At 69.3% G+C, this 55467-nt stretch carries 59 protein-coding genes (2 of these 59 only partly in view); 14 read left to right on the top strand and 45 right to left on the bottom strand.

Translation table 11 applies throughout. The features are described from left to right. The 4 genes from nbrcactino_RS17820 to nbrcactino_RS17805 all read left to right on the top strand — a co-directional run. Nucleotides 1-379 carry the 3' portion of a DUF1345 domain-containing protein gene (locus tag nbrcactino_RS17820; RefSeq protein ID WP_228461006.1) on the top strand. 260 nt of this gene lie to the left of the window's left edge, so only the last 379 of its 639 coding nucleotides appear in the window; its start codon lies beyond the left edge, outside the window; the stop codon is at nucleotides 377-379. A gap of 9 nt (nucleotides 380-388) precedes the next feature. Further along, nucleotides 389-811: a CoA-binding protein gene (locus nbrcactino_RS17815; protein WP_161928784.1), complete on the top strand. Its 423-nt coding sequence runs from the start codon at nucleotides 389-391 to the stop codon at nucleotides 809-811. Between the two features lie 7 nt (nucleotides 812-818). Next, complete coding sequence (locus nbrcactino_RS17810) at nucleotides 819-1544, top strand: hypothetical protein (protein WP_161928783.1); 726 nt, start codon at nucleotides 819-821, stop codon at nucleotides 1542-1544. A 106-nt stretch (nucleotides 1545-1650) separates the two neighbouring features. Then, nucleotides 1651-2079 carry a hemerythrin domain-containing protein gene (locus tag nbrcactino_RS17805; RefSeq protein ID WP_228461005.1) on the top strand — a complete coding sequence of 143 codons (429 nt, stop codon included), beginning with the start codon at nucleotides 1651-1653 and terminating at the stop codon, nucleotides 2077-2079. A gap of 125 nt (nucleotides 2080-2204) precedes the next feature. On the opposite strand, the gene nbrcactino_RS17800 is transcribed toward nbrcactino_RS17805, so the two are convergent. Next, nucleotides 2205-3716, bottom strand: coding sequence for a flavin-containing monooxygenase (locus tag nbrcactino_RS17800; protein ID WP_161928817.1), 1512 nt, complete (start codon nucleotides 3714-3716; stop codon nucleotides 2205-2207). Nucleotides 3717-3826: 110 nt separating this feature from the next. Between nbrcactino_RS17800 and nbrcactino_RS17795 the strand changes: the two genes are divergently transcribed. Then, nucleotides 3827-4309, top strand: a complete 483-nt coding sequence (locus tag nbrcactino_RS17795; protein WP_371864614.1) for a hypothetical protein — start codon at nucleotides 3827-3829, stop codon at nucleotides 4307-4309. A 143-nt stretch (nucleotides 4310-4452) separates the two neighbouring features. On the opposite strand, the gene nbrcactino_RS17790 is transcribed toward nbrcactino_RS17795, so the two are convergent. The 4 genes from nbrcactino_RS17790 to nbrcactino_RS17775 form a co-directional block, all read right to left on the bottom strand. After that, the gene (locus tag nbrcactino_RS17790) at nucleotides 4453-5826 is read right to left on the bottom strand and encodes an FAD-binding oxidoreductase (protein WP_228461003.1); all 1374 of its coding nucleotides are present in this window, start codon (nucleotides 5824-5826) and stop codon (nucleotides 4453-4455) included. Then, complete coding sequence (locus nbrcactino_RS17785; protein WP_161928782.1) at nucleotides 5823-6470, bottom strand: SDR family oxidoreductase; 648 nt, start codon at nucleotides 6468-6470, stop codon at nucleotides 5823-5825. The genes nbrcactino_RS17790 and nbrcactino_RS17785 overlap by 4 nt, the downstream gene beginning before the upstream one ends. A 1-nt stretch (nucleotide 6471) precedes the next feature. Further along, a complete protein-coding gene (locus nbrcactino_RS17780; protein ID WP_161928814.1) occupies nucleotides 6472-6735 on the bottom strand; it encodes a GlsB/YeaQ/YmgE family stress response membrane protein in 264 nt (87 codons plus the stop codon). Nucleotides 6736-6830: 95 nt separating this feature from the next. Beyond that, nucleotides 6831-7322 (bottom strand): hypothetical protein, encoded by a 492-nt coding sequence (locus nbrcactino_RS17775; RefSeq protein WP_161928781.1) that lies wholly within the window; start codon nucleotides 7320-7322, stop codon nucleotides 6831-6833. A 92-nt stretch (nucleotides 7323-7414) separates the two neighbouring features. Between nbrcactino_RS17775 and nbrcactino_RS17770 the strand changes: the two genes are divergently transcribed. Further along, the gene (locus nbrcactino_RS17770; RefSeq protein ID WP_161928780.1) at nucleotides 7415-7615 is read left to right on the top strand and encodes a hypothetical protein; all 201 of its coding nucleotides are present in this window, start codon (nucleotides 7415-7417) and stop codon (nucleotides 7613-7615) included. Between the two features lie 28 nt (nucleotides 7616-7643). Here nbrcactino_RS17770 and nbrcactino_RS17765 read toward each other — a convergent pair whose 3' ends face one another. The 3 genes from nbrcactino_RS17765 to nbrcactino_RS17755 all read right to left on the bottom strand — a co-directional run bounded on the left by nbrcactino_RS17765 (nucleotide 7644) and on the right by nbrcactino_RS17755 (nucleotide 9977). Further along, nucleotides 7644-7985, bottom strand: a complete 342-nt coding sequence (locus nbrcactino_RS17765) for a DUF488 domain-containing protein (protein ID WP_161928779.1) — start codon at nucleotides 7983-7985, stop codon at nucleotides 7644-7646. Between the two features lie 38 nt (nucleotides 7986-8023). Beyond that, nucleotides 8024-9364, bottom strand: coding sequence for an NADP-specific glutamate dehydrogenase (gene gdhA / locus nbrcactino_RS17760; protein WP_161928778.1), 1341 nt, complete (start codon nucleotides 9362-9364; stop codon nucleotides 8024-8026). 145 nt (nucleotides 9365-9509) lie between these two features. After that, complete coding sequence (locus nbrcactino_RS17755) at nucleotides 9510-9977, bottom strand: NUDIX hydrolase (protein ID WP_161928777.1); 468 nt, start codon at nucleotides 9975-9977, stop codon at nucleotides 9510-9512. A 43-nt stretch (nucleotides 9978-10020) separates the two neighbouring features. On the opposite strand from nbrcactino_RS17755, the gene aroA reads away from it, so the two are divergent. Both aroA and rsgA read left to right on the top strand, forming a co-directional pair. Continuing rightward, nucleotides 10021-11301, top strand: a complete 1281-nt coding sequence (aroA, locus tag nbrcactino_RS17750) for a 3-phosphoshikimate 1-carboxyvinyltransferase (protein WP_161928776.1) — start codon at nucleotides 10021-10023, stop codon at nucleotides 11299-11301. Further along, the gene (rsgA, locus tag nbrcactino_RS17745) at nucleotides 11298-12329 is read left to right on the top strand and encodes a ribosome small subunit-dependent GTPase A (protein ID WP_161928775.1); all 1032 of its coding nucleotides are present in this window, start codon (nucleotides 11298-11300) and stop codon (nucleotides 12327-12329) included. Before aroA ends, rsgA begins: the two co-directional genes overlap by 4 nt. Nucleotides 12330-12335: 6 nt before the next feature. On the opposite strand, the gene nbrcactino_RS17740 is transcribed toward rsgA, so the two are convergent. After that, a complete protein-coding gene (locus tag nbrcactino_RS17740; protein WP_161928774.1) occupies nucleotides 12336-13550 on the bottom strand; it encodes a fatty acid desaturase family protein in 1215 nt (404 codons plus the stop codon). 56 nt (nucleotides 13551-13606) lie between these two features. Next, nucleotides 13607-14926, bottom strand: coding sequence for a fatty acid desaturase family protein (locus nbrcactino_RS17735; RefSeq protein WP_161928773.1), 1320 nt, complete (start codon nucleotides 14924-14926; stop codon nucleotides 13607-13609). Nucleotides 14927-15031: 105 nt separating this feature from the next. Between nbrcactino_RS17735 and nbrcactino_RS17730 the strand changes: the two genes are divergently transcribed. Then, on the top strand, nucleotides 15032-16144 hold the full coding sequence (locus nbrcactino_RS17730) for a ferredoxin reductase (RefSeq protein WP_161928772.1): 1113 nt from the start codon (nucleotides 15032-15034) through the stop codon (nucleotides 16142-16144). 3 nt (nucleotides 16145-16147) lie between these two features. Here nbrcactino_RS17730 and nbrcactino_RS17725 read toward each other — a convergent pair whose 3' ends face one another. Continuing rightward, nucleotides 16148-17143: an AraC family transcriptional regulator gene (locus nbrcactino_RS17725; RefSeq protein ID WP_161928771.1), complete on the bottom strand. Its 996-nt coding sequence runs from the start codon at nucleotides 17141-17143 to the stop codon at nucleotides 16148-16150. 91 nt (nucleotides 17144-17234) lie between these two features. Between nbrcactino_RS17725 and nbrcactino_RS17720 the strand changes: the two genes are divergently transcribed. Next, complete coding sequence (locus tag nbrcactino_RS17720) at nucleotides 17235-18650, top strand: DUF1254 domain-containing protein (protein WP_161928770.1); 1416 nt, start codon at nucleotides 17235-17237, stop codon at nucleotides 18648-18650. Then, nucleotides 18647-19432, top strand: coding sequence for a hypothetical protein (locus nbrcactino_RS17715; RefSeq protein WP_161928769.1), 786 nt, complete (start codon nucleotides 18647-18649; stop codon nucleotides 19430-19432). The genes nbrcactino_RS17720 and nbrcactino_RS17715 overlap by 4 nt, the downstream gene beginning before the upstream one ends. Before the next feature lie 85 nt (nucleotides 19433-19517). Here nbrcactino_RS17715 and nbrcactino_RS17710 read toward each other — a convergent pair whose 3' ends face one another. The 5 genes from nbrcactino_RS17710 to hpf all read right to left on the bottom strand — a co-directional run bounded on the left by nbrcactino_RS17710 (nucleotide 19518) and on the right by hpf (nucleotide 25825). Next, nucleotides 19518-20039 (bottom strand): DUF6912 family protein, encoded by a 522-nt coding sequence (locus nbrcactino_RS17710; RefSeq protein WP_161928813.1) that lies wholly within the window; start codon nucleotides 20037-20039, stop codon nucleotides 19518-19520. Between the two features lies 1 nt (nucleotide 20040). Beyond that, on the bottom strand, nucleotides 20041-21474 hold the full coding sequence (locus nbrcactino_RS17705) for a wax ester/triacylglycerol synthase domain-containing protein (RefSeq protein WP_161928768.1): 1434 nt from the start codon (nucleotides 21472-21474) through the stop codon (nucleotides 20041-20043). A 47-nt stretch (nucleotides 21475-21521) separates the two neighbouring features. After that, nucleotides 21522-22085, bottom strand: coding sequence for an Rv3235 family protein (locus nbrcactino_RS17700; protein WP_161928767.1), 564 nt, complete (start codon nucleotides 22083-22085; stop codon nucleotides 21522-21524). Between the two features lie 57 nt (nucleotides 22086-22142). Further along, nucleotides 22143-24923 (bottom strand): preprotein translocase subunit SecA, encoded by a 2781-nt coding sequence (gene secA / locus nbrcactino_RS17695; protein ID WP_161928766.1) that lies wholly within the window; start codon nucleotides 24921-24923, stop codon nucleotides 22143-22145. Nucleotides 24924-25078: 155 nt separating this feature from the next. Further along, the gene (gene hpf / locus nbrcactino_RS17690; RefSeq protein WP_161928765.1) at nucleotides 25079-25825 is read right to left on the bottom strand and encodes a ribosome hibernation-promoting factor, HPF/YfiA family; all 747 of its coding nucleotides are present in this window, start codon (nucleotides 25823-25825) and stop codon (nucleotides 25079-25081) included. Between the two features lie 225 nt (nucleotides 25826-26050). Here hpf and nbrcactino_RS17685 point away from each other — a divergent pair, with 225 nt between their 5' ends. Beyond that, nucleotides 26051-26755 (top strand): ComF family protein, encoded by a 705-nt coding sequence (locus nbrcactino_RS17685; RefSeq protein WP_228461002.1) that lies wholly within the window; start codon nucleotides 26051-26053, stop codon nucleotides 26753-26755. Between the two features lie 35 nt (nucleotides 26756-26790). Here the strand turns inward: nbrcactino_RS17685 and nbrcactino_RS17680 are convergent, their stop codons facing one another. Genes nbrcactino_RS17680 through mtrA form a run of 3 tightly spaced genes read right to left on the bottom strand, consistent with a single transcriptional unit; the run spans nucleotide 26791 to nucleotide 30937 of the window. Next, nucleotides 26791-28599: an LpqB family beta-propeller domain-containing protein gene (locus tag nbrcactino_RS17680; RefSeq protein ID WP_228461001.1), complete on the bottom strand. Its 1809-nt coding sequence runs from the start codon at nucleotides 28597-28599 to the stop codon at nucleotides 26791-26793. After that, nucleotides 28596-30263: an MtrAB system histidine kinase MtrB gene (gene mtrB, locus nbrcactino_RS17675; RefSeq protein ID WP_161928764.1), complete on the bottom strand. Its 1668-nt coding sequence runs from the start codon at nucleotides 30261-30263 to the stop codon at nucleotides 28596-28598. The genes nbrcactino_RS17680 and mtrB overlap by 4 nt, the downstream gene beginning before the upstream one ends. Further along, complete coding sequence (gene mtrA / locus nbrcactino_RS17670; RefSeq protein ID WP_161928763.1) at nucleotides 30260-30937, bottom strand: MtrAB system response regulator MtrA; 678 nt, start codon at nucleotides 30935-30937, stop codon at nucleotides 30260-30262. The genes mtrB and mtrA overlap by 4 nt, the downstream gene beginning before the upstream one ends. Before the next feature lie 134 nt (nucleotides 30938-31071). Here mtrA and nbrcactino_RS17665 point away from each other — a divergent pair, with 134 nt between their 5' ends. Continuing rightward, nucleotides 31072-31713, top strand: coding sequence for a dTMP kinase (locus tag nbrcactino_RS17665; RefSeq protein ID WP_161928762.1), 642 nt, complete (start codon nucleotides 31072-31074; stop codon nucleotides 31711-31713). A 126-nt stretch (nucleotides 31714-31839) separates the two neighbouring features. Here the strand turns inward: nbrcactino_RS17665 and ahcY are convergent, their stop codons facing one another. The 11 genes from ahcY to nbrcactino_RS17610 form a co-directional block, all read right to left on the bottom strand. Further along, nucleotides 31840-33369, bottom strand: coding sequence for an adenosylhomocysteinase (gene ahcY, locus nbrcactino_RS17660; protein ID WP_161928761.1), 1530 nt, complete (start codon nucleotides 33367-33369; stop codon nucleotides 31840-31842). An 80-nt stretch (nucleotides 33370-33449) separates the two neighbouring features. Next, nucleotides 33450-34949, bottom strand: a complete 1500-nt coding sequence (locus tag nbrcactino_RS17655; RefSeq protein WP_161928760.1) for an amino acid permease — start codon at nucleotides 34947-34949, stop codon at nucleotides 33450-33452. A 91-nt stretch (nucleotides 34950-35040) separates the two neighbouring features. Next, nucleotides 35041-36024 (bottom strand): DUF808 domain-containing protein, encoded by a 984-nt coding sequence (locus tag nbrcactino_RS17650; RefSeq protein ID WP_161928759.1) that lies wholly within the window; start codon nucleotides 36022-36024, stop codon nucleotides 35041-35043. 141 nt (nucleotides 36025-36165) lie between these two features. Next, a complete protein-coding gene (locus nbrcactino_RS17645) occupies nucleotides 36166-36459 on the bottom strand; it encodes a WXG100 family type VII secretion target (protein ID WP_161928758.1) in 294 nt (97 codons plus the stop codon). 30 nt (nucleotides 36460-36489) lie between these two features. Further along, nucleotides 36490-36798, bottom strand: coding sequence for a WXG100 family type VII secretion target (locus nbrcactino_RS17640; RefSeq protein WP_161928757.1), 309 nt, complete (start codon nucleotides 36796-36798; stop codon nucleotides 36490-36492). A gap of 28 nt (nucleotides 36799-36826) precedes the next feature. After that, entirely contained in the window at nucleotides 36827-37798 is a 972-nt protein-coding gene (locus nbrcactino_RS17635) for a PPE domain-containing protein (RefSeq protein ID WP_161928756.1), read from the bottom strand. 9 nt (nucleotides 37799-37807) lie between these two features. Next, nucleotides 37808-38098 carry a PE domain-containing protein gene (locus nbrcactino_RS17630; RefSeq protein ID WP_161928755.1) on the bottom strand — a complete coding sequence of 97 codons (291 nt, stop codon included), beginning with the start codon at nucleotides 38096-38098 and terminating at the stop codon, nucleotides 37808-37810. After that, the gene (locus nbrcactino_RS17625; protein ID WP_161928754.1) at nucleotides 38095-39432 is read right to left on the bottom strand and encodes a hypothetical protein; all 1338 of its coding nucleotides are present in this window, start codon (nucleotides 39430-39432) and stop codon (nucleotides 38095-38097) included. The genes nbrcactino_RS17630 and nbrcactino_RS17625 overlap by 4 nt, the downstream gene beginning before the upstream one ends. Next, on the bottom strand, nucleotides 39429-39731 hold the full coding sequence (locus nbrcactino_RS17620; protein WP_161928753.1) for a hypothetical protein: 303 nt from the start codon (nucleotides 39729-39731) through the stop codon (nucleotides 39429-39431). The genes nbrcactino_RS17625 and nbrcactino_RS17620 overlap by 4 nt, the downstream gene beginning before the upstream one ends. After that, nucleotides 39728-40057 carry a YbaB/EbfC family nucleoid-associated protein gene (locus nbrcactino_RS17615; RefSeq protein ID WP_161928752.1) on the bottom strand — a complete coding sequence of 110 codons (330 nt, stop codon included), beginning with the start codon at nucleotides 40055-40057 and terminating at the stop codon, nucleotides 39728-39730. Before nbrcactino_RS17615 ends, nbrcactino_RS17620 begins: the two co-directional genes overlap by 4 nt. Then, nucleotides 40045-40383, bottom strand: coding sequence for a hypothetical protein (locus tag nbrcactino_RS17610; protein WP_161928751.1), 339 nt, complete (start codon nucleotides 40381-40383; stop codon nucleotides 40045-40047). The genes nbrcactino_RS17615 and nbrcactino_RS17610 overlap by 13 nt, the downstream gene beginning before the upstream one ends. 226 nt (nucleotides 40384-40609) lie before the next feature. On the opposite strand from nbrcactino_RS17610, the gene nbrcactino_RS17605 reads away from it, so the two are divergent. Then, nucleotides 40610-41683, top strand: coding sequence for an alpha/beta fold hydrolase (locus tag nbrcactino_RS17605; protein WP_161928750.1), 1074 nt, complete (start codon nucleotides 40610-40612; stop codon nucleotides 41681-41683). A gap of 68 nt (nucleotides 41684-41751) precedes the next feature. Here the strand turns inward: nbrcactino_RS17605 and truA are convergent, their stop codons facing one another. From truA to nbrcactino_RS17530, 15 genes are all read right to left on the bottom strand, one after another. Beyond that, complete coding sequence (gene truA / locus nbrcactino_RS17600; RefSeq protein ID WP_161928749.1) at nucleotides 41752-42639, bottom strand: tRNA pseudouridine(38-40) synthase TruA; 888 nt, start codon at nucleotides 42637-42639, stop codon at nucleotides 41752-41754. Nucleotides 42640-42675: 36 nt separating this feature from the next. Further along, the gene (gene rplQ / locus nbrcactino_RS17595) at nucleotides 42676-43413 is read right to left on the bottom strand and encodes a 50S ribosomal protein L17, sunset domain variant (protein ID WP_161928748.1); all 738 of its coding nucleotides are present in this window, start codon (nucleotides 43411-43413) and stop codon (nucleotides 42676-42678) included. 59 nt (nucleotides 43414-43472) lie between these two features. Next, nucleotides 43473-44522, bottom strand: a complete 1050-nt coding sequence (locus nbrcactino_RS17590; RefSeq protein ID WP_161928747.1) for a DNA-directed RNA polymerase subunit alpha — start codon at nucleotides 44520-44522, stop codon at nucleotides 43473-43475. A 130-nt stretch (nucleotides 44523-44652) separates the two neighbouring features. Continuing rightward, on the bottom strand, nucleotides 44653-45258 hold the full coding sequence (rpsD, locus tag nbrcactino_RS17585) for a 30S ribosomal protein S4 (protein ID WP_161928746.1): 606 nt from the start codon (nucleotides 45256-45258) through the stop codon (nucleotides 44653-44655). A 21-nt stretch (nucleotides 45259-45279) separates the two neighbouring features. Continuing rightward, on the bottom strand, nucleotides 45280-45687 hold the full coding sequence (gene rpsK, locus nbrcactino_RS17580) for a 30S ribosomal protein S11 (protein ID WP_161928745.1): 408 nt from the start codon (nucleotides 45685-45687) through the stop codon (nucleotides 45280-45282). After that, nucleotides 45687-46055 (bottom strand): 30S ribosomal protein S13, encoded by a 369-nt coding sequence (gene rpsM, locus nbrcactino_RS17575; RefSeq protein WP_161928744.1) that lies wholly within the window; start codon nucleotides 46053-46055, stop codon nucleotides 45687-45689. The genes rpsK and rpsM overlap by 1 nt, the downstream gene beginning before the upstream one ends. Before the next feature lie 191 nt (nucleotides 46056-46246). Beyond that, nucleotides 46247-46360, bottom strand: a complete 114-nt coding sequence (gene rpmJ / locus nbrcactino_RS17570) for a 50S ribosomal protein L36 (RefSeq protein ID WP_005207978.1) — start codon at nucleotides 46358-46360, stop codon at nucleotides 46247-46249. Nucleotides 46361-46443: 83 nt separating this feature from the next. Beyond that, complete coding sequence (infA, locus tag nbrcactino_RS17565) at nucleotides 46444-46665, bottom strand: translation initiation factor IF-1 (protein ID WP_005187701.1); 222 nt, start codon at nucleotides 46663-46665, stop codon at nucleotides 46444-46446. Nucleotides 46666-46773: 108 nt separating this feature from the next. After that, the gene (locus nbrcactino_RS17560; RefSeq protein ID WP_161928743.1) at nucleotides 46774-47286 is read right to left on the bottom strand and encodes a TerD family protein; all 513 of its coding nucleotides are present in this window, start codon (nucleotides 47284-47286) and stop codon (nucleotides 46774-46776) included. Beyond that, nucleotides 47286-47942, bottom strand: a complete 657-nt coding sequence (locus nbrcactino_RS17555; RefSeq protein ID WP_161928742.1) for an EscU/YscU/HrcU family type III secretion system export apparatus switch protein — start codon at nucleotides 47940-47942, stop codon at nucleotides 47286-47288. Before nbrcactino_RS17555 ends, nbrcactino_RS17560 begins: the two co-directional genes overlap by 1 nt. Continuing rightward, nucleotides 47942-49090 (bottom strand): TRAFAC clade GTPase domain-containing protein, encoded by a 1149-nt coding sequence (locus tag nbrcactino_RS17550; protein ID WP_161928741.1) that lies wholly within the window; start codon nucleotides 49088-49090, stop codon nucleotides 47942-47944. Before nbrcactino_RS17550 ends, nbrcactino_RS17555 begins: the two co-directional genes overlap by 1 nt. Further along, nucleotides 49087-50064, bottom strand: coding sequence for a VWA domain-containing protein (locus nbrcactino_RS17545; RefSeq protein ID WP_161928740.1), 978 nt, complete (start codon nucleotides 50062-50064; stop codon nucleotides 49087-49089). Before nbrcactino_RS17545 ends, nbrcactino_RS17550 begins: the two co-directional genes overlap by 4 nt. A 3-nt stretch (nucleotides 50065-50067) precedes the next feature. Continuing rightward, nucleotides 50068-52920, bottom strand: a complete 2853-nt coding sequence (locus tag nbrcactino_RS17540) for a GAP1-N2 domain-containing protein (RefSeq protein WP_161928739.1) — start codon at nucleotides 52918-52920, stop codon at nucleotides 50068-50070. A 4-nt stretch (nucleotides 52921-52924) separates the two neighbouring features. Continuing rightward, entirely contained in the window at nucleotides 52925-55336 is a 2412-nt protein-coding gene (locus tag nbrcactino_RS17535; protein WP_161928738.1) for a SaeA-related protein, read from the bottom strand. A 22-nt stretch (nucleotides 55337-55358) separates the two neighbouring features. Beyond that, nucleotides 55359-55467, bottom strand: partial view of a hypothetical protein gene (locus nbrcactino_RS17530; protein WP_161928737.1) — the 3' end only. Its footprint extends 2573 nt past the window's final position; only the last 109 of its 2682 coding nucleotides appear in the window; the start codon falls outside the window, past its right edge; its stop codon occupies nucleotides 55359-55361.

Below are 55467 nucleotides of genomic sequence, written 5' to 3'. Positions count from 1 at the left end.
GGCTGCCGCGACACTGTTCAGCCTGACCAGCGTCGTCGTCGCGCTCTTCCGTCACGGCAATCCGTGGCTGGTCCTCGCCACGATCATGGCGGTGGTGACCTCGTGGACCGCGATCCACACCCTGTTCGCGACGCACTACGCCCGCCTGTACTACACCGACCCGGTCGGCGGAATCGACTTCAACCAGCAGGAGCTACCCCGTTTCGTCGACTTCGCATACGTCTCGTTCACCATCGGGATGAGCTTCACCGTGTCCGACACCAACCTCTCCGGCTCCCTCATGCGACGGCCCGCCCTGTTCCAGGCGCTGCTGTCCTACCTGTTCGGAACGGTGATCCTCGCGCTGGTGATCAACCTGATCTCGGGCCTTTCCCCGTAGGCTCGACCCATGGGCAACCGAGCAGACACCGACGCCGTCGTCGAGGAGATCTTGCGGTCCTACGACACGATCACCGTCGTCGGGGCCAGCGCCGACCCGGCCAAGGCCGCCAACGAAGTCCCCGCGTACATGCAAAAGCACGGATGGCGGATCATCCCGGTCAACCCGCACGCCGATGAGATCGTCGGCGAGAAGGTCTACCGGTCGTTGGCGCAGGTGCCCGAACAGGTGGGGCTCGTCGACGTGTTCCGCCCGTCCGCCGACTGCGCCGACGTCGCACGGGCCGCCGTCGAGGCCGGGGCGACGGCACTGTGGCTGCAGTTGGGCATCACGTCACCGGAGGCACGCCGGATCGCCACCGACGCCGGCCTGGCGTATGTCGAGGACCGGTGCCTGATCATCGAGCAGCGGCGCACCGGGATAGCCCGCTGACCCGGACATGGGCACCCTCGACGACCTGACCGCACCGGGTCGGCTGCCGCTGACCCTGCTCTTCGTGGCCTTCCTGGCCACCTTCGTCCTCACCCGGGCGATCACCCGGTTGATCCGCGCCGGCCGCGGCCCCTTCCGCAACAACGTGCGCGGCGGAGTGCACATCCACCACTCCATCCCCGGCATCATCCTCACCATCACCGGTGCGATCGCCTCCGTCGCCGCACACGGGGCGGCACCGATGGCCGCGATCAGCGCCGTGATGATCGGCGTCGGGTCGTCGCTGGTACTCGACGAGTTTGCCTTGCTCCTCCACCTGCAAGACGTGTATTGGTCGCGCGAAGGGCAACTGTCGGTGCAGGTCGTGATGCTCACCAGTGCGGTGCTGGGCCTGTTGGCCGTCGGCATCGACCCACTCGCGGATACCTCCTCGGCCGATCTCGGCCACCTCGGCTTCCTCGCCGGGCTCCCGGTCCACCTGCTGGCGTTGCTCGTTTGCGTCGCGAAGGGCAAGTACTCCACGGCCGTCTTCGGCGCCTTCCTGCCGCCGATCGCCTGGATCGGGGCGTTCCGCCTGGCCCGACCGGATTCGCGGTGGGCGCACAAGCGCTACTCGCCGGAGCAGCGGCGACGGGCCCGGGACCGCGCCGACGGTCTCGACGCCCGATGGGGTCGGCTCGGGCTGGAACTGGGCGACCTCGTGGCCGGGCGGCCGACCGAGTCCCCGTCGTAGCCCCGCGGGTGGGCACGCGGCCGGGACCAACGTCTCCGACCGTCCGCTGCGGCCGCGCCGCGCAATATAATTGAGTGGATTCCGTTAAATTGCTGGGAGGTTCGCGGTGACCACTCTTGCTCAGGCTCTACAACAAGAGCATGTCGACATCGATGCGGGGATCGACGGCGAGGGCACCATGCTGGATGCCATTGCCGCCCTGCGACGCCACATCTACCTGGAAGAGGAACTGCTGTTCCCGCCGCTGCGCGAAGCGGGAATGCTCGGCCCCGTCATGGTGATGCTGCTCGAGCACGGCCAGATGTGGCACCTGATGGACGAGCTCGAGCCGATCCTGCGCGAGGACCCCGCCGACCCGCGGATCGGCTCGTTGCGCCGCGATCTCGTCGCGCAGATCGAGGCGCACAACCCCAAAGAGGAGATGATCCTCTACCCTCAGGCCGACACCGCGCTCGACGAGGAGTCGTCGAGCGAGCTGCGCGACTTCCTCGAAGCCGGCTCGATGCCCGACGGGTGGGTCTGCGACCGGGCCTGACCCCCGCCGACTGGGCCCTCATCCCAGTCGACTGGGCCCTCGATCCCGCCGACTGGGCCCTCATCCCCGTCGACTGGGCCCTCATTCCCGTCGACTGGGCCCTCAATCTCGTCGACTGGGCCCCGTCAGCGGGTGAACTCGTAGTCCGAGAGCGGGAAGGTTGCCATCTCGCGCAGCGTCCCCGGGGTCGAGCGCGGTCGGAGCAGGGTCGCCTCGCCCGCGTGGTTGAAGTAATAGCTGCGCGACGTCGAGCAGTCGCCGCGATAGAACACCGACGACTCCAGGCGGCGCGTCACGTCGTCGAGGAAGCGCGTATTCGCGTCGTCGGTCACTTCGAACGTGACGGCACCTCGACGTTTGAACTCGCCGAGCAAGCGGGCGATGTGGCGCATCTGCCCTTCGATCGTCGTGAAGTACGACAGTCCGCTGTACGAGTAGGGACTGTTGAGCGTGAGGAAGTTCGGAAACTTCGGCACCGTGATCCCTTCGTAAGCCTGGAAACGTTCGGCACGCCACCACTTGCCGAGGTCTTTGCCGTCCCGGCCGCGGATCTCGAAAGCGGGAAAGTTGGTGTCCCACAGGTCGAATCCGGTGGCCAGCACCAAGGTGTCGATCTCCGTCTTCTCCCCGTCGGCAGTCAGGAGACCGTCGGGATCGACCTTGACGATCGACGACGTCTCCAAGTGCACATTCGGCTTGGTGAAGGTCGCAAAGTACTCGTTGGAGAAAGTCGGCCGCTTGCACCCGAAGTCGTAGTTGGGGGTGAGCTTCGCACGCAGCTCCTCGTCGGCAATCTGGTTTCGCAGATGTGCCTTGGCGAGGCGCTCGGCGCCCTTGTTTCCCAATTTGAACTGCTTGTAGTGGAGCACGCCGGTCACCATGAGGAGCTCAAGCATCGCCGTGTTCACCAGACGTGCCGCCTTCTGCGTGGCCGGCACACGGGCAAACAACTTCTGCACCGCCCGCGGAATGGCGAAGTCGACTTTGGGCACGACCCAGATCGCGGTGCGCTGATAGACCGTCAGCGCTGCTGCCCGTTTGGCGATCTCGGGGATCAACTGCACCGCCGTCGCGCCGGTTCCGATGACGGCCACGCGTTCACCGGTGAAGTCGTGGCCGTCCTCCCACGCCGTCGTGTGGATGACCTTGCCGGCAAACGTCTTGATCCCCGGGATGTCGGGGGTACGCGGTTGGGACAGGAATCCCGTCGCCGTGAGCAGAAAGCGTGCGGTTCGCTCGGTGCCATCCTCGCTGAAAACGCGCCACATGGAATTCGTCTCGTCCCATTCGGCGCGCGCAACCTGCTCACCGAAAGTCATATGGCGGCGCAGGTCGTATTTGTCAGCCACGTGCTCGGCATACCGCTTGAGCTCTGCGCCGGGCGCGAAGAGCCGCGACCAGTACGGGTTGGGTTCAAACGAATAGCTGTAGGTGACCGAGGCGATGTCCACCGCCAGCCCTGGGTAGTGGTTGACGTGCCAGGTACCGCCGAGATCGTCTTCGCGCTCGACGATGGCGATGTTGGTGACACCCTGACGCTTCAACTCGATCGCCGCGCCCATCCCACCGAATCCGGCACCGACGATCACCGCGTCGAACTCCGGTGCCCTCGCACTCTCGGCGCCCCCGCGCGCGATAACGTTGTCCTCAGCCACGATTCCTCGATTCCTCGGCGTACCCCAACCTTACATCGTTCGATGACACAGTCGCCGTGGTCGGGTTCAGCCCAGCAGAACGGTCCCAGCCCATGCCTATCGATTCCCGCGCAATCTGCCACGTCGCCGGCGAGCGCGGTGCACTGATCGACCAGCTCGACGCCGTCACCATCGCCACGGTCGTCGCCGCGGGCCTCATCCTCGCGTGGGCGATGCTGTTGGGGGTGTGGAAGTACCGGCAAATCCTGACGTCGCCGAACGGACAGGCGCATGTCTACGTCGACATCGCCCACCGCGCGGCCCTCATGTATTCGTTCGCGACGCTCGTTCTGGCAGCGCTCACCGCGCTTTCTGCGTGGCCGGCGTGGGTCAATGCCGTATGTGTCGCCGTCGCGGTGTTCTTCTTCGTCGCTGCGATCGCCAGCTATGTGTTGCACGGTGCGTTGCGCGACACCGACAACCAATTCCATCCGAGGCCCGGTGGTCTGGTCCGCGGTTTCATGATCGCGCTGATCGTCGGCGAGGTGGGAACCGTCGTGGTCCTCGTCGTCGGGGTCGTCGTCGCCTGGGCGTAGCGGGGCCCAGTCGACGGGATCGAGGGCCCAGTCGACGAGATCGGGGGCCCAGTCGACGAGATCGAGGGCCCACTCGACGAGATCGAGGGCCCACTCGACGGGATCGAGGGCCCACTCGACGGGAAAGAGGGCCCAGTCGACGGTTAGTCGGGGGCGTCGGGAAAGAGGACGCCGGGATTGAGCCGGCCGTCGGGGTCCCAGGCCTGCTTCACCGCACGCATGGTCGCCACGTCGACCTCGTCACGGACGACCGAGAGCCACTCCCGTTTGTCTCGGCCGATGCCGTGCTCGGCGCTCACACTGCCCTCGCGCGCCACAACCCGCTCCAAAACCCGGTGGGCCACCTCGGCCTGCTGTTCGACGGGGACGTCGAGCAGGTTCACGTGGAGGTTTCCGTCGGCGGCGTGGCCAAAGACGACCAACCGGCAGGGGTAGGGCAACGACGCGATCAACTCGTCCAGATCGGCGAGGAAGGCGTCCAGATCACGTCGGCGGATGGTGACGTCGAGCTTGACCGGCACCGTCGTGCTGGCCGCGGCAATCGTCTCGGTGTGGCGTTCGCGCAGTTCCCACAGCGGCCGCGCGGGCCCCTCGTCGACGACCGCGTCGGCGACGCCGCTGTCGGCCAGCACGGCGGCCAGGCGCTGCACCGGGTCCGCACCGGATACCTCCAGCAACACCTGATACCCACTCGACCCGGCCAACGCCGGCCGCGCCCCTGCCTCGACGACCAGCGCGACACCGGCCCGCGTCATCAATTCCACGGCCTCGATCACGAGCCCGGCCCGCCGAATCTGCCGGATCAGGGTGAACACCTCGTCGGCAGTGTCGATGCCGACGACCGCCGCCGCCGTGTGCCCCGGCTGATCGACCACCGCGAACAACACCCCGGTGATCACCGCCAGCGTGCCCTCGCTCCCGGCCAGCAGCCCGGGCAGGTCATAGCCGACGTTGTCCTTGCGCAACGGGCTCCACCGGCGAAGGACCCGGCCGTCGGCGCGAACCGCCTCGATCCCCAGCACCTGTGCCCGCGTGCCGCCGTGTCGGACCACGTGGATGCCACCCGCGCTGGTCGCCACGATCCCGCCCGCGGTGGCCGAGTCGCGCGAGGCCAGATCGATCGCGAACCGGGTACCCGCGGCTGCCGCCGCCGCCGCGATCGAGGCGACCGTGGCACCGGCCTGGACTCCGACGCACATCTCCACCGGATCGACGGCCTCGACATCGGTCATCCGCGCCGTCGACAAGACGACGACGGGCCCACCCGCAACCTCCGGAACAGATCCGCCGACCAGACCGGTGTTGCCCCCTTGGACGACGACCGCGACGCCGGTGCGCGCGCATTCGGCAACCACGGCGGACACCTCCGCGGTGGTTCGGGGCCGCACGACCGCATCGGCGGCACCGGTGCGCCGCCCCGTCCAGTCCGCGAGGTAGCCCCGCATCAGATCGGGGTCGGTCAGAACCTGGTTCGCTCCGACGATTCGCCCAAATGCATCCGTGGTGAACCCGGTCACCAGGTTCCCACGGCGTTCGGACCGTCGTTGAACTCCAATTGGCGGTGGATGGTGGCGGGATCGTGCAGGGCCGCGACGACGACCGCCGCAACCGTGTCCCGGCTGACGGCGCCCTTGACCTGCCCGGTGGCCGAACCGGCCTCGGCGACCTCGACTCCCCCACCGGGACCGTCGGTGAGCGTGCTGGGTCCCAGGATCGTCCAGTCCAGGTCTGTTCCGCGGAGGAATTCATCGGCCGCGGCCTTCGCCTCCGCGTAGGTGAAGAACGAGTTGTCTTCGGGCACACCGTGATGGGTGCTGGCCCCGTAATAGGAGACCATCACATACCGGCGCACGCCGGCCGTCGCGGCCGCGCGCATCGAACGGATCGCCGCGTCACGGTCGACCGCGTAGGTGCGGGCGGGGTTGCCCCCGCCCGCACCCGCGGACCACACAATCGCGTCATGACCGCCGATGACCTCGGCAAAAGCCGACTCGGTCGTCGCCTCGACGTCGAAGAGCACCGGCTCGGCGCCGGTCTCCGCGACCTCGTCGGCCTGATCGGCCCGCCGGATCAAGGCGGTGACCTCGTCTCCCCGATGGGTCAACAATCGGGCTGCCCGCAGGGCGACCTTCCCGTGGCCGCCGACGATGACGACGCGCATGTCAGCTCGACGATCGCGAGGTGATCGCCTCGTACCCGACGGTCAACACCACCGCCGCGGCGATGCTGATGATCCAGCGCCACCAGTCGATCCCCGCGGTGTCGGCGACACCCAGTTTCGCCGCCACCCAGTAGCCGACCACGGCACCGAGGATGCCGAGGATGACCGTCACGAGCACCGACACCGACTGCTTGCCGGGCATCACCACCCTTGCCAGGATTCCGATGACCGCGCCGAAGATGATCAGCCCGATAATCCCGCCCACGCTCAGTTCCATGTGCCCTCCATCGTTGTGTATCGCTTCATTCTGCATCCCCGACCTGCCCCCACCCTATGCCGCCGGGATGGGGGGGCGCACCGCTATCGATCCAGGGCCGCGCGCGGTAGGCGCAATCGCGCACCGCCCCCGGTGCGGGGCAACGATTTCGCCTTCATATAGGCGAATCCAATCCGGTCGGGACTGGCGAAACCACACCGCTCCCGGAACCATGCGACGACGAGATCGGCGACCAACACGGCCGACTGGCTGACCAGGTAGCCGTGGGTGCAGTCCTCGAACAACCCGTCGTGGTGCCACCGGTCCGGCTCGACCATCTCCCCGTCGTAGGCGTCGAGGAGGGGGATGATCATCAGCGTCGTCGACAGCCGCAACAGGAACCGGTCCCCGTGCAAGCGCTGCATCTGGGCGCACTCCACGTCGTACCCGTCGGTCGCAGGTGTGGCGTCGGCACGGCCGGCGTCGATCACCGACGCCACCGGCAACTCCATCAGCCGAGCGGCAAGCCAGCCCGCGAAGCCCTCCCACACCTCGTCTACCGTCCCGTACTCGCCGTTGTCGCCTCGTCCCACCATTGCCGCCTCCGGATTCGGACCGCCACCGACCATCGGTGAACTGGTGTTCGAATTAGACCATCGGCGTCCGACATCGGGCCTAGGATCGGGGTATGGGCAGTGGCACCGATCCGACGGCCGTCCTGCGCCGGTGGGCCGATTCCGGCGCGGTGTGGCGGGTGCTGTCCCGCCGCGGCCCCGCGGTGGTGGTGGGGATGTACCGGTGCGACGGCGGCGAGGAGATCGACCGTCTCGTGTCCTCGGATCCGGCGCTGCTCGCCTATCTCGGCGACCGCCGCTCCAGCGAGGACTGAACAACGACGTATCGCCCCGATCTCCGGGTCAGAGTTCGCCGACGATGATCGGCACCTCGCTGTGGTCGGGATCCTTCGTCGCCGTCACCAATTCGACGTCGCCCGCGGCGGCCAGCTCGCGGATCTCGGCGAGGGCTTGGGCCTGCTCCCCGCCACCCAACTCGGCGCGGTAGCGGCGGGCGAACTCGTCGAACTTGGCCGGGTCGTGGCCGTACCACTGGCGCAGTTGCGTACTCGGCGCCACCGCCTTGCACCACTGCCCGATCCGCGGGTCGCCCTTACGGATGCCGCGCGGCCACAACCGGTCGACCAGCACCCGGGTGACCCCGGGCGGAACGTCGTCGTAAACCCTGCCGATGGTGACGCTCATGGCGTCCACGCTACTCCGGCAGGCAGTCGCGATCGGGGCTAGATGACGCCCAGCGCCAGCATCGCGTCGGCGACCTTGATGAAGCCGGCGATGTTGGCACCGGCGATGTAGTTGTCCGGCATGCCGTAGACCTCGGCGGTCTCGACGCAGCTGTCGTGGATGCCGCGCATGATCTCGGCGAGTCGTTCCTGGGTGTAGTCGAAGCTCCACGAGTCCCGAGAGGCGTTCTGCTGCATCTCCAGGGCACTGGTCGCGACACCGCCGGCGTTGGCCGCCTTGCCCGGGGCGAACAGCACGCCGGCCTCGGTGAACGCCTTGGTGGCATCGGGGGTACACGGCATGTTCGCGCCCTCGGCCACAGCCAGCACACCACCGCTGATCAGCTTGGCCGCATCGTCGGCGTGCAGTTCGTTCTGGGTGGCACACGGCAGCGCGACGTCGACGGCGACATCCCAGATGTTGCCCTTCTCGACGACCGAGCAGCCGTTGCCGCGCTTGGTGGCGTAGTCGCCCACCCGGCCGCGGTCGACCTCCTTGACCTGCTTGAGGACCTCGAGGTCGATGCCCTTCTCGTCGACAATGTAGCCCGACGAGTCCGAGCAGGCGATGACCGTGCCGCCGAGCTCGTGGATCTTCTCGATCGCGTAGATGGCGACGTTGCCCGACCCGGACACCGAGACCTTCTTGCCCTCGAACGACTGTCCGCGGGTCTTGAGCATCTCGTCGGTGAAGAAGACGGCACCGTACCCGGTCGCCTCCGTGCGGACCTGGGAGCCGCCCCAGGCCAGGCCCTTGCCGGTGAGCACGCCCGACTCGTAGCGGTTGGTGATCCGCTTGTACTGGCCGAACAGGTAGCCGATCTCGCGGCCACCGACGCCGATGTCACCGGCGGGGACGTCGGTGTACTCGCCGATGTGGCGGTACAGCTCGGTCATCAGCGACTGGCAGAAGCGCATGATCTCGCCGTCGGAACGACCCTTGGGGTCGAAGTCGGAGCCGCCCTTGCCGCCACCGATCGGCAGGCCGGTCAGCGAGTTCTTGAAGATCTGCTCGAAGCCGAGGAACTTGATGATGCCCAGGTAGACGCTGGGGTGGAACCGCATGCCGCCCTTGAAGGGGCCGAGCGCGGAGTTGAACTCGACGCGGAAGCCGCGGTTGATCTGGACCTTGCCGGCGTCGTCGACCCACGGCACGCGGAAGATGATCTGTCGCTCGGGCTCGCACAGTCGCTTGATGACCGCGGCGTCGGCGTATTCCGGGTGCTTGGTCAGCACCGGTCCGAGGCTGTCGAACACCTCGCGCACGGCCTGGTGGAATTCACGTTCCCCGGGATTGCGGCCCACGACCTCATCAAAGAGCTCGGTCAGCTTCGCTTCCATTAATCGACAACCTCCACCAGGCCTCCACGTTGAGACCCAACAATGAAACCCTCACAATCGCGAGGGTTCTGCTGAGCGCAAAAATGCCACATTGACGCCGGTCGTGCCAAATCGCACAAATCGGACACCGCCGTGGCCTGGGGGTTCATCCCAACGTCTCGGCCAGCCGGTCCAGGAACACCGCTTGGGCGGGGTTGAGCTTGTCGGCCGCATCGGCGGCGGTGAACCACTCGGCGCGATCGACCTCCGGGAACTCGCGCACCTGCCCCGACTTCGGCGGCCACACCATCTCGAAGGTGTTCGACACGACGGCCGCGGCGTCGAGGTCGCCGCGCAGCGCGAACGCGCGCACCACCTTGCCGCCGCGCTGCACCGCCTCACCGAGGTCGATCTCCGTGCCCTCCGGCGCAGGCGAACCGGTCTCCTCGCCGAACTCGCGCCGAGCGGCCGCGAGCGGGTCCTCGGCCGCCTCGTACTCCCCCTTCGGGATCGACCAGGCGCCGGCGTCCTTGCGGGCCCAGAACGGCCCACCGGGATGGACCAGCAACACCTCGAACCCGCCGGGATCGGCCGCCGCCCGGTAGAGCAGCAGTCCCGCACTGTGCGACGCCATCCGTCGATTATCCCCCGCCGGCGCCCATGAGAGACTGGACGCCATGACGACCTGGTCCGCCCCCACCGCGCCCGCCCCGGTGTCGGCGACCGTCGCACTCCCCGGCTCGAAGTCCATCACCAACCGCGCCCTGGTCCTCGCCGCGCTGGCCGACGGCCCGTCGACGGTCGACGGGACGCTGCGCAGCCGCGACACCGACCTGATGCTCCACGGCCTGGCCGCGATGGGCACCGGCATCGACATCGCCGACGACGACCCGACCCGGGTCACCGTGACGCCGCGGCCGCTGCACGCCGCGACTGTCGACTGCGGGCTCGCGGGCACCGTCATGCGCTTCCTCCCCCCGGTCGCCGCGCTGGCGACCGGCACCGTGGCCTTCGACGGCGACGAGCAGGCCCGCTCCCGACCGCTGGGCACCATCCTCGACGCGCTGCGCGACCTCGGCGCCGAGATCACCGGCGCCGCACTGCCGTTCACCGTCGCCGGCCGTGGCGCCGTGGCCGGCGGGGACGTCGTGATCGACGCGTCGGCGTCGTCGCAGTTCGTCTCCGGGTTGCTGCTGTCGGGCGCGCGCTTCGACTGCGGGGTGCGGGTCATCCACCGGGGCGATCCGGTGCCGTCGATGCCGCATGTCGAGATGACGCTGTCGATGCTGGCGGTGCACGGCGTCGACGTCGCCACCGATGTCCCCGACGAGTGGCGGGTCGCGCCGGGGCCGATCGCCGCGCACGACTGGGTGATCGAGCCCGACCTGTCCAACGCCTCCCCGTTCCTGGCCGCCGCCGCCGCGACGACGGGCACGGTGCGCGTCCCGCGCTGGCCGGCGGTCACCACCCAACCCGGTGCGCAGTTCGTCGACATCCTCGGCGACTTCGGCGCGCACGCCACCCTGGGCGCCGACGGCGTGCTGACCGTCGTCGGGACCGGCGAACTGCGCGGCATCGACGCCGACCTGCGCGCCGTGGGCGAGCTGACCCCGACGATCGCGGCGCTGTGCGCCCTGGCGACCGGCGAATCCCGACTGAGGGGCATCGGCCATCTGCGCGGGCACGAGACCGACCGCCTGGCGGCACTGGTCACCGAGATCAACCGGCTCGGCGGCGACGCGGTGGAACTCGACGACGGATTGCTGATCCGCCCGCGCCCGCTGCACGGCGGGGTGTGGGAGTCCTACGCCGACCACCGGATGGCGACCGCGGGCGCGGTGATCGGCCTGTGCGTGCCCGGCGTCGAGGTCGTCGACATCGCCACCACGGCCAAGACGATGCCCGATTTCCCCGGGATGTGGTCGGCCATGCTCGGCGCGGGGGTCACCGCCGAGTGAGCCGGGGGCGGACCACCGGGGGCTACGACGAATCCGACGTCCGGATTCGCCCGGGGAAGAGTTCGCGCCCGCGCACCAAGACCCGACCGGCCCACGCCGACGCGTCGGGCGCCATGGTCGTCTCGGTCGACCGGGGGCGCTGGGGCTGCGCGATCGAGGCCGACCCGGAGCGGGTCGTCGTGGCCATGCGGGCCCGGGAATTGGGCCGCACCCCCATCGTCGTCGGCGACCGGGTCGGCGTGGTCGGCGATGTGTCCGGCGACAAGGACACCCTCGCCCGGATCGTCCGCGTCGACGACCGCTCGTCGGTGTTGCGCCGCACCGCCGACGACACCGACCCGTATGAGCGCATCGTCGTCGCCAACGCCGACCAACTGCTCATCGTGACCGCGCTGGCCGACCCGCCGCCGCGGACCGGCTTCGTGGAGCGGGCCTTGGCCGCGGCCTACGTCGGCGGGCTAAGCCCGGTCTTGGCGCTCACCAAGTCCGACCTCGCCGACGGGTCGGCGTTCCGCGCGGCCTTCGACGGGTTGGACCTGCCGATTGTGTCCGCCGGGCGCGACGACGACCTCGACGGGTTGGGCGAACTCCTCGCCGGAAAGCTGACCGCGCTCATCGGACACTCCGGTGTCGGCAAGTCGACGATGGTGAATCGTCTTGTCCCCCAAGCAGATCGGGCCACCGGCGAGGTGTCCGGCGTCGGCAAGGGACGCCACACCTCGACCCAGTCGGTGGCGCTGCCGGTCCCGGGCATCCCCGGCACCTGGGTGGTCGACACCCCGGGGATCCGCTCCTTCGGGTTGGCCCACGTCTCCCCCGACGACGTGGTCAACGCCTTCGCCGATCTTCGCGAGGCCATCGAGGACTGCCCGCGCGGCTGCACCCACCTGGGCCCGCCGGCCGATCCGGAGTGCGCGCTGGACCTCCTCGAGGGCGCGGCGTCACGACGGGCCCAAGCCGTGCGCAACATCCTCGTCGCACTGCATTCCGGCGACCCGCATTCCAGTGACGCCGACGCGGAGAGCTGACCGCGGCTATCGCCAGGAGCGCCGGATCCGGCGGCGGCGCGAGCGGGCCAGGTCCCGCAGCGCGGTCTTGAGCCCCCGTTCGGCGGGCCGGCCGTCGAACCGGCGCTCGGACGCGGTTTCGGGCGCGTCGTCGACGGTGTCGCGCAGCAGTTGATCGGGCAGCGCGAGCTTGTTGATGGTCCGCAACGTCTGCATGTACTGGGTGAACAGCGAGCCGGTCGTATAGGGCAGGTCGTATTTCTCACACAGTTCCCGCACCCGGACCGAGATCTCGGCCAACCGGTTGCTCGGCAGGTCGGGATAGAGGTGGTGCTCGATCTGGTAGGACAGATTGCCGGACAGGAAGGCCATGACCGGACCGGTCTCGAAGTTGGCCGTCCCCAGCATCTGGCGCAGGTACCACGCGCCGGCCGTCTCCTCCTCCAGCGAGTCGACGGTGAACTTCTCCGCCCCGTCGGGGAAGTGTCCGCAGAAGATGACGACGTACGCCCACAGGTTGCGCACCACGTTGGCGGTCAAGTTGGCGGTGAGGGTGTGCTTGAAGTTCGGCCCGGTCAGCGCCGGGAAGAGCACGTAGTCCTTGGCGATCTGGCGCCCCGCCTTGCGCACGAACTCCCGGATCTGCGGGGCCGCCTCGGCTTTGGACTTCTCGCCCCGGGCGACCGCGCCCAATTCCAGGTCGTGGAGGGCGATCCCCCACTCGAAGGTCGCCGCGAGCAGCAGGTTGGCGAAGGGTTGGGCCAGCCAGCGCGGCTCCCAGGGCTGGTCACGGGTCACCCGCAGGGTCTTGTACCCGACGTCGTGGTCCATCCCGACGACGTTGGTGTACTTGTGGTGGATGAAGTTGTGCGAGTGCTTCCAATGGGGAGCGGCACACACCATGTCCCACTCCCACGTCGTGGAGTGGATCTCGGGATCGTTCATCCAATCCCACTGGCCGTGCATGACGTTGTGGCCGAGTTCCATGTTCTCGATGATCTTGGCCAACGCCAACGACCCGGTCCCCAGCCACCACAGGCCGCGCTTGTGGCTGCCCAGCAGCGCCACGCGCCCGACGATCTCCAGCGCCCGCTGGGCACGGATCGTGCGCCGCAGGTAGGCGACGTCGCGCGCGCCGAGGTCAGACTCGACCTCGCGGCGCAACGAGTCAAGCTCGGCGCCGAGCGCCTCGACGTCGGCGTCGCTCAGGTGCGCGTACTCGCGGATATCGGTGATTGCCATCGCGGTCTATTATGCGCGTCGTCGGGACGACATGCCCACCCGCGGGCCGATGGTCCTCACGCGGCCCGCGACGACCGTCCGGGGTCGGTCCCCGGGCCGGTCCGCAGCGCGGTGACGACCCGACGCGAGCGGCGGCGCTGCCGCATCCCGGCGATCGCCGAGCGGAGACCGCGACGGCGCCCGGTCACCGGATCCACCGTCGAGACCAGCGGCTTCGACGGGTCCTCGGACTTGAAGCGGCGCTCCGACGCGGTTTCGGGCGCGTCGTCGGCGGTGGCGATCAGGAACCGGTCGGGCAGCGACAGCTTGGCGATGGTCCGCCACGACTTCAGGTACTGCACCGGCAACGACCCCGTGGTGTAGGGCAGGTCGTACTTCTCGGCCAGCGCCTGGACCCGCTGCGCGATCTCGGGCAACCGGTTGCTCGGCAGGTCCGGGAACAGGTGGTGCTCGATCTGGTAGGACAGGTTCCCGGACATGAAGCCCAGGACCGGACCGGAGTGGAAGTTGGCGCTGCCGAGCATCTGGCGCAGGTACCACTGCCCCTGCGACTCGGTGTCCATGTCCTTCTTGGTGAACTTCTCGGCACCGTCGGGGAAGTGGCCGCAGAAGATGACCGCGTTGGTCCACAGGTTGCGGATGATGTTGGCGACGAGGTTGGCGCCGGCCGTGCGCCGCGCGGCCCGCGGCGAGCGGGTGACCGCACCGACGACGGCCGGGTACAGGATGTAGTCCTTGCCGACCTGTCGGCCGATCTTGGCGCCGACGTCGCGCAGGTCGGCGGAGAACTGCGCCTTGTCCTCGGGCGTGCGGCGCTTGCGGCCGAGCTCCAGGTGCTGGGCGGCCACGCCGTACTCGAAGAACAGCGCGAGGATCGTGTTGTAGACCAGGTTGCCCAGGTAGAACGGGCGCCACCGCTGGTCGCGGGTCACCCGGAGCAGGCCGTACCCCACGTCGTCGTCCATCCCCAAGACGTTGGTGTACTTGTGGTGGATGTAGTTGTGGGTGTGCTTCCAGTGCGCCGACGGGCCGGTGTTGTCCCACTCCCAGGTGGTGGAGTGGACCTCGGGATCGTTCATCCAATCCCACTGGCCGTGCATGACGTTGTGGCCCAGTTCCATGTTCTCGATGATCTTGGCGACGCCCAGCGTCGATGCCCCGGCCCACCACAGGCCCCGGCGGCTCCCGCCGGCGATCATCGCGCGCCCAGCGAGGTCGAGTCCGCGCTGCAGGCGGATGGTGTTGCGGATGTACCGGGCGTCGCGCTCGCCGCGGTCGGCCTCGATGTCGGCGCGGATCTGGTCCAGTTCCGCGGCCAACGCCTCGACGTCTGCATCGGTGAGATGGGCATACTCGGGGATGTCGGAGATTGCCATGTCCGTCCTAACCTACGGGTTCGTAACTTACGCAAGCGTAGGTTACGATTACGGAGGTTGTCCAGCCCCCAGTCACCCGGGCCGCCGCAGAAGGAGTACCCACGCATGAATTGGCGTGAACGATTCGAAGAGCCGGTGCGCGGCGTCAACGCGCGCCACCGCGCGTCGCAGTGGGTGCGCGCCGCCGCCGCCCGGATCACCACCCCCCTGCTGCCCGACGATTACCTGCACCTGGCCAACCCGCTGTGGTCGGCGCGCGAACTGCGCGGCCGAGTCGTCTCGGTGCGCCGCGAGACCGCGGACTCGGCGACCATCGAGATCAAACCCGGATGGGGCTTCTCCTTCGACTACCAGCCCGGGCAGTACCTCGGCATCGGCGTCGCCGTGGGCGGGCGCTGGATCTGGCGCTCCTACTCGCTCACCTCCGCACCGGACCTCGCCGAACAGCAGCAAACGGTCTCCATCACGGTCAAGGCGATGCCCGAGGGGTTCCTCTCCTCCCACCTGGTGACCGGGCTCAAGCCGGGCACCATCGTCCGCCTCGCCGCCCCCGCCGGCGAATTCGTCCTGCCCGAGCCGCTACCTGCCACCCTCCTCTTCCTCACCGCCGGCAGCGGCATCACCCCGATCATCTCGATGCTGCGAACGGTCGAGCACCGCGGCCAGCGCACCGACATCGTGCTGGTCCACTCCGCCCCCACCGCCGACGACGTCCTCTTCGCCGACGAGCTGGCCGGCTATGCCGACCGCGGGATCACCGTCCACCTCCACCAGACCCGCCGCGACGGCCGCCTCACCCCCGACGGGATCGGCGCCCTGTGCCCGGATTGGGCCCAGCGCGAGACCTGGGCGTGCGGTCCCGGCGGCTTCCTCGACCTGGTGTCCGGGATGTTCGACGACGCCGGCGTGCGCGACCACCTGCACCTCGAGCGCTTCGCCCTCGAACGCGGCGCCGCCGGTGAGCAGGGCGGGACGGTCTCGTTCACCCGCAGCGGCAAGACCGCGACGATCGACGGGGCGACCACGATCCTCGAGGCCGGTGAGGCGGCCGGCGTGCTCATGCCCTTCGGCTGCCGGATGGGGATCTGCCAGAGCTGTGTCGTCCCGGTCGAGGCCGGCGTCGTCCGCGACCTGCGCACCGGCGTCGAGCATGTGGCCGGCGAGCGCATCCAGACCTGTGTGTCCGCCGCGGCCGGCGACTGCTCGCTCGACGTCTGACCGTCATCCTCGCGCGCGCAGCTCCGTCGGGCTCGCATCGAACCAACGCCGGCAGGCGCGCGTCAACGTGCTCTGCTCGGTATAGCCGAGCTGCCGGGCCACCTGTGCGACCGACAAGTCCGACCCGACGAGCAACCGCTCGGCGATGTCGCGCCGGGTCTGGTCCACCAACTCCGCCAGGCTCGTCCCCTCGGCGGCGAGGCGCCGCTGCAGAGCCTTCGGATGCAGGTTGAACTGGCCGGCGACCAGATCGATGTTGAGCCTGCGGGTCGGGAGTAACTGCCGCAGGACGCTGCGGACCGAGCCCACAATCGCACGTTCCCGGTGTGCCATGACGTCGACGAGGTAGTTCATGGCCACCTGGTGGACCAGCGGGTCGCGCCCCAACGGCCGCTCCAGATCCGCTGCCCGAACGGTGAAGCCGGCGACCGGCTCATCAAATCGCGGCGAGCAGCCGAAGTAGTAGCGATACGACGACGGCAAGCCCAGCGCCGAATGCGGAAGGTGCACCGCCACCGGTCGATACGCGGTCCCCAGGAGGGTCCGGAAGACGCGAAGGGTGAGACCGAGTGCGAGCTCGATGGATTGGGCCTGCGGCGGCGCGGGATCCATCAGGAAGCTGTACTCGAATCGCGCCAGCCCATCGTCGGGGCCGGGCCCGACCTGGGCGAGAATCGCAGCGCTGTAGGTGTCCATATAGGTGTCGAAGATCCCCAGCGCCTCACCGACGGTGCCGGCGGTGCGGGCCGCGACGCCCACCGGTCCGAGGATGTCGATGCTCTGCAGATCGGCGAGTCGGCGACCGAAGTCCGCAACATCGAGAACCGCAGCCGCAGTCTCCACGGCCAACACGGCATTCCTACAGACAATGAACCGTTCGTGGTCCCCGACATCGCCGGGGTCGACACCGGCCGCCGCTAGTAGTGCTACGGCATCCCCGCCACAGTCGCCGACGAGCGTGTCGAAGCCGCTCAGACTCGAACCCCGGATCAGCAGCATGTCCCTCAAAGTAAAAACTCCGTCCAGCAGAGTCAAGACGCACCCGCCCTCGTCCGGCACAGTTGTATCCATCACCTACAAGGAGGACTCGATGAAGCGTGTTGGGATTGTCGCCACTCTCACCGCCGCGACCCTCGCCATCGCCGCCTGCCAAAGCGATGGTGAGCCGGCGGAGACCTCCGGAGCTCGGACACCCCTACAATTCCGCGAAATCGCCAAACAGGCCTACATCTATGGATTGCCGTTGGTCGACAGCTATCGCATCCAACACTCCTACTTCGCCGACAAGGCAAACCCGCAGTACAAAGGCGATTGGAACACACTGCACAGCATCGCCCGGGTCTTCACTCCGGCCGACACCACCGTTCAGACCCCCAACTCCGACACGCCGTACTCGTTCATCGGTGCCGATCTGCGCGCCGAGCCCCTCGTGCTGACCGTCCCCAAGATCGACGCGAACCGCTACTACTCGCTGCAGTTCATCGACGCCTACACCTACGACTACCACTACGTCGGCAGCCGCACCACCGGCAATGACGGTGGTAAGTATCTGCTGGCCGGTCCCGGCTGGAATGGCGAGAAGCCCGCGGGCATCGACGAGGTGATCCGGGCCGACACCGACTTCTCGTTGATCATCTACCGGACCCAACTGTTCGATCCAGCCGACCTGGACAACGTCAAGCGAATCCAGGCCGGGTACAAGGTGCAGCCGTTATCAGCCTTCACCGGCAAGCCGGCGGCCACGGCCCCGCCCGTCGACTTCATCACGCCGCTGACCGTCGAAGAGCAGCGAACCTCACCGAGGTTCTTCGAGATCCTTGGTTTCGTCCTCAAGTACGCCCCCGTGTTCCCCGACGAGAAGGCGCTGCGCGAGCGCTTCGCCTCCATCGGCATCGGACCCGACGGCGGATTCAACCCCGACACACTGAGTCCCGAACAGTTGCAGGCCGTCAAGGATGGCATGGCCGATGCCCTGGCCGAGTTGGCGACATTCCAGACCGACGAGCTCAACACCGGCAAGGTCACCTCCGCGGACCTGTTCGGCACGCACGCCGAACTCGGCGACAACTACCTCTACCGGATGGCCGGCTCGGTGCTCGGCATCTACGGCAACGTCGCAAAAGAAGCCCTCTACCCCGTTGTCGCCAACGATTCGACGAAAGCTCCACTGTCCGGCGCCCACTCCTACACCTTGCGCTTCGCCCCCGGCCAGCTGCCGCCGGTCCATTCGTTCTGGTCGATCACCATGTACCGGATGCCCCAGAGTCTGCTCGTGGCCAATCCGATCGACCGCTACCTGGTCAACTCGCCGATGCTGCCCGGCCTGATCAAGGATCCCGACGGAGGCGTCACGCTGCACGTGCAGAACCAGTCGCCCGGCAAGGACAAGGAGGCCAACTGGCTCCCCGCGCCCGAAGGCCCGTTCCAGATGATCCTGCGGTTGTACTGGCCGAAGAAGCCGGCCCTCGACGGTGAGTGGAAGACTCCACAGGCCGTGAAGCAGTGATCGGCGTGATCGGCGAAACGAGGGCCGTCCGTCGACTGCTGGTGGGCGCCCAGGCTGCGGCCCTCCTCTTACTCGGCACCGTCTCACCCTCGCACGCGCAATCGCGACACAGTGACGTCACCTGCTCCGATCAGATCATTCAGGGAGTCTTCCGCAACGTCACGGTCTCGCCGGGCCACTGGTGCCTCGTACAGCACTCGTTGGTCACCGGAAGCGTGACGTCGGTGCGCGCCTCGACGTTTGGGCTCATCACAAGCACCGTCCTCGGCAGTGTGGCCGTCACCCACACCACCCTGCATCCGAACAAGGCTGCCTTCTTCGGGCTGGGAACCGCAAATGGTATCTGCTCCTCGACGATCCGCGGTGACTTGACCATCACTGACAGCGGGCCGGATGCACCCTGGGACGTGTCGAGCACGAACTATCCGACGCTCGGGAATTTCTCGACGTGCGTATCGCAGATCTCGGTCGGCGGCAACCTCGACTTCCTGCGCAACCACTCTGCCGCCAACCAGGTTGCCGGCGCCGTCGTCGGCGGCAGTCTGACGTGCTTGGGGAATCGCGGCTTCGTCGGCGGAAAGATCCTTCCGGCCTATCCGAACAAGGTTGCTCGCACTGCGTCCGGACAGTGTGAACACAACTCCGTGGGCGCGCACAACACGACGAAGATCGTCCCGGGCGTCCCGCACTTCACGACGATTGTCGACCGGGGTGATCGCGTTCCCTCGCAGACGCAATGGTTGCAGCTCGTGGCGCAGAATTACCGCATTGATCCGCAGTGACCGGCTCTAAGTAGATCCAAGGCGGTGCGCCACCATCCTCCGCCCACAAGTGGGCAAGCTGCATGCGTCGTTGGACGCAGCTGCACTACAACAATTCCAGCAGGAACGGCAGCTCCTGGGTGGCGTACCAACCCAGGTCGAAATCTTCGGCATCGCCGATCGCAAGTTCCGCATCGAGATCGCCCAGGTCGGCCGCGTCCACCGCGGCCACCGCGGCCCGCACCGCGGCTTCGGCGTCGGCCCCGTCGACATGCACCGCGGCGATCGCCGACCGCGGCACCACACCGGTCACCTTGACCACCGCGGCGTCCAGATCCGGCCGCAGCGCCACCTGCTCGACGTCGGCGGCCACCACGACGCGCCGCGGCGGTAGCGACGCCCCGTCGTGCTCCTCGTCGGTCTCGGGTTCGTCCGCGCCGAGCAACCGCAGGCTCGCCCGGGCGGCTTCACGAAGCGCCGCCTCGGCGAGTTCCTCGTCGTCGCCGGCGGTGTACGCCTCCCGCAGGGCCGGGGTCAGCGCGAAGGCCGTACCGCCCACCGGCGTGAATTCGCCTGTCTCATTGAGCGATTGCAGCATCGCGAGCGTTGCCGGCAGGTAGACCCGCACGTCATCGACCTCCCTCGGCGTCGGTGATCTCATCGAAGGCGTCGTGGGTGTAGTCGACGAGGGCGGGCAGGTCCGACATCACGCCGCGGTCGCCGAGGTAGGCGAACTCGATGTGGTCGGCATAGGTCATCACGGCGATGGCCAACGCCCGGTTGGCCAGCAGCGCCGGGATCCCGAACAGCTCCCGCACCGGCACGCCGCGCACCCACCGCTGTCCGATCGGCGTCGCCACCACGGCGATCGGCAGGTTGTAGGTGTGCCGGTTCCAACTGGTGAAGAACCGCGCGGCCGCGTCGCCGAACGGGACCACACCCAAATCCGGCAGCAGCGGACTGACCCGCGTGGTCTGCCGCGACGCGGACTGCGCGTTGCGCGTCGCCAGCCCGGCGACCTGCGCCAGGACCACCGTCGGATTCGCCTCGCCGACCGGCAGATCGGTGACGAACCCCGGCCCGTCCTCCCCGAACCAACCGTCGCGCGGCCGCCCGGTTCCGGAATCGGCCTCGTCGTCGGCGGGACGCGAACCGATCGGCAGGACCACGCGCACGGTCGCCCCGGCACCGAGGGTGTCGGTGAACGAGAGCATCCAGCGGCGCAACACCCCGGTGACGACGGCCAGTTCCACATCGCGCTGGCCGCAGCGGTACTGCTCGGCGACCCGGGCGGCCTCGGCGACCGGGATCGACGCGACGGCGAAGCTGCGCGTCGACGTCGTGGCCTGGTTCAACCGGCTGGGCGGCGCCGAATTGGTGACCTGCGAGATCGCCTCGGTGGCCCGGCTGGCCGTCGACGTCACCAGGTCGCGCAACCCGCCGACGGGTCCGTTCCCGACGATGCTCTCCACGAGTTCCCCGGGCCGGGCCAACCCCTCGGCGATCGCATCCACCGCGAGTTGGGCCTGGCTCGGCGCCCGCGTCGGCAACCAGATGTCCTCGGCGGGCTCGCCGAACTCCGGTTCGGCGTCGAGCAGCAATCCCGACAGCTCCGGGGAATCGGGGCCCAGGACGCACCGGTGCGTCTTGGTCAGGATGGCCATCGCCCCGTCGGCCAGCCCTTCGATCAGATACATCTCCCACAACGGGCGCTGCGGGTCCAGCGGCCGCGACAGGATCCGGCCGACGAGGTCCTGCAGTTGCTCGGTGGCACCCGGCCGCGGCAGCCCGGCCCGTCGGACGTGGAAGTTGATGTCGAAGTCCGGGTCGTCGACCCAGACCGGGCGCGCCAAACCGAGGACGACCGGCTTGACGAGTTGCCGGTAGCGCGGCGCGAGCTGGATGCGACCCTCGATCAGCGACACCAACGACTGGTAGTCCAACCCGGGCTCGGCGCCGTCGGCGGTGGGATCGACGATGATGAGCGCGCCGACATGCACGGTCGAGGAGCCCTCGTCGAGGAAGTAATACATCGCTTCGCGCGGAGTAAGCCGGTTCACCATGATGACGCGATCCTATCGGCCCGACACGCAATCAGAGGCGAGCATCATCAGCCCAACATCAAGCCCTGCACCTGCCAGGCCGGCACCCCGCCACCGGCCCGGCCCCGCCGGCGCGGTCCGCGCGGGGGCACACCCATGCGGCCGGCGAAGGCGCGGACCCGGTCGCCGCAGGTGTAGCTGCCGAAAAACTCGGCCGCGCCGTCGACCCCGAGTTGGATGTGCACCCGCCGCAGCCGCAGGCCCGGAGCCGAGGACCCGGGCAGCGCGCGTGATTCGTGGCGCGCCTTGCCGCGCGCGATCACATGGTCGGCCACCGGCGCGGCGACGAACGGGTCCAGTGCGCCGACGGGCCGCCGACGGTCGATCACCTCGAGCACCACCGTCATCGCCGCGACGGCGAACGCGCGGGCCGAGGCCAACTGCGCCGCCGGCGGACCGGGCGCCGGGGTCCGGTCCGCGACGGCCCGGGTGGCCGCGACCGGATCGTCGGCGCGACGGTCCGCTGCCGTCTCCTCAACCGGGACCGGTGCGGTGCACCCGCATTCCACCGCCCAGCGTCCCGGGTGTTCGAACCTGGGCGCGGGCCGGACCACGACGCGACTGGTCTCCATATAACTGGGACGCAGCGCAACGCCGTTCGGTTCCCTGCGATCCGAAATACCGTCGATTCAGCGGCGGCGCTTGGCCTTCTTCGACGCGGGCTTGCCGCGCTTGGGGCGCCGGTTGGAGCGGCGGCCCGCGGAATCCACCGCATCCCCGTCCTCGGCCGGCTCCTCGTCGAAGGCCGCGGCCGATCCGCTCTCATCCGGGCCGGTGAAGACCATCGGCGTCTCGGCCGGCTGGCCGGGGACGCCGCGCGCCCGCAAACCGGCCGGGATCTTGGACTCGTCGGCCGAGTCGGCGACCGGCCCGGTCGGGAGTTCGGGGCCCGGATCGTAGGCCGGTTCGGTCTCGACCTGGGCGTTGAAGAGGAAGCCCAGCGCCTCCTCCTTGATGCCGTCGAGCATGCCGTGGAACATGTCGAAACCCTCGCGCTGGTACTCGACCACCGGATCGGCCTGGGCCATCGAGCGCAGGTAGATGCCTTCGCGCAGGTAGTCCATCTCGTAGAGGTGGTCGCGCCACTTCCGGTCGATCACCGAGAGGAGGATGCTGCGCTCGAGCTGGCGCATCGCCCCCTCGCCGGCCAACGCATCGATCTCGTCCTCGCGCTTCGCGTAGGCCTGGTGCGCGTCGGCGACGAGAACCTCCCGCAACTCCTCTGCGGCAACGTCGTCGCGCTCGCCGAACTCGTTCTCCCCCAACAGCTGTTGCGGGGACAGCGCGATCGGGTAGAGCGACCGCAGCGCGTTCCACAACTCCTCGACGTCCCAGTCCTCGGCATAGCCCTCGGCGGTCGCACCGTCGACGTAGGCGCCGACGACGTCGTCGATGAACTGCTCGACCTGCTCGTGGTGGTCCTCGCCGGCGAGGATCGTCGAACGTTCGCGGTAGATGACCTTGCGCTGCTCGTTCATCACCTCGTCGTACTTGAGGACGTTCTTGCGGACCTCGAAGTTCTGCTGCTCGACCTGCGTCTGCGCCGACCGGATGGCCTTGGTGACCATCTTCGCCTCGATCGGCACGTCGTCGGGCAGGTTGACGCGGTTCATGATGACTTCCAGCGCCGCGCCGTTGAACCGGCGCATGAGCTCGTCGCCCAGCGACAGGTAGAACCGCGATTCGCCGGGGTCACCCTGACGACCCGAGCGGCCGCGCAGCTGGTTGTCGATCCGGCGCGACTCGTGGCGCTCGGTGCCCAGCACGTACAGCCCGCCCGCCTCGCGCACCTCGTCGGCCTCGGACTCGGCGTTCTCGCGGGCGATCGTGATCGCCTCGTCCCACGCCGCCTCGTACTCCTCGGGCGTGTGCACCGGGTCGAGTCCGGCCTTGCGCAGGCGCGAATCGGCGATGATGTCGGCGTTGCCGCCCAGGACGACGTCGGTACCGCGGCCGGCCATGTTCGTCGCGACCGTGACCGCGCCGACGCGGCCGGCCTCGGCGATGATCTGCGCCTCCTGCTCGTGGTACTTCGCGTTCAGCACCGTGTGCGGGATGCCGCGCCGCTCGAGTTGGCGGGAGAGGTATTCCGAGCGCTCGACGCTGGTGGTACCGATCAGGACCGGCTGGCCCTTCTCGTGCCGCTCGGCGACGTCGTCGACGACCGCGTCGAACTTGGCTTCCTCGGTCTTGTAGATCAGGTCGGTCTGATCCTTGCGGATCATCGGCTTGTTGGTCGGGATCGGCAGCACGCCCAGCTTGTAGATCTGGTCGAACTCGGCGGCCTCGGTCTCGGCCGTACCGGTCATCCCGGCCAGCTTCTCGTACATGCGGAAGTAGTTCTGCAGGGTGATGGTGGCCAGGGTCTGGTTCTCCGCCTGGATCTCCACGCCCTCCTTGGCCTCAATCGCCTGGTGCAGGCCCTCGTTGAAGCGCCGGCCGTCGAGCACGCGGCCGGTGAACTCGTCGACGATGACCACTTCGCCGTTGCGGACGATGTAGTCCTTGTCGCGGTGGAAGAGTTCCTTGACCTTGATCGCGTTGTTCAAGTACCCGACGAGCTGCGAGTTGGCCGCGTCGTAGAGGTTCTCGATACCCAGCTGGTCCTCGACGAAGCTGACGCCGTCCTCGTGGACGCCGATGGTCTTCTTCTTGATGTCGACCTCGTAGTGGACGTCCTTCTTCATCAGCGGCGCGAGACGGGCGAACTCAACGTACCACTTGCTCGACGAGTCGGCCGGGCCGGAGATGATCAGCGGGGTGCGCGCCTCGTCGATGAGGATCGAGTCGACCTCGTCGACGATCGCGAAGAAGTGGCCGCGCTGCACCTGCTGCTCGAGGGCGTGCGCCATGTTGTCGCGCAGGTAGTCGAAGCCGAACTCGTTGTTGGTGCCGTAGGTGATGTCGGCGTCGTAGGCGCGTTTGCGGGCCTCCGGCGACATGGCCGAGAGGATCACGTCGGTCTCCAGGCCCAGGAAGCGGTGGACGCGGCCCATCCACTCGGAGTCGCGCTTGGCGAGGTAGTCGTTGACGGTGACCACGTGCACGCCCTTGCCGGCGATCGCGTTGAGGTAGGCCGGCAGCACACAGGTCAGGGTCTTGCCCTCACCGGTCTTCATCTCGGCGATGTTGCCGAAGTGCAGTGCCGCGCCGCCCATGATCTGGACGTGGAAGTGCTTCTGGTCCAGGACGCGCCAGGCCGCTTCGCGGGCCACCGCAAACGCCTCCGGCAGCAGTTCGTCGAGGGTCTCGCCGTCGGCGAACCGCTCTCGGAACTCGTCGGTCTTGGCGCGCAGTTCGTCGTCGGTGAGCGCGGCGGTCTCGTCTTCGAGAGCTTCGACGTGACCGGCGATCACGTCGAGTCGCTTGACCATCCGGCCTTCGCCGACGCGGAGCAGCTTGTTCAGCACTGGCAATCCCTTGTGTGTAACCGTGAGTGTCTGGCCCGATCGGCGCCCCCGGACCCGGGGGCACTCACACCGAACCCTCTGACATGGTACGGAACAACAGGGACGCGTGCGCCAGCACGTCGGTTAGAGCGGCGCCGCCGGAGCGGCGCCCCTCGTCACACCAACCGGAGCAGGCCGTAGTCGAACGCGTGCCGGCGATAGACGACCGACGGGCGGTCGGTCTCCTTGTCGAGGAACAGGAAGAAGTCGTGCCCGACGAGTTCCATCTCGTACAGCGCGTCATCAACGGTCATCGGCTCGCCCGGGTGTTCCTTGACGCGGACGATCTGCCCCGGCTCGTGGTCGTCCACCGCGTACCGGTCCACGTCCGCCTCGGCCACCGAATCCGCCGCACTGCCGGCCAGGTCGCCCGCACCGGTGGCGGTCGCCTCGGCCAGCGACGTCGGTGTCCGCAGTCCGTAATGGACCTCGCGGCGCGTCTTGGTCCGCCGCAGCCGTGACTCCATCCGGTCCAGCGCCAACTCCAGTGCGGCGTAGAAGTTCTCCCCGCCGGCCTGCGCGCGGACCACCGGCCCCTTGCCGGTGGCGGTGATCTCCACCTGCTGGCACGCCTTGGACTGGCGCCGGTTGCGCTCGTGGTAAAGCTGCACGTCGAACCGGAAGATGGCCGGGTTGAGCCGCTCCAGCCGGGCCAGTTTGTCCCGCACGTACACCTGGTAGTGCTCGGGAATCTCGACGTTGCGCCCGGAGAAGTTCACCGCCGCGTTCGGTTCGGCCGGCTCTGCCGAAATGACCGTGCCCGGCGGGCGGGTGAAGGCGGCCTCGGCGTCGAACGGTTGCTCCCCCTCGCGCCGGGTGACCTTCGGCTCGCGCTGACCTTTGCGGTGAATGACGGACGACATACAACTTCCTCCTACTGGCGGAACAACTCGAACGATCTAGCTATGCCAGCCGGGCGGCTGGCACCGAAGTGTCAGCGGCCTCACCTCCCAGGTAGCGCCTCCGTGTGCGGGGCGGGGATGTTGATCTCGACCGTAGTCGCCTCCCCGTCGGCCTGCCAGGTTTTGCCCCACTGAACGCGCCCGCAATGGTGTGATTGTGATCATCGGCCGACGAGGGGGGCTCGGGTGGAGGGGTCGACCCATCGATTCACGCCCGCCGAGCTGGCACGCGCGCTGGCCGATCTGGTCGCCCCCGTGGTCTGCGGCGGCTGCGGCACCCCCGAGACGCCGTGGTGCCCGCGCTGCGCGCGCAGCCTCGCCGACGTCCCGCGCCTCGTCGAGCCGGCGACCCCCGTCGCGGCCGCCGTCTGGGTCTTGGGCCCCTACCGCGGCCCGCTGCGCGCCGCGATCATCGCCGTCAAGGAACACGGGCGCCGCGACCTCGTCGACCCGATCGGACACTCCCTGGCGCGTGCCGCGGTCACCCTCTTCCGGTGGCGGGAACTGCCCGACGCGCCGCGCCTCGTCCTGGTCCCCGCACCCACGCGCGCCGTCGCGGCCCGCCGACGCGGAGGCGATCCGGTGACGGCGTACGCGCGCGCCGCCGCGCGCCGCCTGGGCTCGCGGGTGGTCGTCGCACCGGTGTTGCACACCGGCGGCTGGGTGCGCGACTCGGCCGGCCTCGATGCCGGCGCCCGCCGGGCGAACCTCCACGGCTCGATCCGGTGCGACACCAATCACCTACGGTCGCTGGAACTTTCGCCCGACGACGTCGTCGTGCTCCTCGACGACGTCGTCACCACCGGGAGCACCGCGGCCGAATCGGTGCGAATCCTCGCCCGCCGCGGCGTGCCGGTGGCGGTGGTCCTCGCGATCGCGGCCGCCGACTGAGGCGCCGCCGTACCCAACGTCCCGGGTCAGTAGAACTAGGGCAGCACCGGGATGATGTCGGCCCCCTTGGCGGCCGGCACATCGGCCCACGTCTGGTCGCGGTTACCCGAACTGGTCGTCAAAACCAGCACCCCGCGGGTGTCGGCCACGTAGGTGGAGGACAGGTTCGCCGCCACGGCGTGCACCGGCGGTGCCAAGTTCCCCGACCCCAGGCCCGCCGCGGGCAAACCCGACACCGGCACCTGGGTGACCGGGGACTCGGTGGCATCACGGGCCACGACGAGCGTCGTCGGCGACGCCCAATCCAGCGCGACGGCGCGGTTGCCGATGTTGTACGCCGCGAACCGCGGATGGGCGAGGGCCACCTGGCCGTCCTCCCGCTCGTCGATGATGGCGAACAGCACCTGCCCGGCGACGATCAGCGCCGCGCGGACCCCGTCGGGCGAGACCTGGAGGTCGGTGATCGGGCCGTGCGCCACCGCCGACAACGCGGCGGTGTCGGCGACCGCGGTGCGCACCCCGTCGGCGATCGACCAGCGGGTCGGTTTGCCGTCGACCACCGCCCACACCGAGTTGGCGGCGCCGAAACTCGGCCGGGTGATCGTCGCCCCCGAGGTGAGGGTCTGCATGTCCCCGCCGAACGCGCCGGTCACCAGTTGCGTCCGGGCCGGTCCGGGCGCCGGTGTCGGTGCGGCCGGCGGAGCACCGGGGGCCGGGGTGGGCGTGGTGCCGGCCGGACGGACCATGCGCACGGCCGCGACGCGGGTGCGGTCCGCGCTCAGACCGGCCGACGCGACCTGGTTCCCGTCGTTGAGGTCGCCCCGGACCGGATCGAGCCGCCCGTCGACGACGTCGTTGAGCCGGCCGCCGCTGATCACCGCCAGCCGATCCGCTTGACCCGACGTCCCGGTCGGCGAATAGCGTTCGACGTCGGCGAGACGCAGGCCGTCGGGATGGTCGGGCAGCAACGGCGCCCCGTCGAGGGTGATCGCGTACGGCGCGGGGGCGTCCACACTGCTCAGCGTCCACACCAGTTGCGCGGCCAGCAGCGACCGCTCCGGGGCCGACGGCGTGCCCGCGTTCCGCAGGTCGATCTGGACCCCGCCGCCGTGGCGTTGGGTCACCGGCCCCAACTCCGCCGTCGCCGGTATCGCCGACGCGGTGGCGGAGGCCAGGTCGAGGCTGGGACCGGCGAGCAGCCGGGCCGCCACCGAGGCCGCTCCGGTCTGGCCGATGTAGAACCACCGCGGATCGCCGATCAGCCGGGACCGGCCGCGGTCGGTGAAGTAGAGCGTCACCAACCGATAGGTCGCCTCGAACTGGGTGCGGTCGATCATGACCCCGGGCGCCAGCGGGCCGTCGATGCGCCAACCCACCGGCGTCCGGGTGAGTCGGAACGTCGTCTCGATCCGCCCCGTGGCGGGGAGCAACTGTCCGTTGACCTTCATCGTCGCGGTGTTGTCCCCGGTGACGCGGACCGTCGCGGCGGTGTCGGTGCGCGAATCGATCAGCACGTTCACGTTGCTCAGCACGGCGGCGTCGCCCCGGTCGTCCCACCTCGCCCCGTTCTCCGTCGTCAGGAAGGCCCGCGCCGCCGAATGCGCCGCGCTGGGGTCGGCGGTCGCCTTGAGGAAGCCGTAGACCAGGGCCTCGGGGTCCATGGCGGCAGTCGGCTTGGGCAGCGGCTTGGCGTCGGGGCGGCGTTCGAAGCTCTTCAACGGTTGCGGGGGCGAGTCATTGGGGATCGCCACACACCCGCTCAGGGCGAGGCCGATCGTCGCCGCGATGGCCATCACCAGTACCCGGCGCCGGTGTCCGGCGACCATCCGCCGGCCCGCAGTCACCGGCCGTCCCCCGTCGTCGGCCCCGACGTCCGGACGTCGACCGGGCGCAACGGCAACGGGCTGCCCAGGAGCTTGTGCCCCCGCTTGAGCGGCAGGGTGAGGCGGAAGTTCGCCCCCTGCCCCGGTTCTCCCCACGCCTCCAACCGCCCGGCGTGCAGGTGGGCGTCCTCGACGCTGATCGCCAATCCGAGCCCGGTGCCGCCGGAACGCCGGTAGCGCGACGGGTCCGAGCGCCAGAACCGGTTGAACACCAACTTCTCCTCTCCGGGGCGCAACCCGACTCCGCGGTCGCGGACGGTGACCGCCACCGCATCGCCGTCGGTCCGCATCGTCAGTGTGACAGGGCGCTGCTCGGAGTGGTCGATCGCGTTGGCGAGCAGGTTGCGCAAGATGCGCTCGACGCGGCGCGGGTCGATCTCGGCCACCACCGGCTCCGCCGGGAGGTCGATGACCAGTTCGGTCCCGGTCTCGTCGGCGAGGTGGCGCACGGTCTGCAGCGCAGCATCGATGGGAATCGTCATCGGCATCTGCTCGGCCGCGAGTTCGGCCATGCCCGCGTCGTGGCGGGAGATCTCCAGCAGTTCGGTGAGGAGGGTCTCGAACCGGTCGAGCTCCTTGTCGAGCAGCTCGACCGAGCGTTTGCGCACCGGGTCGAGGTCGTCGCGGCCCTCGTAGAGCAGGTCCGAAGCCATCCGCACGGTGGTCAGCGGGGTCCGCAACTCGTGGGAGACGTCGGAGGTGAACTGGCGCTGCAGGCCGCCGAACTCCTCGAGGTGGGTGATCTGCCGCTGCAGGCTCTCGGCCATGTCGTTGAACGCCATCGCCAGCCGCGCCATGTCATCCTCACCGCGCACCGGCATCCGCTCGGAGAGCCGGCCGCTGGCGAAGCGCACTGCCACCCGGGCCGCCGACCGCACCGGGAGCACGACCTGGCGCGACACCAACCAGGCGATCGCCGCCAACAACCCCAGGAGGACGACGCCGCCGGTGGCCAACGTCCGCAGCACCAGGGTGACCGTGTCCTCCTCGGCGCTCAACGGGAAGACCAGGTACAGCTCCAGTCCGGGGACCGCCGCATTCGTCGGGGTGCCGATCAACAGGGCGGCGGTGTTCGCCCCACCGGTCGTCTCCACCTTCGAATACTGGTAGGCGACCTGCCCGCTCTGAATCATCATGCGCAGGTTCTGCGGGATCGCGGCGACCGGTCCGACGCCGGTGTCGTCGGTGCTCGCGCCGGGGCTGCGCACGAGGAGCACCGTGTCGAAGGCGCCGACCGCGCGCGACCCGCTGCCCGATTCGCCGGTGTCGCGCTCGGTCAGCAGGGCACGGGTCTGGCGCAGCCGGGCGATCACCGGGGTACTGGGATCGGGACTGGCCAGGTCGCGCTCGACGACGACGCGGGCCCGGTCGATCTCCTCTTCCGCGGCACCCAGTTTGGCGTCGAGCAGGCTGTTGGTGATCTGCGACATCAGGACGAATCCCAAAATGAGCAGCACGACCAACGACAGTGCGAGGGTCGATACGACGATGCGCAGTTGGAGGGAGCGCCGCCAGACCCCGCCGAAGCGGTGGCCCAGGGTGGTCAGGGTTCGACGCAGCCGGACCGCGGCACTGTTGGGGCGGCGCGGACGGGAGGCGCGGCCCCGACCGGAACGCTCGGTCACGGCGGCCCGGCTTTGTAGCCGACACCCCTCACGGTCAGGACGATCTCCGGGTTCTCCGGATCCGTCTCCACCTTGGCGCGCAGCCGCTGCACGTGCACGTTCACCAGGCGCGTGTCAGCCGGGTGCCGGTAGCCCCACACCTGCTCGAGCAGGACGTCGCGGGTGAACACCTGGCGGGGCTTGCGCGCGAGCGCGACGAGGAGGTCGAACTCCAACGGGGTCAACGAGATCGGCTGTCCGTCGCGGGTCACCTTGTGCGCCGGCACGTCGATCTCCACCGGGCCGATCGACAGCATCTCGGCGGGCTCGTCGTCGGTGCGGCGCAGCCGGGCCCGGATGCGCGCCACCAGTTCCTTGGGCTTGAAGGGCTTGACCATGTAGTCGTCGGCGCCGGATTCAAGCCCCAGCACCACGTCGACCGTGTCGGACTTGGCGGTCAGCATCACGATCGGCACACCCGAGTCCTGGCGCAGCACGCGGCAGACGTCGATGCCGTTCATCCCCGGCAGCATCAAGTCGAGCAACACGAGGTCGGGTCGGATTTCACGCACCGCGGTCAGCGCCTGGGTCCCGTCGGCGACGTGGAACGGCTCGAAGCCCTCACCGCGAAGCACGATGGTCAGCATCTCCGCGAGAGCGGCATCGTCATCGACGACGAGGACACGTGGCTTCATGCGCTCCATAGTGACACTTCCGTGACCTTTTGGGCGGTATCGACGCGCCGGGCCGACGACGGCGCAACGCGCGCCATCACGTCTGCCCGGGCACCGCCGGACACGGCCGTGCGCACTCGGTAGGGTCGTGCACCGTGGCAACTTTCATCACCGTCGAGGGAATCGACGGAGCCGGGAAACGCACCCTCGTCGACGGGCTGCGCCGAGGGTGGGAGGCCGACGGGGTTCGCGTGGCCACCATCGCCTTTCCCCGCTACGGCGAATCCGTGCATGCCGATCTCAGCGCCGAGGCATTGCGCGGCTTCCACGGCGACGTCACCGACAGCGCGTACGCGATGGCGCTGCTTTTCGCCCTCGACCGGCGGGAGGCGGCACCGGCGCTGCGCTCGCTGATCGCCGAGAACGACGTCGTCGTCGCCGACCGCTACGTCGCCTCCAACGCCGCCTACACCGCGGCGCGCGTTGCCGAGCGGTCGACGGGTGCGGCGGTCGCCGCCACCGAGTGGGTGCGCGCGCTGGAGTTCGACCGCTTCGACCTGCCGGTCCCCGACTGGCAACTGTTTCTCGGCGTGCCGGTCGAGGTGGCCGCGCAGCGGGCCGTCGACCGGGCCGAGACCGATGCCGGCCGCGACCGCGACCGCTACGAGCGCGACGCGGCGTTGCAGGCGCGCGTCGACGAGGCCTATCGAGGCCTCGCCGCTGCGCAGTGGGTGTCGCCGTGGCGGGTGCTCAGCGGCGACCCGGTGCCGGGTCTGGCCGCCGAACTCCTCGCCTAACCGCCGACTGGGCCCCGTTTCCCGTCGACTGGGCCCTCATCTTCGCCGACTGGGCCCCGTTTTCCGTCGACTGGGCCCTCATCTTCGTCGACTGGGCCCTCATCTCCGCCGACTGGGCCCTGAACCTCAGTAGCGGTAGTGCTCCGGCTTGTACGGGCCCTCGACGTCGACGCCGATGTACTCGGCCTGTTCCTTCGACAGCTTCGTCAACGAGCCGCCAAGGGCCTCGACGTGGATCCGGGCAACCTTCTCGTCGAGGTGCTTGGGCAGGCGGTAGACCTCGTTGTCGTACTCGTCGTTCTTCGTCCACAGTTCGATCTGCGCGATCACCTGGTTGGAGAAGCTGTTGCTCATGACGAACGACGGGTGGCCGGTGGCGTTGCCCAGGTTCAGCAGGCGACCCTCGCTGAGGACGATGATGCTGTGCCCATCCGGGAAGACCCACTGGTCGACCTGCGGCTTGACGGTGATCCGGGTCATCCCGGCGGCGCTCTCGAGCCCGGCCATGTCGATCTCGTTGTCGAAGTGGCCGATGTTGCCCAAGATCGCCTGGTTCTTCATCTTCTGCATATGCGCGAAGGTGATGATGCCCAGGTTCCCGGTCGCCGTGACGACGATGTCGGCGTCGGCGATCGCCTCGTCGACGGTCACCACGTCGAAGCCGTCCATCAGCGCCTGCAGCGCGTTGATCGGGTCGATCTCAGTGACCTGGACGCGCCCGCCCTGGCCGGCCAGCGACTCGGCACAGCCCTTGCCGACGTCGCCGTACCCGCAGATCAGGATCTTCTTGCCGCCGATGAGGACATCGGTGCCGCGGTTGATTCCGTCGATGAGCGAGTGGCGCGTGCCGTACTTGTTGTCGAACTTGCTCTTGGTGACCGAGTCGTTGACGTTGATCGCCGGGAACGCCAGGTCGCCGGCCGCGGCGAACTGGTAGAGGCGCAGCACGCCGGTCGTGGTCTCCTCGGTGACGCCCTTGACCGACTCCGCAATGGCGGTCCACTTGCCCTTGTCCTGTTCGAAGCGCGAACGCAGCAGATCCAGGAACACCTTGTACTCGGCCGAGTGGTCGTCGTCGGTCGGCGGGACCACCCCGGCCTTCTCGAACTCGGCGCCGCGCAGCACGAGCATCGTCGCGTCACCGCCGTCGTCGAGGATCATGTTGGCCAATACCGGTTCGACATCAGCAGTACCAGATTCGCCCCGCTCGCTCGCGCTCCCGGCGGCGGACGGCCAGGTGAGCATCTGCTCGACACACCACCAGTACTCCTCGAGCGTCTCGCCCTTCCAGGCGAACACCGGGACACCCTTCGGCTCGTCGGCGGTGCCGTGCGGACCGACGACGACAGCCGCCGCCGCGTGATCCTGGGTGGAGAAGATGTTGCAGGAGGCCCAGCGGACCTCCGCACCGAGCGCCACCAGGGTCTCGATCAGCACCGCCGTCTGCACGGTCATGTGCAGCGACCCGGAGATGCGGGCCCCCTTGAGCGGTTCGACGTCGGCGTATTCGCGACGCAACTCCATCAAGCCGGGCATCTCGTGCTCGGCAAGCTCGATCTCCTTGCGGCCGAAGTCTGCTTCGCCGAGATCGGCGACCTTGAAGTCGATTCCATTGCGATTGTCGGCGGTCGGAATGGCCTTGGACACGAGGCTCATCTACTCCCCTAGTCGGTTCCGCGGACGCGTGTCGTCCGCGGTCGGTGCACGGTCGCAGACCAGGCTATCCTGTCGGTCGTTCACTCGTGGGCGGCGGGCAGTTCACCGCGTTCACGCCGGGCCAGAACAGAGTTCCGCCGTCCGTAGAGGAAGTACACGGCCAGGCCCACCGCCATCCAGACAAGGAAGCGGACCCAGGTCTCGATCGACAGATTGATCATCAACCACAGGCAGGCCACGACCGCGGCGATCGGGACCGCCGGTACGAACGGCACGCGGAACCCTCGCGGCAGGTCCGGTCGCGTCCGGCGCAGGATGATGACGCCGATGCACACCAGCACGAACGCGAACAGTGTTCCGATGTTGACCATCTGTTCCAGCGCGAACATGTCGAAGAAGGCGGCGAGAAGTGCCGCGACGACCCCGACGATGATCGTCATGCGGACCGGCGTCCCCCGCGACCCGGTCTTCGCGAGTGCCTGTGGGAACAGCCCGTCGCGCGACATGGCGAAGCCGATCCGGATCTGCCCCAGCAGCAACACCATCACCACCGTCGTCAGACCCGCCAGCGCACCGATGTTGATCACCCATTCGGCCCAAGTGACGCCGTGTGCCTCGAAGGCGGTCGACAGTGTCGATTCGATCTTCTTGCCGTCGGGCCCCGTCCGGTCGGCGAGCTTGGTGTGTGGAACCATGCCGGAGAGGACGATCGAGACGCCGACGTAGAGCACCGTCACGATGGCCAACGACCCGAGGATCCCCCGCGGCATGTCCCGCGCGGGGTTGCGCGTCTCCTCCGCCGTCGTCGCGATGACGTCAAAGCCGATAAAGGCGAAGAACACCAGCGACGCGGCGGCCAGCAACCCGTACCAGCCGAAGTTGGAGCCGGTCGCCCCCGTCACCCAGGAGAAAACGGTTTGGTGGATCCCCTCGCCATGGTCCCCGCTTGTGGCCGGCGGGATGAACGGGTCGTAGTTCTTCGGTGAGATGTAGAAGGCTCCGACGATGATCACCAAGAGCACGACGCCGACCTTGATCGCGGTGATGACCAGCGACACGCGCGAGGAGAGTTTGGTCCCCAGCGCCAAGAGTGTGGTGAGCACGACGATGAGAAGAACTGCGCCCCAATCGAATCGGATCCCCCCGACGGTTACCGCGGCCGACCGACCGATGATCTCCCCGAGATAGAGCGACCACCCCTTCGCGACGACCGACGCGGCCAGCGCCAATTCGAGGATCAGGTCCCACCCGATGATCCACGCCACGAACTCCCCGAAGGTCGCATAGGAGAAGGTGTAGGCACTGCCGGCCACCGGCACCGTCGAGGCGAACTCGGCGTAGCACAGCGCAGCCAGGCCACACGTCACCGCGGCGAGGATGAAGGCGATCGACACCGCCGGCCCGGCGACGTTGCCGGCGGTCCGCGCGGTGAGGGTGAAGATGCCCGCGCCGATGACCACGGCGACGCCGAAGACCGTCAGATCCCAGGCACTGAGGTCCTTGCGGAGCTTGGTGTCCGGATCGTCGGTGTCGGCGATCGACTGCTCGATCGATTTGGTGCGCAGCAATGGGTTGCTCATCGTGCTCCGGTTCTCGGTCTTCGTGCTCGCTTTGCGAGTCGACGCTAGCGCACCATGCGGCGCAACTGCCGCAGATCGTGTGACGATCGCGTTACCGATGCGCCTCGGCGGAGTCGCCCGGCACCGCCTCGTCGGGGCGGTTCGCCCGGAGCACATGGATGAGATACACCACCCAGGCCACCAGCGATCCGACGACGAATCCGAGGATGGCGGAGAAGAACGAGTTGACCAACCAGCCGGCAAAGCCCCCGGCGAACGGAGCCGCATCGACGGTCTCCTCCTGCAGGTGGTGCACGAAGTCGTAGAGCGGGTCCCACCCGAGCTCGTGGATCCCGTTCAGGACGATATGGCCACCGACCCAGAGCATTGCGACGACTCCGACGTAGGACAGCACCGTCATCAGAGTCGGCATGGCGCGCACCAGGAATCGGCCGGTTCGCTGCGCGACCTGGCTCGACCGCTCCGCCAGGGCCAACCCGACGTCGTCCATCTTCACGATGACGGCAACAACGCCATAGACCAGCGCGGTGATCACCAGCGCAACGATCACCAACGCGCCGAGACGCAACCAGAAGCTCTCCTCGGCCACCTCCGACAACGCGATGACCATGATCTCCGCCGACAGGATGAAGTCGGTGCGCACCGCGCCGCCGACGAGCGACTTCTCCTGGTCGGCGCCGCCCTGCGCGGCCGGCATCTGCGCCTCGTCCTCGTGGTGGCCGGTGATCTTCTCCCAGATCTTCTCGGCGCCTTCGAAGCACAGATAGGTACCACCGATCATCAACAGCGGCGTCAGCGCCCAGGGCGCGAATTCGCTGAGGAGCATGATCGCCGGAAGGATGAAGACGATCTTGTTGCGTATAGATCCTCGGGCGATCTTCCCGATGATCGTGAGCTCACGGGCCGGCGAGATCCCCTGGACGTAACGCGGCGTCACCGCGGCGTCGTCGACGATCACGCCGACCGCCTTGGTACTCGCCTTGCCGGCAGCGGCGCCGATGTCATCGATGGACGCCGCGGTCAGTTTTGCCAGCATTGCGACATCGTCGAGGAGTGCGGCGAGTCCTCCGGCCATCAGGCGGGACCTTTCGTCGGTGATTGGAACTGCCACGAGCTTAAACGCCCGCCGGCCGACCGGCGCGGTGTCCACCGCCATGGCGCTCACCGATTCTCGGCGAGGGCCGCCACCGCCGCTGCGGCGATGACGGCCCCGCGATCACACGGCGAACGTGCGGCCAACCCTCATGTCGGTGTTGCCCATCGTCGACGACGCCTTGGACACCGCGCCGCTCAGGTTGTTCAACCGGTGCCTCGACTCCTCGAAGACCCGGTCCCATTGGGCCTGCGACTCTTGGTACGCCTGGGCGCCCTGGACCGATTGCCACTGCGATGCCAGCGCGGTGACCTGGGTACGCAACTGACCCGACAGTTGCTCGAGCCGGGCAAAGTTGCGGTTGAGGTCGCCGGTCAGCGTGTCGAGCGCGGCGAAATCGTACTGGATGACACTCATTCTTCTCTCCTTCTCTGGTGCCGAGACGCGTCAGACCGACAGCGACCCGGCGATGGTGGCGGCACCCGACTCGTCCTCGTCGCCGTAGCCGGCGAACGACGCGGTCAGTTTCGCCTTGATGTCTTCGAGCGCCAGATTCAGCTTGTTGGCGCTGGCGTTCCAGTCGGCGTGGGTCGTGTCATAGGCCCCCGACGCGCGCCCCTTCCAGGTCGTGGCCGCGTTCTGCGATGCCGTTTGAATGGCGCGGATGACCTGCTGCATCTCGTCGACGATCCCCGCCACCGACTTCGTCGACGCCATCGAGGCGGCGACGTCGAGATTGAGCCCTGCTCCGGGCATGGTGTTCCCCCTTCTTCTTGGTGTCGGATCACACGGCTGTGTGATCCGAGTCTGTGGTCGCGCCGATCTGGACGCGCACCGCATCGTGGGTGGCCAGTTCCGCCCAGGTCAACGGACCTTCGTCGGCCCGAACCACGGAACCGGTCGTGATCACCGGGGACTCGCTCGCCATGGTTGCCGCACCAGCGCGACCCCCGACGACGGGTGCCATCGGAGCAACCGGCCCCACGGACGCCGGCTTCGTCGGATCCGTGTCGGCGACCGGCTCCGCCCCGGGACCAGGCCCAATCCGGTTCGTCGGACCATCCGCTGCCTCCAGGCGAGGCACAGTCACGGCGGCCGGACGGAAGGCTCCCAAGACGCGTGGCGCTGCCAACAGGCCGGGAAGGCCCGCGGCCCTCGTCCCGGTAGGCGAGTATTGTGCGTGCTCCCCGCTGCCGCCCGTGCCCCGAACGAGCGTGGGCGGCCGGTCATGCCGGACCGGCGCCGTGGCCGCCGCAGTCGAATCGCGTTCGTAGTCGGCCATCACCTGCGCTGCGGCCGCCGCCAGGTCGCGCTCGGCGCGGTGGGTGCGGGCGAGTCCGCCGGTCATGACCGACGTCAGGCCGGCTCTGATCGCGTCGGCGACCGCGGCACGGATCTCGTCGACCACCGATGCCGCGGGCATCGCGACCCTCGCCGCTTCTGCCGCCGCGGCCGCGGCCCGGGTCAGGGCGGCTTGCGCTTCTGCCCGCCGGCCGAGTGTGTCGATCCAGCCGGGAAAACGGTCGAGGGCCCGCCGGGCGGCGCCGCCACTGGACGAGTCCCACACGTCGCGCAACTCGTGTCCGACCCGCTTCGCCTCGACGACGAGCCGGTCGAGTTCCCGCGCCAACTCGGTCCACGCCTCGACGGCCTCGGTCAGCGGTGCCGTCCCGGGTCCGGCCGCGAGGTCGGCCGACAATTGCTCCGCGGGCCGCGTGGACCAGTCGACCCCGGTGAATCCAGTCGCCCCCGGCATGGCCACCGCTCACCCCGTCGGCGCGACGGTGATGTCATCGGCGGCCCCTATCGCGCCCGCCTGTTCGCGCAACGCGGCGGCGAACGCCCGCGCTTCACGCGCCCCGTCGGCAAGGTCGCGCTCGATCTCGCGGGCCGCCCGCCCGACGGCATCGCTGACGGCGCGGCTCACCTCGTCGCGTCCCGACGGCGGCGGAGCCAACCCGGCCGTGACCATCGTGTGCAACCGACCGGCGATCTCCTCGATCCGCCCGGCCAACACCGCCATCCCGTCGGGGTCGGCGTGGAGGTTCGACGTCATGACAACAACTCCTCTCTAAGGGCAGCAAGCCGGTTGCTCGCCGCCGTCTCCGCGGGGTCAAGGTCGTCCGATGCCTCCACCGCAGGATCGGCACCGAAAACGGCTGGTGCGCAGGCTTTATCACAGTCACCGAGGACACCGACCGACTTCAAGGCGTCGGGTGATCCCGCGCCCACTCGTGCGACAGCGTGCGCCCCGCCCATCGCACCCGCCACCGGCGCCATGGCGCCGGCCGACCCGACCGGCGCCGGATGGGCGGCGCCCGGACCAGGCACGCTCACCGCGGCAGCGGGCTCAATATCGCCGACCATCGGAGTACGAGCCGCGTAGCGCGCGGTGACTTCCCGTGGATTGAGGCCGCCACCACCGAGACCGCCGATCTTGCCGAGACCCGCGCCTGCGGCACCCGCGGGCGCGACGCGCTGCTCCGGTGCCGGGCAGTGCTTCTCCCCGGCCGGCGGTTTGCCTTGGTGATCAGCGGCCGGCCGTCTCGTCGTCTGTTGTTGCCGCGCCGCGGCGGCCAGCGTCGAACCCAGGATCCCCGTCGCCGACTTGAGTGGAACGGCCAGCGTCTCGAGTGCTGTCGCCGCCACCATGAACGGCGATACCGCCCCGGTCGGTGCGCCACTGATCGGGACCGGGGCACCGTTTGTCGCCATCGTCGCCGTGGGTGCCAGAAGTTGCACCTTCGTCGCCGTGACAACCGCGACCCCTTCGGTCATACCGGCACTGATCGCGGCCAGCGCCGCAGCCTGCCCGGGCGGAGTCCAAATAAACGGCAACGCCGCCCCTACCAGACCCGCGGTCTTCACGATCACCGCCTGCAGCGCGGCGAGCCCGCCCGCGACGATGGTCGCCGCGGCACCGATGTCGACCGACATCGTCGCGCCCTGGCGCGCAACCATTCCCGACTCGACCGCTGTTCGCCCCATCTTGGCGGCCGCGCCGGTCGCCGCGGCGCCCGACCACACCTTGTCGACCGCTTTGAGCGCCGAGGTCGTGCCCGAAACGGTGAGGTCGAGCAACGACGACAGGCCGGTGAAAATCTTCGTCGGGTCTCCTGCTCCCGCGAGATCCCCGGTACCGAAGGCGCCGAGCAGGTCGGTGAGCGGCTTGAGCAGCGCCGACAGATCCAGCACCGGCAGCGGCGGTAGGCCGGGCAGCGGCGGCATTGGTGGTACGTGCGGGAGCGGTGGCAGACCCAACGACTGGAGCACCGCCGATACCGGGGTGTCGAGAACCGGTCCAAGTCCGCCCGCGCGTAACGCCCCTTCGACGGTCAGCCCGGCCGACGCCGATACCGCACCGGTGGCCTGCACCGGCCCCCCGTTCACCGCGCCACCTCGGCCGCACCGATCGCATCGGTCGCGGCCAAGGCTGCCGAACCGGCGAGCATCGATGCCGCCGTGCCCGCATGGACGGCCGCCAAACTGCCCACCGACGCCAGGTGGGCGGCCTGCGCCGAAGCGAACGCGGCAATGAACTCCTGTCCGATCAATCCGAACACCGCAACCATCGCCGCGGTATTCGCTGCCGCATCGACGCTGCCCGCGGTGGCCAGGGCGGTACCCATCGCGGCCGACGTCGCGGCCAACCCCTCGACCGCCTCGCCGACGATCATCACGCCGCTCATCGGTTGTCCGCCGCGCCGAGCTCGGACTGGAACTCTTCGGTGATCGCCGCGCGCCGCGCGAACGCGCGCTGGGCGGCGATCAGCGCCGTCGAGGCGATCAGGTCGCCGAGTTCGCTGGCACCGAGGCGGAGCGAGGCGGGATCGAGGCGCAACCCGACCAGTCCGCCCGCGCCGTTGACAGTCGCAGTGACCAAGTTCCGCGGGTCGGCGGCCTGCGCGCGGATCGCCTCGTAGTCATCGTTCAGGTCGGCCATCCGCCCGACGGCGGCGGTGGCGGCGGCGAGCATCTCGTCGAGCTCTGGATTCGCCATGGTCACCTCAGCCACGAACCGGAGCCGCAGGCCGCCGCGTCCTCGGCGGATTGTGCGCGGGCCAGATCGTCAGCGGTGGACAACGACATGGCCGCGAGCACCTCGTCGTCGACCCCGGTCGCCGCCAAGTGCTCGCGCAACCGGACGCTCGCCGCGATCCGCCCCTCGTCGCACAGGGCCAGCACGCGTGCGGCCACCGCGTCGGCGCCCATCCCCAACGCCGCGTCGCTGATCCGGACGGCCACCGGCAATCCGTGTGCCGTGGTCGTCACGGTGATCGCCCCCGACCGCGAGCGCGTCGTGGTGCGGGAATCAATCCAATCCAGTACTCCGGTTTCCATGGCTCCTCCCCCGCGCGGCGTGTTTCGCCGCGTATGGGATTAGACGCAGCGGAGGCGCGAACGGTTCCATCGGGATCGTCGATGACCGAGCGGTGCGGGCTTGCGAGGCGCCCGCCCGTTGATCGTTTCGTATGTAAATACCGTGCTACATCCGCGATTCCGGCTACGCGCGAGTGCGCCGGTTGGGGTTGACTGGCTACACCAGGTCGACAGGAGGAGGTCTTCCGTGACCATCGACGCCATCCACGTCGGTGCCGCACCGCGCACCGACCAACCGCACCCGAGGATCCGCCTGCGGTTTCGAACGATCCACGGATACCGACGCGCCTACCGCATCGCGGGGAGTGGCCCGCCGGTTGTCCTCATCCACGGAATCGGCGACAACTCGTCGACGTGGGAACCGATCATGGCCCGGCTCGCCTCCGACTACACCGTCATCGCACCGGACCTCCTCGGGCACGGATTCTCCGACAAGCCGCGCGCCGACTACTCGATCGCCGCCTTCGCCAACGGCGTCCGAGACCTGCTGTGGGTCCTCGGCCATGAGCGGGTGACCGTTGTCGGCCACTCTCTCGGCGGCGGTGTCGCCATGCAGTTCTACTACCAATTCCCGTCGATGGTCTCGCGCCTGGCACTCGTCGCCGCCGGCGGCGTCAGCCGTGACGTGTCGCCCGCGTTGCGATTGGCCACACTCCCGGGGGCCAGTCAGGCGCTGGGTCTGCTCCGCCTGCCCGGGGCGATGACGGCGCTCGACACCACCACCCGGGCCCTGGCCGCGATCCCACCACTGCCCGGCCCGGCCAAATCCCTCTCGCCGGTCAACCATCTCCTGGACCGGTCCGACCTGATGCGGATCCTGCGCGATCTGAGTCCGCGGGATGCCCGCGCGGCCTTCGGCCGCACCCTTCGCGCGGTCGTCGACTGGCGGGGTCAGCACATCTCCATGCTGGACCGCAGCTATCTGACCTCCAGCATCCCGGTCCTCATCGCCTGGGGCACCGACGATCCGGTCATCCCGTATCGGCACGCCGAGTTGGCCCACGCCGCCATCGCCGGTTCAGTCTTGGAGAGCTTCGAGGGCTGCGGACACTTCCCGTTCCGCGACGAACCCGATCGATTCGCCGGCCTCGTCTCGCGTTTCATCGAAACGACGACGCCCGCGGTGTTCGATCCGTTCGAGTGGCGCGCCAAACTCCTCAACGGGGCCGATCCCGTCGGCGCGGGCGTGAGCAAACCCGTCAGCTTCGAGACCCGCACCGAGGTGTACGAGGCGATGGCACTCGAGAGCAGCGCAACGTAGCGAGGCCGGCGGGGCCCAGTCGACGAGAAAGAGGGCCCAGTCGGCGGGAATGAGGGCCCAGTCGGCGGTCAGCCGCAGCAGCCACCGGCACCGCCGACCTCGTCGGCGTCTCGGAGGTCCCGGGTCGTCGCGTTGCGGGCAGCCCACTCCTGCGGCGGCGGATAGTCGACACCGGTCAGGCACAGCCCGCGCGCCTGGGCGACGGGGACCTGGGCGCTGCGCGCCTTTTCCGCCAACAACCCGGCGCACCAGTCGACGTCGCGGCGCCCCTCTGCGACGGTGGCGACCGCACCGACCAGGGACCGGACCATCGACCAGCAGAAGGCGTCGGCACTGACCCGGCCGACCAGCACACCCTCGTCGTCGCGGCGCCAGGAGAAAACCTGGAGATCCCGGATGGTCGTCGAACCGGGTCGGAAGCGGCAGAAGGCCGCGAAGTCGTTCAACCCGATCAGCCGCGCGGACGCCTCGTTCAGCAATCCGACGTCGAGGGGGCGCGGCCAATCCGCCGTCGCGCGGGCGCGAATCGGCTCCGGCCCGTGGGCGGCGTCGGCGAGCCGGTACTCGTAGTGGCGGCGCAACGCCGAGAACCGGGCGTCGAAGTCCGTGGAAACCTCGTCGACGCGCTTGACCCGGACGTCGTCGGGCAACATCTTGGCCAACCGCCGCACCAACGTCGACGGGTCCCCATGGATCGACCGGGTGTCCAATGCGCGGCGCTCCACGTCGACGTGGGCGACCTGCCCGGTGGCGTGCACGCCGGCATCGGTCCGGCCGGCGACGGTCAGCCGGACCTCGTGGCGCAGCACCGTCGACAACGTCTCGCTGAGCACCCCGGCCACGGTGCGGCGGTCGGGTTGGATCGCCCAGCCGTGGAAGTCGGTGCCGTCATACCCGATGGTCAGGCGCAGACGACAAACCCCGCCACCGGTCTCGGTGGCGGGGTTCGGTGTCATCGAGTCAGACAACGACGATCCCGATCGTCGTGCCGACTAGTCCTCGTCGCGCTGCGACGGGGGCAGCTGGTACCCGGCGGCCTCGGCGTCAGCGTCGGTCGCGAACCAGATCTCGGCCACGGTGCTGTCGAAGAACCGGCTGCCGGGACGGTGGTACAGCTTCGATTCGGCGTTGCCCTTGATCGGGAAGCCCTCGGGCTGCGAGCCGTCTTCCAGCGGCGCATGCGCACCGGCGGGCAGGTCGGCAGCAGCGGCCGGGGTGGTGTCGGCGGCCTCGTCGGCCTTCGCCTCGTCGGCAGCGGTGGCCTCGGCAACCTCGTCGGCCTTCTCCTCAGCCTTTTCCGCCTTGGCCGGCTTCTCGTCGGACTTCTTCGACGCGGCGACACGGTTGGCGCGGTTGGCCTCGGTGGTCACGGTCGACTCGCGGACGAGCTCGATCACGGCCATCGGGGCGTTGTCGCCCTTGCGCGGCAGCGTCTTGACGATGCGGGTGTAGCCGCCCGGACGGTCGGTGAACGACGGGCCGATCTCGGCGAACAGGACGTGCACGATGTCCTTGTCGCGGATGAACTTCAGCACCTGGCGGCGGTCGGCGAGGGTGCCGGCCTTGGCGTGGGTGATGAGCTTCTCGGCGTACGGACGCAGGCGCTTGGCCTTGGCTTCCGTGGTGGTGATGCGGCCGTGCTCGAAGAGCGACGTGGCGAGGTTCGCCAGGATCGCCTTCTGGTGGCTGGCCGACCCGCCGAGGCGGGCACCCTTGGTGGGCTTGGGCATTGTCTTCTCCTCAGAGATGACCGACTCTCACGAGTGGGTCGGGATGTTGGTACAGCCGCTTACAGCTGCTCGGTCTCGGCGAAATCCTCACCACTGTCATCGAGGCCCTGCTCGTCCGACCAGGTGCCGGTGGCGGGATCGTATCCCGCGACCTGCGACGGGTCGAAGCTCGCCGGGCTGTCCTTGAGGGACAGGCCCATCGCGTGCAGCTTGACCTTCACCTCGTCGATCGACTTCTGGCCGAAGTTGCGGATGTCGAGCAGATCCGACTCGGTCCGCGCAACCAGCTCGCCGACGGTGTGCACACCCTCGCGCTTGAGGCAGTTGTAGCTGCGAACGGTCAGCTCCAAGTCCTCGATCGGAAGGTTGAACGACGCCATGTGGTCGGCCTCGATCGGCGACGGGCCGATCTCGATGCCCTCCGCCTCGACGTTGAGCTCACGTGCCAGGCCGAAGAGCTCGACGAGCGTCTTGCCCGCCGACGCCAGGGCGTCGCGCGGCGAGATCGAGTTCTTGGTCTCCACGTCGAGCACCAGACGGTCGAAGTCGGTGCGCTGCTCGACACGGGTGGCCTCAACCTTGTAGGTCACCTTGAGCACCGGCGAGTAGATCGAGTCGACCGGGATACGGCCGATCTCGGCGCCGGAGGCCTTGTTCTGCACGGCCGGGACGTAGCCGCGCCCCCGCTCGACGACGAGCTCGATCTCGAGCTTGCCCTTGTCGTTCAGGGTGGCGATGTGCAGATCGGGGTTGTGCACGGTGACACCGGCCGGCGGCACGATGTCGGCGCCCGTGACGTCCCCGGGGCCCTGCTTGCGGACATACATGGTCACCGGCTCGTCCTCCTCCGAGGAGACGACGAGGCCCTTGAGGTTCAGGATGATCTCGGTGACATCTTCCTTCACCCCGGCGACGGTGGTGAACTCGTGCAGCACGCCGTCGATGCGCACGCTGGTGACCGCTGCGCCCGGGATGGACGACAGCAGGGTGCGGCGCAGCGAGTTGCCCAGGGTGTAGCCGAAGCCGGGCTCGAGCGGTTCGATGACGAACTTCGACCGGTTGTCGGCGAGGACCTCTTCGGACAGGGTGGGTCGCTGTGAGATGAGCATTGGTGTGGTGTTCTCCTTTGCCGCCCACTATTTGACGGCGTCGGTGGATTTCGGTTGATCCCCCGCCGCCCTTGCGGTTCTGCAACCACAAGGGCCGGTGGGAGGGAGTCGGGGGCGGGCCCCCGACCGGCTACTTCGAGTAGAACTCGACGATCAGCTGCTCGGTGAGCGGGACGACGATCTGCTCGCGCTCGGGCACGTTGTGCACGAGGATGCGCAGGGTCGAGGGCACAACCTGCAGCCACGCCGGAACCGGTCGCTCGCCCTGGATCTCCTTGGCGATCTGGAACGGCACGGTGGCCAGCGACTTCGGTCGGACATCGATGATGTCGTACTGACCGACGCGGTAGCTGGGGACGTCGACCTTCACACCGTTGACGGTGAAGTGGCCGTGGCTGACCATCTGACGGGCCTGACGACGCGTCCGGGCGAGCCCGGCACGGTAGACCACGTTGTCCAGCCGGGTCTCGAGGATCTTCAGCAACTCGTCGCCGGTCTTGCCGGAACGACGGTTCGCCTCCTCGTAGTAGCGGCGGAACTGCTTCTCCATCACGCCGTAGGTGAAGCGAGCCTTCTGCTTCTCCTGCAGCTGGAGCAGGTACTCGGTCTCCTTGATCCGCGCGCGGCCATGCTGCCCGGGCGGGTAGGGACGACGCTCAAACGCCTTATCGTCGCCGACGAGGTCGACACGGAGACGACGCGACTTTTTGGTCGCGGGTCCGGTATAACGAGCCATTTTCTTGTCCTAACCTTCCCGCTAGACCCGGCGCCGCTTGGGCGGACGGCAGCCGTTGTGGGGCTGGGGGGTGACATCGGAGATCGTGCCGACTTCGAGGCCGGCTGCCTGCAGCGAGCGGATTGCCGTCTCGCGGCCCGAACCCGGGCCCTTGACGAACACGTCGACCTTCTTGACGCCGTGCTCCTGCGCCTTGCGGGCCGCGTTCTCGGCGGCGAGCTGCGCGGCGAACGGCGTACTCTTGCGCGAGCCCTTGAAGCCCACGTGACCCGACGACGCCCAGCTGATCACATTGCCGCTGGGGTCGCAGATCGAAACGATCGTGTTGTTGAACGTCGACTTGATGTGCGCGTGGCCGTGCGGAACGTTCTTCTTCTCGCGACGGCGGGTGCCCTTCTTGGGGCCAGCGCTGCGTGACTTAGGAGGCATTACTTCTTCTTCCCGGCGATGGTCTTCTTCGGGCCCTTGCGAGTGCGGGCATTGGTCTTGGTGCGCTGACCGCGGACCGGGAGGCCGCGACGGTGGCGCAGACCCTGGTAGCAGCCGATCTCGATCTTGCGACGGATGTCGGCCTGCACTTCGCGGCGCAGGTCACCCTCGACCTTCACCGACGCCTCGATGTATTCGCGCAGCTTGGCGACATCGGCGTCGGTCAGATCCTTCGCGCGCAGGTCGGCCGAGAGGCCGGTGGCGGCGAGGATTTCCTTCGAGGTGGTGCGTCCCACCCCGTAGATGTAGGTAAGTGCGATCTCCAGCCGCTTTTCGCGGGGGAGATCCACACCGGCAACACGTGCCATGTGTTCGATTCCTTCTCGTTTTCAGAGGTCTGCTCCCAGTCCGCCCCGAACGCTGTCGGGCCCCGGCCTCTGAACCGGGGGTGGGCGGGTGCGCGTCTGCACCCGCTGGTGCTGGAAGTTCGTCAGAGATATTCAGTTGTCTCGGTTTTCACTTATCCTGTTCGGCCAAGCGACCGGTGGAAGGGCGCTGCTCAGCCCTGGCGCTGCTTGTGGCGCAGGTTTTCGCAGATCACCATGACCCGACCATTGCGGCGGATCACCTTGCACTTCTCACAGATCGGCTTGACGCTCGGCTGGACCTTCACGTCAGCTTCTCCTGTTTCCTTGTCACGGACGGCACGGGTCACCGCACCGTCCGCTGCTGTTCCCCCGGCGACGCCGGGAAGTCTTACTTGTACCGGTAGACGATTCGTCCACGGCCGAGGTCATAGGGCGAAAGCTCGACGACCACGCGATCCTCGGGCAGGATGCGGATGTAGTGCTGCCGCATCTTCCCGCTGATGTGGGCGAGAACCTTGTGTCCGTTCTCCAGCTCAATGCGGAACATCGCATTGGGCAGGGGCTCGACCACGCGACCCTCGACCTCGATGGCACCGTCTTTCTTTGCCATGTCCTCCGCGCTCCCGGCCCATCGGGCCTGGTGGTAGTGGTAGGCGCGCATACGCGCACCAGCGATCCATCTTACGCGAAGCGGGGCGGCCGATCCAATTCGGGCTCGCTACACCTTGACGCCCATCGACCTGGCGATCGACGCCAGGTCGTCGTAGGGCTCGGCGCGGGCGAACAACACCCACCGGTCGCCGTCGCGGCGCAGGTCGGCGTAGACGAGCGCGGACTTGTCGGCGAACTGCGCCGAGAGGTCGCACCGGGCGAGTTGGCCGGCGTCGGAATCCCACAGCTCGACCGCCCCGGCGGGGAACCGGCCGAACGGCGCCTCCCCGGCATACGAGCACACCGAGACGACGACGCGTTCGATGCGCGCGGGCAGCGCGGCGGTGTCGATCACCATCTCCTCCTTCCACCCCTGGAAGGTGGCCGAATCGGAGGTCAGCCGGATGGCGCCGCCGCACGCGGTGACGTTGTTGAAGAAGACGAAGTCCTGGTCGGAATCGACGGTTCCGCCCACGGGCAGCGCGAATGCGGCCAGGTCGAGGTCGAGTTGGGCACCGGCGGGCTGGAGGTCCCAGCCGACGCCTATGCTGACTTTCTGCAAGCCCCTGCGGTTGGCCATCAGCGTGCTCCCCACGGATCGAAGGCGGTCGGCGGTGCGGTCGGCGACCCTTGACGGGCGAACTCCCGCGACGGCGGCAACCACAGGAACACGACGGCGAGGATGCCGACGACGACGAGGGCGATGATCAGCGGGCCGCCCATCAAACCGAAGAGCGACAAGGCGGCGAGGACCGATCCGAGCGGGGCCGGCCACGACTGGCCGCGCCACACCGCGTACCCGAAGCCGAGGTAGCCCAGGGCGAACACGAGGGCGAGCAGCACGGTGAACACGATCGCGGTGGTCGACAGGTCGGCGACCTCGAACCCGAGGTAGTGGACCTGGGCGTCGTCGACATCGGAGCGGCTCGCCGCCCGGATCCCCAGGACGGCCTGCGCGACGCACAGCCCGGCGGCTGCGACGAGGCAGGCCAACGCCAACCACACGGTGACCGGCGGTGACGACCGGCGCACCGGGATCGGCGACTGCCCGGCCGGGCCGGTTGGCGACGAGGCCGGCTGTCCGGGGTAGGCGGTCGGCGCACCCTGGCCCCCGAATCCCGGGTTGGGCCCACCGGCGTACTGCCCACCGGTATTCGGGGCCGCGCCGGCATGGGGGACCGCACCGCCCGGACCGGGTGCGAACGGGTCGGGTCCGCGGAATCCTGGAGTGCTCATCACGCGCCTTCCACCATGACACCGCGCTCGGCGAGCACCCAGCGGACCGGATCGGTCACGCGGAACGGCGAGATGCCACGGTCGCTGAGCTTCTCCCCTTCCGGCGACGCACCGAGCGCGGACACCGCGAAGAACCGGTGGTTGTATTGCCGGCCGGTGGTCGGGTTGACCATGGTGGTCAAGGCCGGTCCGGCGTCGAGCCTGGTCAACAGGCTGCGCACCTCCTCGTGCAGGGCCTGCCCGTCGTTCTCGTCGTAGCCGCGCGCCAACAGCCCGGGGTCGCGGTTGTAGGCCGCACCGAGTTGGGCCATCACCTGCCCCCACGCACTCGCCTCGACGACCGACAACGCCTGCAGGGCGTCGAACTTCGACAGGATCACCGCCAGCTTGGGCGCGCCGTTGCCGATCAGGTTGGTCATCGTGTGCAGCACCTGCCGCGGGTCGCCACCCAGGCTCGACGGCGGCGGGACGAGGTCGCGCAACTGGTTGGCGACTTCGCCGACGCACAACGGGTCGAACAGGAACAGCACGGCGTCGGCGCGGGAGAAGAACTCCCAGGCCCGGCCGCCCACGTCGGCGGCTTCGAGGTCCTCCCCCGCCACGTCGCGGATCACCAGGTAGTGCCGGCGCCCGCCCCACTCGCCGAGGTTGAAGATCAGCGGGTCGTGCTGATAGCTGCCGTGCAGCGCCGCCCGGGGCGTCGGCTGCAGGATGCCGCGTTCGGTGAACAACGGCCGCTCGTACTCGTCGCGGAACCGGCGCACCGTCTCGTCGTTGGCCGGGAAGACCTCGCGGTTGAGCCGGGCCGCGAACCGCTGCAGTTGCTTGATCAGGACGGCGATGTAGACCGTTTTCCCGGTGGCGCGGGCCCCGGCCATCGTGATGCAGGTGGCCTCGCCGTGGTACCAGAACTGCGGCAACGCGAAGTGGCAGACCGGGCAGACCGGGTTGCTCGGGCGCTCCGGCGCCGGCGGCCATTCGCCGCGCCACTCGTGGCGGCGTGCCACGGTGACCGGGCCCATCCGCACCTCGCGGCCGGCGTATTCCGAGGCCACGCGGTCGACGGAGACCTGGGCGGGTTCGCGATCCACCCACGCGACGGTGTCGTCGACGCTGAGGGTCGAGAAGCACCGGGGGCACTTGGTCAACGCGCACCTCCGGCCAGGGAGAACGGGGCGAGGAGTTCGCTGACCACGCGCGTCACGACGGTGGGTGCGGCCGTCAACGCCGCCACCGGATTGTCGACCGGGGCGAGGACCGACCCGCGGACCGCCGTGGTCGGCCGGGCCCCGGACAGGACCAGCACCACCTGGTCGGCGGTGATCGGATCGGCGGGCACCGAGTCGGTGAGCACCACCGTCAGCGTTCCCGGGGCCGCCGGCACCGCGGGCCCGCCGCTCAAGCCGTAGCCGATCGACGGCCCCGCGGCCAGCGCCGCGCCCGCGCCGTCGGTCGCCGTCGGCACCGGCGGCGGTGCCGACGGACCGATGGCTCCCAGGGTGATCTGCGAGGAACCGGAGACCACCTCGGCCAGTCCGGCGACGAGGTCGGCGGCCGCGGCCACCATCCCCGAGGCGAACAGCGGCGCCATCGACGCCGAGGCATCCACGACGAGGCGGACCGGCAGGGCCCGGCTCTCGTGCACCTGGTCGACGTTGAGCACGCCGCGGGCGGCGACCCGCGCGGCCTCGGCCACCGGCGGGAGCTTGGAGTCCGGGCGGGTGAGCCAGGTGGTCACGGTCACCGTGTCGGCGCCACCCGGCGCGACGCTGGCGAGCTTGATGAAGCCCAGACCGGAGACGTCGCGCGGCGTCAACTGGGCGACGTCGGCGTCGAACTCGGTGTTGCTGTCGGGGCCGATCGACACGTGCACCGTGGTCCCCGGGGCGAACAGATCGCCTCCCTGCGGGACGGCGCCGATGACGATCTCGTCGGTGACGTGCGGCAGGATGAGCATCGTCGGCGCGGTCTCCACCACGGCGGTCGACGGTTGGCCGTCAGGGGTCCGCGCAACCAGGCGCACCCCGCCGGTCGTCGGCGTTCCCGACACCGCCAGCCGCACCGCGAGCGGCCGGCGCGCCAGCGTGGCCGCGGACTTCCCGTCCAAGACATATGTAGCCATTAACTAACCCAGTCCTCCCCGGCCCGACGGGCCGTGTGCCGCCGGTCCTGTGGTTCGCGCCGGTACCCCGACGCGGACCAACCAATCGTCCGCTGTTCTGCGGTAGTCGGTGAAAAATCGTTCGGCGGCCGCGGCCTCGAGGTTGCGGACCACGAGCCACGCCGCATCGCGCACGCCGATCACGTCGACCGGTCCGCGATACGACCCGGACGCGCCGCGTTCTTCGATGATCGCCATCGACCAGGGCACCAGTTGGCCGGGTTCGCGGATCGACGGCGATCCCAACCCGCCCAACGGCCCGGCACCCGCGCCGGGCAACCCCATCATGACGGTCAGCGAATGCCCGGCCACCCAGGCGGTGTCGAGAACCCAGCCCTGCTCGGCGCGCGACAACTCCTCGACGACGGGGGCGTACAGCCCGACGCTTCCCGGTGTGCCGGCCATCCGTTCGCGCAGGGCCGCACAGAAGCCCGAGTCCGGATCGGCCCAGGGGGCGCCCACGCTCTGCCCGACGACGAAGCCGGCGGCGGCCATGACCACCAGTTCGTCGGCGGCCTGCGCCACCCAGGTGACCGGTGCCCCGGCCCGCGTCGAACTCGACGCCGATTCGGCCAGCGCCGCCACGCTGTCGCACCAGCGGTCCCGGTCGGTGACCGGGCCGGTGCGCCGCGCGAGCCGCAGCCAGGACGCGGCCACCAGTTCCGGTGAGGCGGCACCGGGAGCGTCGAGGATGGCGCGCAGCGCGCCGTCCTCCACCTCGCCGTAGAACACCAGCGAATCGAGGATCTGCGGCGGCACTCGGCCGGTGGACGCGGAGAACTCCAGCAAATCGACGGCCGACGGGCGTTGTTCGGCGACGATCTCGCCCACCAACTCGCGGCACTCGCCGTCGTCGAGCCGCGCCGAGCGCAGCGCCGCCCGAATCCCCTCGCCGGCATACAGGGTGCGCGCATCGGCGGGGATCCCCAGTGCCCGATCCCGCAGGACCGCGCAGGTGGCGAACCCGAACAGGTAGTCGTCGACCTCGGAGAACTCCGCCGGACTCGCATACCGCACGCCCTCGTCGCCGCGGTAGAGCCACAGGGCGACGTCGGTGTCCATCGCGGACAACTCGCCGGCCGGTTTGTCCGCGAACACCGGCCGCACGTAGTCCGCCACCGTCGAGGCGGACAGATCCTCGGCGCCGACCGCGGCCGCCCACCCCGCCGGGCCGATGTCGGCCAGTCCGGTCCGCCGCACGGCCCCCGCCACCTCGCCGCGGACCGCGTCGAGGTCGACGCCGGGCGCGCCCAGCCGCTCGATGGTCTCGGCCAGCCGCAGTGCCGCGCGCGTCGCCCCCGGCGCCTCGGGCGTCAACGCCCCGCACCGATCGGTCACCGCGGCGCGCAGCCCGCCCATCGGCACGGAGTGGACGGTGGGGACCACGGAGAGGTCGCAGCCGTCGAACCAGTCCGGATCGCGCACCGCCGCGTCCACGACCCGGGTCGCCAACAGTTCGGTACCCCGTCCCCGCCGGGCCGCGGCGGCCAGGCGACGCAGCGCATCGTCGGGGGTCGGCGGGTTGGCGCGGAGCGTCGATTCGACGAGTTCGGCCGCCCAGTCGACGTCGGACAGGCCGTCGGGGGCCTCGTCGACGAGGACGGCGGCGGCATCGGCGTGGAACTCCGCGAGCTCGGGCTCCTCGAGGACGGCGATCGCAATCGGCCATTCCGGGGCGAGCGTGCCCGCCGCCCCGCCGGGGCGGTCCTCGAAGTCGACCGCGATCTGGTCGCGCCGGCCCAGCACCCGCAGGGCGATGTCCTGGTCGGCCAACACCGCTTCGGCGAGCACCGACAACGCGGTCACCTCGACGGTGCCCGCCGCCACACGGTGTGCCGACCCGGGGTCGCCCAGGTAGGGCTCTTCGTTCTCGTCGATGAGGACGGCCGTTCCCGCATGGCCCGCGATCTCGCCGATCCGCGTCCGGGGCACGCAGACCAGGTGCAGGTCGGCGCACGCCCCGGCGGCGACCGCCTCCGGCGCGTCGTGGGTGCTCCAGCAGAACTGCTCGGCTCCGGCGGCGGTGAGGAAGTGGCTGACCGCGGCGATCCAGGAGGCCGCCCGGTCGTGGTCGCCGACGGCGAGCACCACGGGGCCGCGGGTCTGGCCGGCCATCCGCGCGGCCACCGCGTCGAGCAGGACGCGGACGACGCCGAGCCGGTCGCGGCTCGGATCGAGGAGGAAGGCGACGACCGACGACGCGGACAGCGCCGGATTGGGGGCCAACGCCGGAGGTCCGGCGGGCAACACCGCGGCTTTCACCGCCTCGGGCCCGTAGGGGTTCAGCCACCCCGGCCAGCGCCACAGCTCGATCGGCCGCAGCCCCATCCGGACCGCCCCGCCGACCGGAGCCGCGTCGGCGGCGGTGGTGGTGGCGAGCAGGTGGGCGAACACGTTTCCCGGCCGGCCGGTGCCGTCGCGCCCGGCGTCAACGGTGTGCCAGAACGCCGCGGGACGCCCACCATCGGCCTCCAGCACGGCGTAGACCAGCCGGGCCGGACGGTCGGCGATCTGGTCGGGGGTGGGGAATGCCGGCAGGGCCGGTTCGAGGTCGAACCGGGTGACGATGCGGGCGGTCAGGGCGTCGACGTAGGCGGGATCGAGGTCGCCGACGACCTGCTTGACCTGCCAGCCGCCCCCGTGACTGCGCTGACCGGTCCCGGGACCGCCCAGCGCCGCGCCGCCGGCGGGCGCACCGCCGTCGAAGGAGGTGTAGGTCAGTTGGGCGAATCTCGCCGTGTCGACGGACACGGGTCTGCCGGCCCCGGACGGTGCCCGGCGGGGGGCCTCGGCGGGGCGCTTGGTCAAGTCGGCCATCACATCACCACTGGGCCTCGGGCGCCGGGGGCGGCGGCTGCGGGACCAACCGCAGCACTCCCATCGGCGGGTCCAGCAGTGCGATCGGGCGACGACCCGCACGGCTGCCGTCGTGGACGAACAGCCGAACGTATCCGGTGAAGTCGGTGAGGTCGACCACCCACTCGGTGGACATCCGGCCGGGCACCAGTTCCCCGTCCACCTGGCAGTGGGGCACCTGCTGCTGCGTCCGTTCCGAATAGAACCGCAAGGTGCGGCCGTCGGTCGGATCGAGCGGCAACCGGTCCGGACGGTGGACCAGGACCAGTGGCGGCAGGTCGGTGACCGGCGACTCGCTGTGCAGCATCAACCGGACGACGTGGCGCGGAGCCGACGGTTGCAGCTCCAGGTTATAGGCGATCCGGGCCAGTCCGGGGTACACGATCCCGACCGGTTCGCCGACGATCTCCCGCCCCGCCGAGTATGACACCGCGACCAACACGACCTGGCACCCCTTCAGGGTCAGTGGCCGGGCGAGGATGAGCGCACCGTCGCGCTCGTACTGCTCGGCACTCACCTCGCCGAATGGCCGTCCGTGGCACAACTGCTCGGCCGGGACACCGGGCTGGCCGATGTAGGCCCGCACCGCCGCAGCCCCCCGCGGCCACCCGAAGGTGATCATCTCGCAGTGGAAGCGTTCGATGATGTGCGGGTCGACGACGGCCGCCAGCGGCCGCGCCAACACCTGCGTCGTGCCGATCCGCGCCTTGCCGGACGCGACGGTGACCGGGGTCAGGTAGGCGCGATCCCACCCGCTCGGCCACGGCACACCCGACATCTGCGAGTGCGTCGGATCGGCGCCGGCCTTCACCGGGTGCCGGACGCGGGTCGCATCGTTGAAGCCCTGCGGGGACAGCGCGTCGAGGGCCAAGTCCTCGCGCTCGAGCCCGGCCGGCGGTGGTTGCTGGAACCGGTAGACGCGGACCTCCTGTCCGCCCTCCGGTGTCGTCCACGTCAGGTCGAACTGGGAATTCGTCTCGCTGATCGAGACGTCGAGGTCGTCGATCGGGGTCAGTTTGACCGAGACCAGGATCTCCTGCTGCGCCGGGCGCGAGAGCCGCAACTGGTTCCCGACGGGGACCTCCGCCTGGGCCCGGTAGAGGTAGCGGCGCCCGCGCGGGGCCTCCGCGTCGACGAAGCCGTTGAGGTTCAAGTCGGCCACGCTGATCTGGTAGCGCGGATCGGTGGTGATCGGGCCGCCCTCGTCGAGGGGGATCCGGAACACCCGGACGGCCTGCGTGCCGTCGAATGCCGACCACTCCCCGACGACGCGTCCCTCGTCCTCGGTCAACCGCATGTCCTCGACCGGGCTGATCTCCTCGCCCACCGCCCACTTGACCGGCTGGGCCGCTCGGGCGGAACCCTCGTCGTCGCCGAGGTGGGCCCACACCTGGAAGTAGCGGACGGCCGAGGTGAGGAACCGTGAATCCTCCGCCGACGTGCCGACCGTGACGACCACCTGCTCACCGGCCTCGGGCTTGTGTGGCCCGATCGGCCCGTCGCCGGAGACGACGCGGTAGATGACCGCCGCGGCCTCACGGCACGGCTCCCAACTCAGCCGCACCCCGTCGGGGGTGGTGGCGATGGTGATCGGCCCGGGTTCGTGCTCGGACGTCAGGTACTGGTACTCGGGGAAGTCGGCGTGGGTCAGCGGCCGCAGATCCGGATCCACGGCCACTGATCGTGCCACCGACGGCGCCGGTGCCTCGGTGGGCTGGGCCGGCGGCACCGTCGCGGGGGCGGGTGCCGCCGCCGCGGGGGTGGGTGCTGTCGCCGCGGGGGCGGCAGCTGCTGGTCCGGCCGGGGCCGGCGCGGACTCGGCTCCGCCGAACCGGGCGAAGACTCCGGCCAGTTCCTCCACCAACGCGCCGGCGCCGGGCAGCTTCTTGCGAAGCTGCTCCGCGGTCACCGGGGTCCGTTTGGCCAGGTTCCGCAGCGTCAGGTCTTTGATCGTCTCGGCCCCCGGTGCGCCTTCGGCGATCTTGGCCCCGCGCCAGGCGATGAGGGCGGCGGTCAGTTCCTCCACCGGGTCACCGGTCGGCTCGGCGGCGGCCGGAACCGCGGTCGGCCCGGTCGTCGACGCCCAGTGGCGGCCCGCGGCGGGGTCCTCGGGCGGCGGTGCGGGTGCCGGCGGCGGTTCGGCCGGCTCGAGACCGGACGGCACGTGCGCGACGGCGATCGTCGGCAGCACGCCGAGCCGGACCTGGCCGATCAGGTGGTCGATCGTCGCCCCCCAATACTGCGCCTCCGCCGAGGCGTTGATATCGGTGCGCCACGTGTCGGGACGGCGGGCGATCGCCTCGAGTTCGCGATCGGCCGGCGCCGCCCGACCGCTGGCGGCCACACCGGCGGCCCACTGCTCCAGCGCGGCGGCCATATTGTGACTGGACACCATTCGTTCAGCCCTGTCCCATCTGTGGCGGCAGGTAGGGGTCCGGCGCGATCGCCGACCCCGCCGGGTTGGTCGGATTCTGCTGCGACACCGGTGAGGGCGGGACCTCCCACGCG

It is taken from the genome of Gordonia crocea, assembly GCF_009932435.1.
GTDB lineage: Bacteria > Actinomycetota > Actinomycetes > Mycobacteriales > Mycobacteriaceae > Gordonia > Gordonia crocea.
Note: the sequence above shows the minus strand (reverse complement) of the source record. Positions and strands in the feature narration are given on the sequence as shown.

Excerpts from the sequence above, each read along its gene's own strand:
- nbrcactino_RS17735 (WP_161928773.1), bottom strand. The coding sequence starts at position 14,926 with ATGGCAATCTCCGACATCCCCGAGTATGCCCATCTCACCGATGCAGAC.
- nbrcactino_RS17795 (WP_371864614.1), top strand. The coding sequence starts at position 3,827 with ATGCCTATCGATTCCCGCGCAATCTGCCACGTCGCCGGCGAGCGCGGT.
- nbrcactino_RS17815 (WP_161928784.1), top strand. The coding sequence starts at position 389 with ATGGGCAACCGAGCAGACACCGACGCCGTCGTCGAGGAGATCTTGCGG.
- nbrcactino_RS17560 (WP_161928743.1), bottom strand. The coding sequence starts at position 47,286 with ATGGCCAACCGCAGGGGCTTGCAGAAAGTCAGCATAGGCGTCGGCTGG.
- nbrcactino_RS17700 (WP_161928767.1), bottom strand. The coding sequence starts at position 22,085 with ATGGAGACCAGTCGCGTCGTGGTCCGGCCCGCGCCCAGGTTCGAACAC.
- nbrcactino_RS17740 (WP_161928774.1), bottom strand. The coding sequence starts at position 13,550 with ATGGCAATCACCGATATCCGCGAGTACGCGCACCTGAGCGACGCCGAC.
- nbrcactino_RS17785 (WP_161928782.1), bottom strand. The coding sequence starts at position 6,470 with ATGCGCGTCGTCATCGTCGGCGGCCACGGGAAGGTCGCCCTGCGGGCA.
- aroA (WP_161928776.1), top strand. The coding sequence starts at position 10,021 with ATGACGACCTGGTCCGCCCCCACCGCGCCCGCCCCGGTGTCGGCGACC.
- nbrcactino_RS17650 (WP_161928759.1), bottom strand. The coding sequence starts at position 36,024 with ATGGCCGGAGGACTCGCCGCACTCCTCGACGATGTCGCAATGCTGGCA.
- nbrcactino_RS17535 (WP_161928738.1), bottom strand. The coding sequence starts at position 55,336 with ATGGCCGCCGCGCTGGAGCAGTGGGCCGCCGGTGTGGCCGCCAGCGGT.
- hpf (WP_161928765.1), bottom strand. The coding sequence starts at position 25,825 with ATGTCGTCCGTCATTCACCGCAAAGGTCAGCGCGAGCCGAAGGTCACC.
- rpsD (WP_161928746.1), bottom strand. The coding sequence starts at position 45,258 with ATGGCTCGTTATACCGGACCCGCGACCAAAAAGTCGCGTCGTCTCCGT.
- gdhA (WP_161928778.1), bottom strand. The coding sequence starts at position 9,364 with ATGGAAGCGAAGCTGACCGAGCTCTTTGATGAGGTCGTGGGCCGCAAT.
- rpsK (WP_161928745.1), bottom strand. The coding sequence starts at position 45,687 with ATGCCTCCTAAGTCACGCAGCGCTGGCCCCAAGAAGGGCACCCGCCGT.
- truA (WP_161928749.1), bottom strand. The coding sequence starts at position 42,639 with ATGACACCGAACCCCGCCACCGAGACCGGTGGCGGGGTTTGTCGTCTG.
- nbrcactino_RS17640 (WP_161928757.1), bottom strand. The coding sequence starts at position 36,798 with ATGCCCGGAGCAGGGCTCAATCTCGACGTCGCCGCCTCGATGGCGTCG.
- nbrcactino_RS17730 (WP_161928772.1), top strand. The coding sequence starts at position 15,032 with ATGAATTGGCGTGAACGATTCGAAGAGCCGGTGCGCGGCGTCAACGCG.
- nbrcactino_RS17810 (WP_161928783.1), top strand. The coding sequence starts at position 819 with ATGGGCACCCTCGACGACCTGACCGCACCGGGTCGGCTGCCGCTGACC.
- nbrcactino_RS17555 (WP_161928742.1), bottom strand. The coding sequence starts at position 47,942 with ATGAGCACTCCAGGATTCCGCGGACCCGACCCGTTCGCACCCGGTCCG.
- nbrcactino_RS17630 (WP_161928755.1), bottom strand. The coding sequence starts at position 38,098 with ATGACGTCGAACCTCCACGCCGACCCCGACGGGATGGCGGTGTTGGCC.
- mtrA (WP_161928763.1), bottom strand. The coding sequence starts at position 30,937 with ATGAAGCCACGTGTCCTCGTCGTCGATGACGATGCCGCTCTCGCGGAG.
- nbrcactino_RS17705 (WP_161928768.1), bottom strand. The coding sequence starts at position 21,474 with ATGGTGAACCGGCTTACTCCGCGCGAAGCGATGTATTACTTCCTCGAC.
- nbrcactino_RS17755 (WP_161928777.1), bottom strand. The coding sequence starts at position 9,977 with ATGGCGTCGCACAGTGCGGGACTGCTGCTCTACCGGGCGGCGGCCGAT.
- nbrcactino_RS17655 (WP_161928760.1), bottom strand. The coding sequence starts at position 34,949 with ATGAGCAACCCATTGCTGCGCACCAAATCGATCGAGCAGTCGATCGCC.
- nbrcactino_RS17590 (WP_161928747.1), bottom strand. The coding sequence starts at position 44,522 with ATGCTCATCTCACAGCGACCCACCCTGTCCGAAGAGGTCCTCGCCGAC.
- nbrcactino_RS17635 (WP_161928756.1), bottom strand. The coding sequence starts at position 37,798 with ATGCCGGGGGCGACTGGATTCACCGGGGTCGACTGGTCCACGCGGCCC.
- rplQ (WP_161928748.1), bottom strand. The coding sequence starts at position 43,413 with ATGCCCAAGCCCACCAAGGGTGCCCGCCTCGGCGGGTCGGCCAGCCAC.
- nbrcactino_RS17545 (WP_161928740.1), bottom strand. The coding sequence starts at position 50,064 with ATGGCTACATATGTCTTGGACGGGAAGTCCGCGGCCACGCTGGCGCGC.
- nbrcactino_RS17775 (WP_161928781.1), bottom strand. The coding sequence starts at position 7,322 with ATGGTGGGACGAGGCGACAACGGCGAGTACGGGACGGTAGACGAGGTG.
- ahcY (WP_161928761.1), bottom strand. The coding sequence starts at position 33,369 with ATGAGCCTCGTGTCCAAGGCCATTCCGACCGCCGACAATCGCAATGGA.
- rpsM (WP_161928744.1), bottom strand. The coding sequence starts at position 46,055 with ATGGCACGTGTTGCCGGTGTGGATCTCCCCCGCGAAAAGCGGCTGGAG.
- nbrcactino_RS17620 (WP_161928753.1), bottom strand. The coding sequence starts at position 39,731 with ATGAGCGGCGTGATGATCGTCGGCGAGGCGGTCGAGGGGTTGGCCGCG.
- nbrcactino_RS17610 (WP_161928751.1), bottom strand. The coding sequence starts at position 40,383 with ATGGAAACCGGAGTACTGGATTGGATTGATTCCCGCACCACGACGCGC.
- nbrcactino_RS17765 (WP_161928779.1), bottom strand. The coding sequence starts at position 7,985 with ATGAGCGTCACCATCGGCAGGGTTTACGACGACGTTCCGCCCGGGGTC.
- nbrcactino_RS17540 (WP_161928739.1), bottom strand. The coding sequence starts at position 52,920 with ATGGCCGACTTGACCAAGCGCCCCGCCGAGGCCCCCCGCCGGGCACCG.
- nbrcactino_RS17725 (WP_161928771.1), bottom strand. The coding sequence starts at position 17,143 with ATGCTGCTGATCCGGGGTTCGAGTCTGAGCGGCTTCGACACGCTCGTC.
- nbrcactino_RS17720 (WP_161928770.1), top strand. The coding sequence starts at position 17,235 with ATGAAGCGTGTTGGGATTGTCGCCACTCTCACCGCCGCGACCCTCGCC.
- infA (WP_005187701.1), bottom strand. The coding sequence starts at position 46,665 with ATGGCAAAGAAAGACGGTGCCATCGAGGTCGAGGGTCGCGTGGTCGAG.
- nbrcactino_RS17770 (WP_161928780.1), top strand. The coding sequence starts at position 7,415 with ATGGGCAGTGGCACCGATCCGACGGCCGTCCTGCGCCGGTGGGCCGAT.
- nbrcactino_RS17645 (WP_161928758.1), bottom strand. The coding sequence starts at position 36,459 with ATGAGTGTCATCCAGTACGATTTCGCCGCGCTCGACACGCTGACCGGC.